This window comes from Bacillus sp. SYZHCR11 (assembly GCF_057196865.1).
Map to the genome: position 1 here is coordinate 1 of NZ_JBXUND010000003.1, position 56,116 is coordinate 56,116.

At 46.8% G+C, this 56,116-nt stretch carries 58 protein-coding genes, 19 tRNA genes, 1 riboswitch and 1 other annotated feature (1 of these 79 cut by a window edge); of the genes, 58 read left to right on the forward strand and 19 right to left on the reverse strand.

Annotated elements, in window-relative coordinates:
• Position 1: 1 nt before the first annotated feature.
• The 19 genes from AC2CGA_RS11710 to AC2CGA_RS11800 all read left to right on the forward strand — a co-directional run bounded on the left by AC2CGA_RS11710 (position 2) and on the right by AC2CGA_RS11800 (position 1,682).
• Positions 2-77, forward strand: a tRNA-Lys gene (locus AC2CGA_RS11710).
• Positions 78-87: 10 nt separating this feature from the next.
• A tRNA-Leu gene (locus AC2CGA_RS11715) sits at positions 88-171 on the forward strand.
• A 9-nt stretch (positions 172-180) separates the two neighbouring features.
• Positions 181-255 (forward strand) — tRNA-Gly (locus tag AC2CGA_RS11720).
• 19 nt (positions 256-274) lie between these two features.
• Positions 275-360 (forward strand) — tRNA-Leu (locus AC2CGA_RS11725).
• Positions 361-369: 9 nt separating this feature from the next.
• Positions 370-446 (forward strand) — tRNA-Arg (locus AC2CGA_RS11730).
• Between the two features lie 17 nt (positions 447-463).
• Positions 464-540 (forward strand) — tRNA-Pro (locus AC2CGA_RS11735).
• Between the two features lie 4 nt (positions 541-544).
• Positions 545-617: transfer RNA gene (locus AC2CGA_RS11740), tRNA-Ala, on the forward strand.
• A 19-nt stretch (positions 618-636) separates the two neighbouring features.
• A tRNA-Met gene (locus AC2CGA_RS11745) sits at positions 637-713 on the forward strand.
• A 2-nt stretch (positions 714-715) separates the two neighbouring features.
• Positions 716-792, forward strand: a tRNA-Ile gene (locus AC2CGA_RS11750).
• A gap of 7 nt (positions 793-799) precedes the next feature.
• A tRNA-Ser gene (locus tag AC2CGA_RS11755) sits at positions 800-892 on the forward strand.
• A gap of 19 nt (positions 893-911) precedes the next feature.
• Positions 912-988, forward strand: a tRNA-Met gene (locus AC2CGA_RS11760).
• A 7-nt stretch (positions 989-995) separates the two neighbouring features.
• Positions 996-1,072 (forward strand) — tRNA-Asp (locus AC2CGA_RS11765).
• Between the two features lie 10 nt (positions 1,073-1,082).
• Positions 1,083-1,158 (forward strand) — tRNA-Phe (locus AC2CGA_RS11770).
• 20 nt (positions 1,159-1,178) lie between these two features.
• Positions 1,179-1,254, forward strand: a tRNA-His gene (locus tag AC2CGA_RS11775).
• An 8-nt stretch (positions 1,255-1,262) separates the two neighbouring features.
• A tRNA-Gly gene (locus AC2CGA_RS11780) sits at positions 1,263-1,336 on the forward strand.
• A gap of 15 nt (positions 1,337-1,351) precedes the next feature.
• A tRNA-Ile gene (locus AC2CGA_RS11785) sits at positions 1,352-1,428 on the forward strand.
• 10 nt (positions 1,429-1,438) lie between these two features.
• A tRNA-Asn gene (locus AC2CGA_RS11790) sits at positions 1,439-1,513 on the forward strand.
• Positions 1,514-1,516: 3 nt separating this feature from the next.
• Positions 1,517-1,607: transfer RNA gene (locus AC2CGA_RS11795), tRNA-Ser, on the forward strand.
• A gap of 3 nt (positions 1,608-1,610) precedes the next feature.
• Positions 1,611-1,682, forward strand: a tRNA-Glu gene (locus AC2CGA_RS11800).
• Between the two features lie 35 nt (positions 1,683-1,717).
• Here AC2CGA_RS11800 and AC2CGA_RS11805 read toward each other — a convergent pair.
• Positions 1,718-2,188: a TspO/MBR family protein gene (locus AC2CGA_RS11805; protein WP_484480204.1), complete on the reverse strand. Its 471-nt coding sequence runs from the start codon at positions 2,186-2,188 to the stop codon at positions 1,718-1,720.
• A gap of 156 nt (positions 2,189-2,344) precedes the next feature.
• A complete protein-coding gene (locus tag AC2CGA_RS11810) occupies positions 2,345-3,064 on the reverse strand; it encodes a TraR/DksA C4-type zinc finger protein (RefSeq protein WP_003152213.1) in 720 nt (239 codons plus the stop codon).
• A gap of 282 nt (positions 3,065-3,346) precedes the next feature.
• Here AC2CGA_RS11810 and AC2CGA_RS11815 point away from each other — a divergent pair, with 282 nt between their 5' ends.
• The 6 genes from AC2CGA_RS11815 to menC all read left to right on the forward strand — a co-directional run bounded on the left by AC2CGA_RS11815 (position 3,347) and on the right by menC (position 10,853).
• A complete protein-coding gene (locus AC2CGA_RS11815; protein WP_484480205.1) occupies positions 3,347-4,762 on the forward strand; it encodes an isochorismate synthase in 1,416 nt (471 codons plus the stop codon).
• Entirely contained in the window at positions 4,759-6,495 is a 1,737-nt protein-coding gene (gene menD, locus AC2CGA_RS11820; protein WP_484480206.1) for a 2-succinyl-5-enolpyruvyl-6-hydroxy-3-cyclohexene-1-carboxylic-acid synthase, read from the forward strand. The genes AC2CGA_RS11815 and menD overlap by 4 nt, the downstream gene beginning before the upstream one ends.
• Complete coding sequence (menH, locus tag AC2CGA_RS11825; RefSeq protein ID WP_229991771.1) at positions 6,483-7,313, forward strand: 2-succinyl-6-hydroxy-2,4-cyclohexadiene-1-carboxylate synthase; 831 nt, start codon at positions 6,483-6,485, stop codon at positions 7,311-7,313. Before menD ends, menH begins: the two co-directional genes overlap by 13 nt.
• A 58-nt stretch (positions 7,314-7,371) precedes the next feature.
• Entirely contained in the window at positions 7,372-8,190 is an 819-nt protein-coding gene (menB, locus tag AC2CGA_RS11830; protein WP_003152221.1) for a 1,4-dihydroxy-2-naphthoyl-CoA synthase, read from the forward strand.
• 87 nt (positions 8,191-8,277) lie between these two features.
• Entirely contained in the window at positions 8,278-9,741 is a 1,464-nt protein-coding gene (locus tag AC2CGA_RS11835) for an o-succinylbenzoate--CoA ligase (protein WP_139887010.1), read from the forward strand.
• Positions 9,738-10,853 (forward strand): o-succinylbenzoate synthase, encoded by a 1,116-nt coding sequence (gene menC / locus AC2CGA_RS11840; protein ID WP_032857356.1) that lies wholly within the window; start codon positions 9,738-9,740, stop codon positions 10,851-10,853. The genes AC2CGA_RS11835 and menC overlap by 4 nt, the downstream gene beginning before the upstream one ends.
• 370 nt (positions 10,854-11,223) lie before the next feature.
• Here menC and AC2CGA_RS11845 read toward each other — a convergent pair whose 3' ends face one another.
• The 3 genes from AC2CGA_RS11845 to AC2CGA_RS11855 are packed head-to-tail and all read right to left on the reverse strand — an operon-like array spanning position 11,224 to position 13,834.
• A complete protein-coding gene (locus AC2CGA_RS11845; protein ID WP_003152224.1) occupies positions 11,224-11,382 on the reverse strand; it encodes a DUF1540 domain-containing protein in 159 nt (52 codons plus the stop codon).
• 57 nt (positions 11,383-11,439) lie between these two features.
• Positions 11,440-12,480 carry a cytochrome d ubiquinol oxidase subunit II gene (locus AC2CGA_RS11850; protein ID WP_003152225.1) on the reverse strand — a complete coding sequence of 347 codons (1,041 nt, stop codon included), beginning with the start codon at positions 12,478-12,480 and terminating at the stop codon, positions 11,440-11,442.
• Between the two features lie 22 nt (positions 12,481-12,502).
• The gene (locus AC2CGA_RS11855; RefSeq protein ID WP_003152226.1) at positions 12,503-13,834 is read right to left on the reverse strand and encodes a cytochrome ubiquinol oxidase subunit I; all 1,332 of its coding nucleotides are present in this window, start codon (positions 13,832-13,834) and stop codon (positions 12,503-12,505) included.
• A gap of 197 nt (positions 13,835-14,031) precedes the next feature.
• Between AC2CGA_RS11855 and AC2CGA_RS11860 the strand changes: the two genes are divergently transcribed.
• Together AC2CGA_RS11860 and AC2CGA_RS11865 are read left to right on the forward strand one after the other, a co-directional pair.
• Complete coding sequence (locus AC2CGA_RS11860; RefSeq protein ID WP_003152229.1) at positions 14,032-14,280, forward strand: type B 50S ribosomal protein L31; 249 nt, start codon at positions 14,032-14,034, stop codon at positions 14,278-14,280.
• Positions 14,281-14,398: 118 nt separating this feature from the next.
• Entirely contained in the window at positions 14,399-14,968 is a 570-nt protein-coding gene (locus AC2CGA_RS11865; protein WP_003152233.1) for a beta-class carbonic anhydrase, read from the forward strand.
• Here AC2CGA_RS11865 and yidD read toward each other — a convergent pair.
• Positions 14,965-15,192, reverse strand: a complete 228-nt coding sequence (gene yidD / locus AC2CGA_RS11870; protein ID WP_003152235.1) for a membrane protein insertion efficiency factor YidD — start codon at positions 15,190-15,192, stop codon at positions 14,965-14,967. The genes AC2CGA_RS11865 and yidD overlap by 4 nt on opposite strands.
• Before the next feature lie 124 nt (positions 15,193-15,316).
• On the opposite strand from yidD, the gene AC2CGA_RS11875 reads away from it, so the two are divergent.
• Both AC2CGA_RS11875 and AC2CGA_RS11880 read left to right on the forward strand, forming a co-directional pair.
• A complete protein-coding gene (locus AC2CGA_RS11875) occupies positions 15,317-15,790 on the forward strand; it encodes an S-ribosylhomocysteine lyase (RefSeq protein WP_003152237.1) in 474 nt (157 codons plus the stop codon).
• Between the two features lie 114 nt (positions 15,791-15,904).
• Complete coding sequence (locus tag AC2CGA_RS11880) at positions 15,905-16,348, forward strand: FixH family protein (protein ID WP_003152240.1); 444 nt, start codon at positions 15,905-15,907, stop codon at positions 16,346-16,348.
• On the opposite strand, the gene ytzI is transcribed toward AC2CGA_RS11880, so the two are convergent.
• Positions 16,345-16,494, reverse strand: a complete 150-nt coding sequence (gene ytzI, locus AC2CGA_RS11885; RefSeq protein WP_003152241.1) for a YtzI protein — start codon at positions 16,492-16,494, stop codon at positions 16,345-16,347. The two genes, AC2CGA_RS11880 and ytzI, sit on opposite strands and share 4 nt — an antisense overlap.
• Before the next feature lie 124 nt (positions 16,495-16,618).
• On the opposite strand from ytzI, the gene AC2CGA_RS11890 reads away from it, so the two are divergent.
• From AC2CGA_RS11890 to ytkD, 3 genes are all read left to right on the forward strand, one after another.
• Positions 16,619-17,056 (forward strand): Dps family protein, encoded by a 438-nt coding sequence (locus AC2CGA_RS11890; protein WP_003152242.1) that lies wholly within the window; start codon positions 16,619-16,621, stop codon positions 17,054-17,056.
• 151 nt (positions 17,057-17,207) lie between these two features.
• Entirely contained in the window at positions 17,208-17,612 is a 405-nt protein-coding gene (locus AC2CGA_RS11895) for a phage holin family protein (RefSeq protein ID WP_003152243.1), read from the forward strand.
• A gap of 132 nt (positions 17,613-17,744) precedes the next feature.
• Entirely contained in the window at positions 17,745-18,224 is a 480-nt protein-coding gene (gene ytkD, locus AC2CGA_RS11900) for an RNA deprotection pyrophosphohydrolase (RefSeq protein ID WP_003152244.1), read from the forward strand.
• 35 nt (positions 18,225-18,259) lie between these two features.
• Here ytkD and AC2CGA_RS11905 read toward each other — a convergent pair whose 3' ends face one another.
• From AC2CGA_RS11905 to AC2CGA_RS11915, 3 genes are read right to left on the reverse strand one after another with little or no spacing between them, the layout of a single operon-like run.
• The gene (locus tag AC2CGA_RS11905; RefSeq protein ID WP_014418698.1) at positions 18,260-19,072 is read right to left on the reverse strand and encodes an ABC transporter permease; all 813 of its coding nucleotides are present in this window, start codon (positions 19,070-19,072) and stop codon (positions 18,260-18,262) included.
• Positions 19,047-19,829: an ABC transporter ATP-binding protein gene (locus tag AC2CGA_RS11910; protein ID WP_003152246.1), complete on the reverse strand. Its 783-nt coding sequence runs from the start codon at positions 19,827-19,829 to the stop codon at positions 19,047-19,049. Before AC2CGA_RS11910 ends, AC2CGA_RS11905 begins: the two co-directional genes overlap by 26 nt.
• Positions 19,830-19,840: 11 nt before the next feature.
• Positions 19,841-20,845: an ABC transporter substrate-binding protein gene (locus tag AC2CGA_RS11915; RefSeq protein WP_079005007.1), complete on the reverse strand. Its 1,005-nt coding sequence runs from the start codon at positions 20,843-20,845 to the stop codon at positions 19,841-19,843.
• Between the two features lie 139 nt (positions 20,846-20,984).
• On the opposite strand from AC2CGA_RS11915, the gene AC2CGA_RS11920 reads away from it, so the two are divergent.
• Entirely contained in the window at positions 20,985-21,758 is a 774-nt protein-coding gene (locus AC2CGA_RS11920) for an alpha/beta hydrolase family protein (RefSeq protein ID WP_015387822.1), read from the forward strand.
• A 57-nt stretch (positions 21,759-21,815) separates the two neighbouring features.
• A complete protein-coding gene (locus AC2CGA_RS11925; protein ID WP_003152249.1) occupies positions 21,816-22,058 on the forward strand; it encodes a DUF2584 domain-containing protein in 243 nt (80 codons plus the stop codon).
• Positions 22,059-22,100: 42 nt separating this feature from the next.
• Here AC2CGA_RS11925 and pckA read toward each other — a convergent pair whose 3' ends face one another.
• Positions 22,101-23,684 carry a phosphoenolpyruvate carboxykinase (ATP) gene (pckA, locus tag AC2CGA_RS11930; protein WP_024085712.1) on the reverse strand — a complete coding sequence of 528 codons (1,584 nt, stop codon included), beginning with the start codon at positions 23,682-23,684 and terminating at the stop codon, positions 22,101-22,103.
• Positions 23,685-23,881: 197 nt separating this feature from the next.
• A riboswitch (SAM riboswitch) is annotated at positions 23,882-24,021 on the forward strand.
• 169 nt (positions 24,022-24,190) lie between these two features.
• Here pckA and metK point away from each other — a divergent pair.
• The 3 genes from metK to alaP all read left to right on the forward strand — a co-directional run bounded on the left by metK (position 24,191) and on the right by alaP (position 29,041).
• Entirely contained in the window at positions 24,191-25,393 is a 1,203-nt protein-coding gene (metK, locus tag AC2CGA_RS11935) for a methionine adenosyltransferase (protein ID WP_003152253.1), read from the forward strand.
• 143 nt (positions 25,394-25,536) lie between these two features.
• On the forward strand, positions 25,537-27,435 hold the full coding sequence (asnB, locus tag AC2CGA_RS11940) for an asparagine synthase (glutamine-hydrolyzing) (protein WP_003152255.1): 1,899 nt from the start codon (positions 25,537-25,539) through the stop codon (positions 27,433-27,435).
• A 202-nt stretch (positions 27,436-27,637) separates the two neighbouring features.
• Entirely contained in the window at positions 27,638-29,041 is a 1,404-nt protein-coding gene (alaP, locus tag AC2CGA_RS11945) for an alanine permease AlaP (RefSeq protein WP_139885366.1), read from the forward strand.
• 174 nt (positions 29,042-29,215) lie between these two features.
• Here alaP and AC2CGA_RS11950 read toward each other — a convergent pair whose 3' ends face one another.
• Positions 29,216-29,731: a gamma carbonic anhydrase gene (locus tag AC2CGA_RS11950; RefSeq protein WP_025853382.1), complete on the reverse strand. Its 516-nt coding sequence runs from the start codon at positions 29,729-29,731 to the stop codon at positions 29,216-29,218.
• A gap of 46 nt (positions 29,732-29,777) precedes the next feature.
• Between AC2CGA_RS11950 and AC2CGA_RS11955 the strand changes: the two genes are divergently transcribed.
• The 3 genes from AC2CGA_RS11955 (at position 29,778) to AC2CGA_RS11965 (ending at position 32,572) form a co-directional block, all read left to right on the forward strand.
• Positions 29,778-30,557 (forward strand): alpha/beta hydrolase, encoded by a 780-nt coding sequence (locus AC2CGA_RS11955; protein WP_139885365.1) that lies wholly within the window; start codon positions 29,778-29,780, stop codon positions 30,555-30,557.
• Between the two features lie 20 nt (positions 30,558-30,577).
• The gene (locus tag AC2CGA_RS11960) at positions 30,578-31,657 is read left to right on the forward strand and encodes a tetraprenyl-beta-curcumene synthase family protein (protein WP_003152263.1); all 1,080 of its coding nucleotides are present in this window, start codon (positions 30,578-30,580) and stop codon (positions 31,655-31,657) included.
• 105 nt (positions 31,658-31,762) lie between these two features.
• A complete protein-coding gene (locus tag AC2CGA_RS11965; RefSeq protein ID WP_014305625.1) occupies positions 31,763-32,572 on the forward strand; it encodes a glycerophosphodiester phosphodiesterase family protein in 810 nt (269 codons plus the stop codon).
• Between the two features lie 17 nt (positions 32,573-32,589).
• Here AC2CGA_RS11965 and AC2CGA_RS11970 read toward each other — a convergent pair whose 3' ends face one another.
• From AC2CGA_RS11970 to mnmL, 3 genes are all read right to left on the reverse strand, one after another.
• Positions 32,590-32,784, reverse strand: a complete 195-nt coding sequence (locus AC2CGA_RS11970; protein WP_003152265.1) for a hypothetical protein — start codon at positions 32,782-32,784, stop codon at positions 32,590-32,592.
• Positions 32,785-32,906: 122 nt separating this feature from the next.
• Entirely contained in the window at positions 32,907-33,488 is a 582-nt protein-coding gene (mnmM, locus tag AC2CGA_RS11975) for a tRNA 5-(aminomethyl)-2-thiouridylate-methyltransferase MnmM (protein ID WP_015387824.1), read from the reverse strand.
• A complete protein-coding gene (gene mnmL, locus AC2CGA_RS11980) occupies positions 33,485-34,453 on the reverse strand; it encodes a tRNA modification radical SAM protein MnmL/YtqA (RefSeq protein ID WP_003152268.1) in 969 nt (322 codons plus the stop codon). Before mnmL ends, mnmM begins: the two co-directional genes overlap by 4 nt.
• 237 nt (positions 34,454-34,690) lie before the next feature.
• On the opposite strand from mnmL, the gene AC2CGA_RS11985 reads away from it, so the two are divergent.
• The 14 genes from AC2CGA_RS11985 (at position 34,691) to AC2CGA_RS12050 (ending at position 48,329) form a co-directional block, all read left to right on the forward strand.
• Complete coding sequence (locus AC2CGA_RS11985) at positions 34,691-34,963, forward strand: YtzC family protein (protein ID WP_003152272.1); 273 nt, start codon at positions 34,691-34,693, stop codon at positions 34,961-34,963.
• A 346-nt stretch (positions 34,964-35,309) separates the two neighbouring features.
• Positions 35,310-35,702 (forward strand): GntR family transcriptional regulator YtrA, encoded by a 393-nt coding sequence (ytrA, locus tag AC2CGA_RS11990; protein WP_003152275.1) that lies wholly within the window; start codon positions 35,310-35,312, stop codon positions 35,700-35,702.
• Positions 35,695-36,573 carry an ABC transporter ATP-binding protein gene (locus AC2CGA_RS11995; protein WP_003152276.1) on the forward strand — a complete coding sequence of 293 codons (879 nt, stop codon included), beginning with the start codon at positions 35,695-35,697 and terminating at the stop codon, positions 36,571-36,573. Before ytrA ends, AC2CGA_RS11995 begins: the two co-directional genes overlap by 8 nt.
• Positions 36,567-37,547 (forward strand): ABC-2 transporter permease, encoded by a 981-nt coding sequence (locus AC2CGA_RS12000; protein ID WP_043867359.1) that lies wholly within the window; start codon positions 36,567-36,569, stop codon positions 37,545-37,547. Before AC2CGA_RS11995 ends, AC2CGA_RS12000 begins: the two co-directional genes overlap by 7 nt.
• 15 nt (positions 37,548-37,562) lie before the next feature.
• The gene (locus tag AC2CGA_RS12005) at positions 37,563-38,549 is read left to right on the forward strand and encodes an ABC transporter permease (protein WP_072588416.1); all 987 of its coding nucleotides are present in this window, start codon (positions 37,563-37,565) and stop codon (positions 38,547-38,549) included.
• Positions 38,550-38,585: 36 nt separating this feature from the next.
• Positions 38,586-39,569 carry an ABC transporter permease gene (locus AC2CGA_RS12010; protein ID WP_095315544.1) on the forward strand — a complete coding sequence of 328 codons (984 nt, stop codon included), beginning with the start codon at positions 38,586-38,588 and terminating at the stop codon, positions 39,567-39,569.
• Positions 39,570-39,584: 15 nt separating this feature from the next.
• Positions 39,585-40,280 carry an ABC transporter ATP-binding protein gene (locus tag AC2CGA_RS12015; RefSeq protein ID WP_003152281.1) on the forward strand — a complete coding sequence of 232 codons (696 nt, stop codon included), beginning with the start codon at positions 39,585-39,587 and terminating at the stop codon, positions 40,278-40,280.
• Positions 40,270-41,580: an ABC transporter permease gene (locus AC2CGA_RS12020; RefSeq protein WP_003152283.1), complete on the forward strand. Its 1,311-nt coding sequence runs from the start codon at positions 40,270-40,272 to the stop codon at positions 41,578-41,580. The genes AC2CGA_RS12015 and AC2CGA_RS12020 overlap by 11 nt, the downstream gene beginning before the upstream one ends.
• A 63-nt stretch (positions 41,581-41,643) precedes the next feature.
• Complete coding sequence (locus AC2CGA_RS12025) at positions 41,644-42,339, forward strand: response regulator transcription factor (protein WP_052586455.1); 696 nt, start codon at positions 41,644-41,646, stop codon at positions 42,337-42,339.
• Complete coding sequence (locus AC2CGA_RS12030) at positions 42,332-43,336, forward strand: sensor histidine kinase (RefSeq protein WP_015387827.1); 1,005 nt, start codon at positions 42,332-42,334, stop codon at positions 43,334-43,336. Before AC2CGA_RS12025 ends, AC2CGA_RS12030 begins: the two co-directional genes overlap by 8 nt.
• Before the next feature lie 102 nt (positions 43,337-43,438).
• Complete coding sequence (locus AC2CGA_RS12035) at positions 43,439-44,194, forward strand: ABC transporter ATP-binding protein (protein WP_015387828.1); 756 nt, start codon at positions 43,439-43,441, stop codon at positions 44,192-44,194.
• Positions 44,191-46,131: an FtsX-like permease family protein gene (locus tag AC2CGA_RS12040; protein ID WP_003152291.1), complete on the forward strand. Its 1,941-nt coding sequence runs from the start codon at positions 44,191-44,193 to the stop codon at positions 46,129-46,131. Before AC2CGA_RS12035 ends, AC2CGA_RS12040 begins: the two co-directional genes overlap by 4 nt.
• 107 nt (positions 46,132-46,238) lie before the next feature.
• Positions 46,239-46,949, forward strand: a complete 711-nt coding sequence (locus AC2CGA_RS12045; RefSeq protein ID WP_015387829.1) for a YwaF family protein — start codon at positions 46,239-46,241, stop codon at positions 46,947-46,949.
• Between the two features lie 195 nt (positions 46,950-47,144).
• Complete coding sequence (locus tag AC2CGA_RS12050; protein ID WP_003152293.1) at positions 47,145-48,329, forward strand: MDR family MFS transporter; 1,185 nt, start codon at positions 47,145-47,147, stop codon at positions 48,327-48,329.
• A gap of 40 nt (positions 48,330-48,369) precedes the next feature.
• Here the strand turns inward: AC2CGA_RS12050 and ytvA are convergent, their stop codons facing one another.
• Positions 48,370-49,155 carry a YtvA family blue-light photoreceptor gene (gene ytvA / locus AC2CGA_RS12055; protein ID WP_003152294.1) on the reverse strand — a complete coding sequence of 262 codons (786 nt, stop codon included), beginning with the start codon at positions 49,153-49,155 and terminating at the stop codon, positions 48,370-48,372.
• Positions 49,156-49,544: 389 nt separating this feature from the next.
• On the opposite strand from ytvA, the gene AC2CGA_RS12060 reads away from it, so the two are divergent.
• From AC2CGA_RS12060 to AC2CGA_RS12075, 4 genes are all read left to right on the forward strand, one after another.
• A complete protein-coding gene (locus AC2CGA_RS12060; protein WP_015418038.1) occupies positions 49,545-49,880 on the forward strand; it encodes a DUF4257 domain-containing protein in 336 nt (111 codons plus the stop codon).
• 102 nt (positions 49,881-49,982) lie between these two features.
• Positions 49,983-50,196 (forward strand) — a binding site (T-box leader).
• 109 nt (positions 50,197-50,305) lie between these two features.
• Positions 50,306-52,720, forward strand: a complete 2,415-nt coding sequence (leuS, locus tag AC2CGA_RS12065) for a leucine--tRNA ligase (protein WP_003152297.1) — start codon at positions 50,306-50,308, stop codon at positions 52,718-52,720.
• A 116-nt stretch (positions 52,721-52,836) separates the two neighbouring features.
• Positions 52,837-53,148 carry a rhodanese-like domain-containing protein gene (locus tag AC2CGA_RS12070; RefSeq protein ID WP_003152299.1) on the forward strand — a complete coding sequence of 104 codons (312 nt, stop codon included), beginning with the start codon at positions 52,837-52,839 and terminating at the stop codon, positions 53,146-53,148.
• Between the two features lie 84 nt (positions 53,149-53,232).
• Positions 53,233-53,709, forward strand: coding sequence for a GNAT family N-acetyltransferase (locus AC2CGA_RS12075; RefSeq protein ID WP_207625464.1), 477 nt, complete (start codon positions 53,233-53,235; stop codon positions 53,707-53,709).
• A 36-nt stretch (positions 53,710-53,745) separates the two neighbouring features.
• Here the strand turns inward: AC2CGA_RS12075 and melA are convergent, their stop codons facing one another.
• The 3 genes in view from melA to AC2CGA_RS12090 are tightly spaced (at most 22 nt apart) and all read right to left on the reverse strand, a layout consistent with a single transcriptional unit that may run on beyond the window.
• Positions 53,746-55,044, reverse strand: coding sequence for an alpha-galactosidase MelA (gene melA, locus AC2CGA_RS12080; protein ID WP_003152304.1), 1,299 nt, complete (start codon positions 55,042-55,044; stop codon positions 53,746-53,748).
• Positions 55,045-55,066: 22 nt separating this feature from the next.
• The gene (locus AC2CGA_RS12085; RefSeq protein WP_003152305.1) at positions 55,067-55,888 is read right to left on the reverse strand and encodes a carbohydrate ABC transporter permease; all 822 of its coding nucleotides are present in this window, start codon (positions 55,886-55,888) and stop codon (positions 55,067-55,069) included.
• Positions 55,885-56,116 carry the 3' portion of a carbohydrate ABC transporter permease gene (locus AC2CGA_RS12090; protein WP_003152306.1) on the reverse strand. Its footprint extends 683 nt past the window's final position, so 232 of the gene's 915 nt are visible here — the last part of the coding sequence; its start codon lies off the right edge, out of view — the gene reads right to left on this strand; the stop codon is at positions 55,885-55,887. Before AC2CGA_RS12090 ends, AC2CGA_RS12085 begins: the two co-directional genes overlap by 4 nt.

A 56,116-nucleotide genomic window follows, 5' to 3' on the forward strand; every position in this document is an offset into this window, starting at 1 on the left:
AGAGCCATTAGCTCAGTTGGTAGAGCATCTGACTTTTAATCAGAGGGTCGAAGGTTCGAGTCCTTCATGGCTCACCATGTTTTTCTTGCGGATGTGGCGGAATTGGCAGACGCGCTAGAATCAGGCTCTAGTGTCTTTACAGACGTGGGGGTTCAAGTCCCTTCATCCGCATTGCCAAACGCGGAAGTAGTTCAGTGGTAGAACATCACCTTGCCAAGGTGGGGGTCGCGGGTTCGAATCCCGTCTTCCGCTCCAACTATACTATACCATCCATGCCGGGGTGGTGGAATTGGCAGACACACAGGACTTAAAATCCTGCGGTAGGTGACTACCGTGCCGGTTCAAGTCCGGCCCTCGGCACTTATTGTTGCGCCCGTAGCTCAATTGGATAGAGCGTTTGACTACGGATCAAAAGGTTAGGGGTTCGACTCCTCTCGGGCGCGCCATACATACTTTTGAAAAACGGGAAGTAGCTCAGCTTGGTAGAGCACATGGTTTGGGACCATGGGGTCGCAGGTTCGAATCCTGTCTTCCCGACCACTTTGGGGCCTTAGCTCAGCTGGGAGAGCGCCTGCTTTGCACGCAGGAGGTCAGCGGTTCGATCCCGCTAGGCTCCACTTGATTTTAATTGTTTTTGGCGGTGTAGCTCAGCTGGCTAGAGCGTACGGTTCATACCCGTGAGGTCGGGGGTTCGATCCCCTCCGCCGCTACCATTGGACCTTTAGCTCAGTTGGTTAGAGCAGACGGCTCATAACCGTCCGGTCGTAGGTTCGAGTCCTACAAGGTCCACCACTTATACGGAGGAATACCCAAGTCTGGCTGAAGGGATCGGTCTTGAAAACCGACAGGGGTGTCAAAGCCCGCGGGGGTTCGAATCCCTCTTCCTCCGCCATATCTAATTTAATTATCATCGCGGGGTGGAGCAGTTCGGTAGCTCGTCGGGCTCATAACCCGAAGGTCGCAGGTTCAAATCCTGCCCCCGCAACCAAAAAAATGGTCCGGTAGTTCAGTTGGTTAGAATGCCTGCCTGTCACGCAGGAGGTCGCGGGTTCGAGTCCCGTCCGGACCGCCATTTATAAAAAGGCTCGGTAGCTCAGTTGGTAGAGCAACGGACTGAAAATCCGTGTGTCGGCGGTTCGATTCCGTCCCGAGCCACCATTTAATTTAATATTGTTTTGGCGGTTGTGGCGAAGTGGTTAACGCACCAGATTGTGGCTCTGGCACTCGTGGGTTCGATTCCCATCAATCGCCCCAAACAACATGCGGGTGTAGTTTAGTGGTAAAACCTCAGCCTTCCAAGCTGATGTCGTGGGTTCGATTCCCATCACCCGCTCCATTTTTATATTGTCATGGGCCTGTAGCTCAGCTGGTTAGAGCGCACGCCTGATAAGCGTGAGGTCGGTGGTTCGAGTCCACTCAGGCCCACCATGATGATTTTTCCACAGTAGCTCAGTGGTAGAGCTATCGGCTGTTAACCGATCGGTCGCAGGTTCGAATCCTGCCTGTGGAGCCATACGGAGAAGTACTCAAGTGGCTGAAGAGGCGCCCCTGCTAAGGGTGTAGGTCGTGTAAGCGGCGCGAGGGTTCAAATCCCTCCTTCTCCGCCATAAGGCCCGTTGGTCAAGCGGTTAAGACACCGCCCTTTCACGGCGGTAACACGGGTTCGAATCCCGTACGGGTCATTAAAAAAACCTTGCATAGTATGCAAGGTTTTTTATTATGCGTTCATAGCGTAAATGGTAAAAGACAGGTATGTGGCAAAAGCGCTCCATAATAAATAAGGAACCAGAAGCCAGGCTGAAGCTTTACTGTATTTACCGGCAATGAGCAACAGAATGAGTGTTGTCACAGCCACAAGCAGGCAATCGATAGATGCAGCAAGCAAATTTTTCTGTGTGAATTGAAAATAGCTGAATCCTTTATTCACGATATAATTGATGAGGAGCATCACCCAAAAAGCTTTGGATTCTTTACATGAAAACCTTGCGTATATCAAGGCTGCTGAGAGCGAAATAAGCGCAAACAAAACCGCCCATATGATGCCTATCACTGATCCGCCCGGCGTCCAGTCAGGTTTTTGCAGCGCGTCGTACCATTCCCGGTCGATGGGAAAGAGAAACCCTGCTAAAGAAAACAAGACATATGTAATGATAAATACAATAATCGCACCGATATACTTCTTTTTCATTTGTTCCCTCCGTCATTCAATGTCAATACGTTAGTTCCCTTTCTTGGAAAGATTAAACCGTTCAAAAGGTTCATGCACCATTAAGTGTATGAGTTTTCGGTGTGAAAATGCAGCAAACCAATTATTTGTATTCAAAAACCCCGGCCTGCCGGGGTTTTAATCAGCATGAAGGTCGCCAAAGGTCGTCATAATTCCTTCTTCGTCCAGTTCCTGCTCATATTTTTCGTGTGCCTTGCTTGGATACACGGAAATGTTTTTTCCGGTAATATCTGTCGCGATAAAGTTTTCATAATCCTCAGCATAGCCGATGTTTTCTTCTGAGTTCATTGTCATATCCCCATAGCTGAGCGGCGGATCTTCTAAATCCTGAGGCGTTTCTGAGTTTCCGTATTCCTCAACATCCTGATAAGCATCTTCACTATCGTAAGCCGCCCGGATTGATTCATCATCATCAAATTCAAACTGTCCGAACGGTGTTTCCTCTTCAATCGGCCTGTCTTTGGAAACGGCATCCTGCGAGGAATATTCCGCCAATGTCGTAGCCGTCGGCAGAGCTTCAAGTCTGTCATAAGGAATGTCCTTGCCGCTGACTTCACATGTGCCGTATGTGCCGTTTTCAATTTGTTTCAGAGAGTAATCAATATCGCGAAGGTGCTCCCTTTCATGGTCGAGCAGAGCCAGGTCTTTTTCCCGCTCGTATAATTCGGTCGCCTGATCGCCGGGATGATTGTCATAGGAAGACAATTCGCCGGATGATTGATACGGGAATTCATCAGTTAACTGAAATTGATCATTTTCTTTAAAGCGGCTTAAAATATCATCTCTGGCTTCTTCCAATTCTTTTTTTAAGTGTGTGATCTGTTCGTTTGTAAGCACATCAATCCCTCGTTTCTATGTGATGCTTACTGTTAGTATGAACGTTTTTACGCAGAAAAATGGTGGATAAAAATAGTCATTTTCCCACGAGGAAGTAAAAGGATACAGTGATTGCCGAGAGTGGGGAAAGAAAATTCAAGTTTGTTTCTTTATTCATTTGCGCAAAAAGGTTTATAATAAGAAATGCAGGCATTTTGTCGTGCTCAAATCTGTGTGTTTGACACAAATTCATCACAGGTGTATTGTATTAAAAGCATTTAACGGATTATGGAGGAATGTCTCATGGTGACAACGGTGCAGCATACGTTCCGAGAGGAAGCAGATCATGCATTACATAAAGCCAAACAAGTCAACCATGCTGTCTTATTGAGCTATTCAAGACGTATTGCGTCTTTAGACCCTCTATCATTTTTCAAAGACGGAGCAAAAAAATATAAAGGCAAACGATTTTTTTGGTCAGAACCCGGTAGTGAATTAACAATAGTCGGTCTTGGCACAGAAGCGCTGTTCCAATCGAATGAAAAAAATGGAAAACGTTATCACGACGTTTTTGAACAATGGGAGCGCTTTAAAAAGACGGCTTTTCATATTCATGAAGAAGAAGAGGCGGCGCATACCGCGGTCGGCCCTGTCTTATTCGGCGGTTTTTCATTTAATCCCGCTGAAGAGAGAGGAGACGAATGGAACGGGTTTGAAGAAGGAATGTTCTTTATCCCCTCACTCATGCTGACAAAGACGGCAGATGGCGATTATTTAACCGTCAATCAATGGGCGGCAGACGGTAATCAGGCAGAAGATACGCTGAAACGTCTGAAATCTTTTTCAGAAGCTTTTGCAGTTTCTTCAATTGAGTATGAAGAATATCCTGTTTTAACAAAAGCGGAAGAACTTGATGTGGAAAACTGGCTTGAAGCCATTAAAACAGCAACAAATGATATGAAGGCAAATCAATATGATAAAGTCGTGCTGGCAAGGGAAGTCGTTTTGTCATATGATGGGCCTATTCCGGCGGAGAGCGTTGTCCGCAAGCTTTTGACGGACCAAACGACAAGCTATGTTTTTGCGATTGAGCAGGGAGATAAATGCTTTGTCGGCGCTTCACCGGAACGGCTGATCAAAAAATCAGGCAAAGACGTTATGTCCACCTGTCTGGCAGGTTCAATTAAGCGCGGAGAAAATCAACAAGAAGATGACCGTCTCGGCAAAGAGCTGCTGCATGACGAAAAAAATCTCGCGGAACATGATTTTGTGGTTAAGATGATACACGATTCTTTCTTGTCGAGCTGCAGTGATGTGAAAAAGCCTGCATGCCCGCAATTATATAAAACAAAAAGTGTTCAGCATCTATATACGCCGATCACAGGCCATCTGAAAACGTCCGCTTCGCTGTTTGATTTAATTGAAAAGCTGCATCCCACTCCGGCATTGGGCGGAGCTCCCCAGCAGAAAGCTGTTGAAGTTATCGCTGATATTGAACCGATGACACGCGGATGGTACGCGGCTCCGATCGGCTGGATGGACGGCAGGGAAAACGGAGAATTTGTCGTGGCTATCCGATCAGGGCTGATTGAAGGCAAAAGTGCGCGGCTTTTCGCAGGCTGCGGCATTGTTGAAGATTCAGATCCGCAATCAGAATATGAAGAAACACAAATTAAACTAAAGCCGATGATCTCTGCTTTAGGAGGTGAAAGGCTTTGACAAACCCGATTACACATTATATCGGAAGCTTTATTGATGAATTCGCGCTATCGGGTGTCACCGAGGCGGTTGTTTGCCCGGGATCGAGGTCAACTCCCCTGGCGGTTTTGGCGGCGGCCCACCCGGATATTCAAGTTCATATACAGATTGATGAACGATCCGCAGGTTTTTTCGCACTCGGTCTTGCAAAAGCCCGCCAGCGTCCGGTCATGCTGATTTGTACGTCAGGAACGGCAGCGGCTAACTTCTATCCGGCCGTGATTGAAGCTCATTATTCAAGAGTGCCTCTTATTGTCCTGACTGCTGACCGGCCTCATGAATTGAGGGAAGTGGGGGCGCCTCAGGCGATTAACCAGCATTTTCTGTTCGGTAACTTTGTTAAGTTTTTCACAGACTCAGCTCTGCCTGAGGAAAATCCTCAAATGCTGAGCTATGTCAGAACATTGGCCGGCAGAGCCGTAAGTGAAGCCGGGAAGCGCCCGATGGGGCCAGTCCATATCAATGTGCCGCTCAGAGAGCCTTTGATGCCGGATTTATCAGCCGGACCTTTTGAAAGAATGAGAAAGGGGAAGCACGTCTCAGTCACAACAGGGATTCAGTCAGCTGATCAAGACTCTCTCTGTCATATTACAGAGCGTCTCGCGGGTACCGAAAGAGGTATGATCGTCTGCGGCGAAATTCACGGTGAAGCAGAAAAGCAGCAAATCATCGCGCTTGCCGAGGTGCTTCAGTTCCCGATTTTGGCTGATCCGCTTTCAAACCTCCGAAACGGGGAGCATGATAAGACGCTGATTATTGATGCTTATGACTCGTTCTTAAAAGATGAAGAAATAAAAGAGGCGCTGCGCCCTGACGCTGTGATCCGCTTCGGTCCGATGCCGGTTTCCAAACCGCTCTTTTTATGGCTCAGAGACGATCCTGCCATTGAGCAGTTTATCGTCGATGAAGACGGAGGATGGAGAGATCCCACTCAGGCCGGCGCGCATATGATTCATTGCCATCCGTCTGTGTTTTTGGAAGCGGTCCGTTCAGCTGAAACCGGAAAACGGCCGTCCGGATGGCTTGAGAAATGGCAGTTTGTCAATGAGCGGTTCCGGAGTCATTTACAGGCCGCGAGCATGGATGATTTATCATTTGAAGGAAATGTATATCGTCAGCTTCAGCACCTTGTCCCTGAAGGCAGTTCGATTTTTGTCGGCAACAGCATGCCGATCCGCGACGTGGATACTTTCTTTGAAAAACAAGATCGTTCCTTCCGTGTTTATGCCAACCGCGGCGCTAACGGCATTGACGGAGTTGTCTCCTCGGCTATGGGACTGTGTGAAGGTACAAAAGCTCCTGTCACGCTTGTCATTGGAGATTTATCGTTTTATCATGATTTAAACGGGCTGTTAGCGGCTAAAAAACTTGGAATTCCGCTTACGGTTATTTTAATAAACAATGATGGCGGCGGGATTTTCTCGTTTTTGCCGCAGGCATCTGATAAGACTCATTTTGAAGAACTGTTCGGTACGCCGACGGGTCTTGATTTCCGGCATGCCGCCGCACTGTATGGCGGGACGTATACTTGTCCTGAGACATGGGAAGCATTTAAGGATGCGTATCAGCCGCAGGCGGACAAGCCCGGACTTCATATAATCGAGCTGAAAACAGATCGGACATCAAGAGTTCAATTCCATCGCGATCTGCTGCAGGCCGCAGTGCGGGAAGTGAAAAAAGAATGGAAACTGTAACAGTTAAAACGGCCGACGGCGTATGCTATCGTGCTGCTGATAGCGGACACGGACACGAATCGTCTGAAGCTATTATTTGTCTGCATGGATTTACGGGCAGCAAAGAATCATGGATGTTTTTACGCGGCATGTTTCCCGGCGAGCGAATGGTGATGATTGACTGCCTGGGTCACGGGGAGACAGACGCGCCTGTGCAAGCGGCAAGGTATAGTGCGAGCCGGCAGGTTGCGGACCTTGCCGCCGTTTTTGATCAATTAAAACTTCACAAAGTGAAACTTATTGGTTATTCTATGGGGGGAAGACTTGCGTATTCCTTTGCACAGGCATTTCCGCATCGGGTGTCAGCGCTTGTTTTGGAAAGTACAACCCCGGGCCTCAGCACGCTTCAGGAACGCAAAAAACGGATTCAGTCAGATCGGAAGCTTGCTGACTTTATATTGCGGGAAGGTATAACATCGTTTGTTGATTATTGGGAGAGCATTCCGTTGTTTGCCACGCAGCTTTCTCTGCCGGACAGTGTAAAGGCGTCCATCCGTGCCGGCAGGCTGAAGAATAATCCGTCCGGACTTGCAGGAAGCCTGCTCGGAATGGGGACAGGCTCACAGCCTTCCTGGTGGGAGGCATTACACCGCATCAAGGCGCCCGTCCTGCTCATATGCGGTGAATGGGATGAAAAGTTTTGCGCTATTAATCAAAAGGTGCATAACCTGCTCCCATCAAGTAAAATAGAGGTTGTCAAACAGGCGGGGCACACGGTACATGTGGAACAGCCGCGAATTTTTGGTAAGATAGTAAGTGAGTTTTTATACGGCTTGTAAAGCATAAAGAAAATAGCTTTTCGGCCGGACTCAGGCAAAAATGAAGGAGGTCATATCAATGGCTGCAGAATGGAAAAGTGAACGTCAGTACGATGAAATCCTGTACGAGACGTATAACGGTATTGCAAAAATAACAATTAACCGCCCGGAGGTACATAACGCATTTACTCCTAAGACGGTATCAGAAATGATTGACGCGTTTGCTTGTGCGCGTGATGACTCCAATATTGGTGTCATCGTTCTTGCGGGAGCGGGAGATAAAGCATTCTGTTCAGGCGGAGACCAAAAAGTCCGCGGTCACGGCGGATATGTCGGAGACGATCAAATCCCGCGTCTGAATGTGCTTGATCTTCAGCGTTTGATCCGTGTGATTCCTAAACCGGTCGTAGCGATGGTATCAGGCTATGCCATCGGCGGAGGCCATGTGCTTCATATCGTCTGTGATTTAACGATTGCGGCCGATAACGCGATTTTCGGTCAAACCGGCCCGAAAGTGGGAAGCTTTGATGCCGGTTACGGCTCAGGTTACCTGGCGCGTATCGTCGGACATAAGAAAGCCCGTGAAATCTGGTACCTGTGCCGTCAATACAACGCGCAGGAAGCGCTCGACATGGGGCTTGTCAATACGGTTGTCCCATTAGAGAAACTTGAAGAGGAAACAATTAAATGGTGTGAAGAAATGCTTGAGAAAAGCCCTACAGCCCTTCGTTTCCTTAAAGCGGCATTTAACGCTGATACAGACGGCCTCGCCGGAATTCAGCAATTTGCAGGAGATGCAACGCTTCTTTATTACACGACTGACGAAGCGAAAGAAGGCCGTGATTCCTTTAAAGAGAAACGCAGTCCCGATTTCGGTCAATTCCCTCGTTTTCCGTGATCAGATGACACTACGAAACAGCTTGAGCCGCTCTGGTCCAAGCTGTTTTCTTTTCAAAAACAGTACTTTTACCTCGGAGATGATAACATGCTGACAGAACAGCCGAATTGGCTCATTCAAAGGGCTCAGCTGACACCGGAGAGAATCGCTCTCATATTTGAAAACAAACAGATGACATTCAGAGAATTATATCATGCTTCTAAACAAATGGCCGCGCGGCTGTCCAAATACTGCTCGCTTAAAAAAGGAGACAGGGCCGCGATTTTGCTTTCTAACAGACCGGAAATGGTTTATGCCGTTCACGCCTGCTTCTTATTAGGGGCGGAAGCTGTGCTGTTGAATACGAAGCTCTCAAAACAGGAACGGTTGTTTCAGCTCGAAGATTCACAGGCAAAGCTTTTATTGACGGAGGACGGTTTTTGCCGCGAAGAATATGAATCTGCGGTCGCCACCGCAGATGTGGACGAGCTGCAGGCTGAAGAGGCGGGTGACATGGAGCCGGAAGCTTATGTAACGCTTGATGATACGGCGACTCTTATGTATACGTCAGGAACAACAGGAAGGCCGAAAGGGGTGCAGCAGACTTTCGGTAATCATTATTCCAGCGCTGTATCGTCTGCGCTGAATCTGGGGGTCACGGAGCGGGACCGCTGGCTTATTGCGCTGCCGCTGTTTCATATCAGCGGTCTGTCTGCGCTGTTTAAGTCGGTCATTTACGGCATGCCCGTCGTGCTTCATCAAAAATTCTCTGTCACTGATGTGCTGGACAGCATCAGCTCCCATCAGGTCACGATCATTTCAGCGGTGCAGACCATGCTCTCGGGCCTGCTTGCGGAAACTGAACAATGTCCTGAATCACTGCGCTGCATTCTGCTTGGCGGGGGTCCGGCACCGCTGCCGCTCCTTGAAGAATGCCGCAGGAAACAATTTCCGGTATTCCAATCTTACGGCTTGACTGAAACCTGCTCACAGATTGTCACACTTTCTCCGGAATTCAGCATGGACAAGCTCGGCTCGGCCGGTAAACCGCTGTTTTCATGCGAAATTAGAATTGAAAAAGACGGAAACCCTTGTGCGCCGTTTGAACATGGTGAAATTACGGTGAAAGGCCCGAATGTAATGAAAGGGTATTATCATCGTGACGACGCGAACCAGGCCGCTTTTCATAATGGATGGTTTAAAACGGGCGATCTTGGCTATTTGGATGATGAAGGGTTTTTATACGTGCTGGACAGACGGTCGGACCTCATCATTTCAGGCGGAGAGAACATCTACCCCGCAGAAGTGGAAGCGGCGCTGCTTGCCCATCCGGCTGTAGCGGAGGCCGGTGTTTCGGGAGCCGAAGATCCGAAGTGGGGGAAAGTGCCGCATGCTTTTCTCGTGCTGACTTCTTCTGTCAGTTCTAAGGAGCTGACCGCCTTTTGCCGTGAGCGGCTTGCTAAATATAAAATACCGGCTGCTTTTTTCAAGGTTGACGGGCTCCCGCGGAACGCGTCCAATAAACTGATGAGGCATCGGCTGAATGAGCTTCGTAAAGGAGAATTGTCATGATTAAGATTGAAAAAATCACCCTTTATCATGTAAGTATGAGGCTGAAAAAACCGTTTAAAACAAGTATTGAAACGCTGCAGGATCGTAAATTTTTGATCGTGGAAGCGATCGATGAAACCGGGAGAACCGGCTGGGGGGAGGTATCGGCGTTTTCTTCTCCGTGGTATACAGAAGAAACGATTCAGACATGCGCGCATATGCTGAGAGATTTTTTCATCCCAAATGTCGTAGGCCGCGCGTTTTTCCATCCGTCAGAAGTGCCTGACAGTCTCGCGCGTTTCAAAGGAAACCGCATGGCAAAAGCGGGGCTTGAATCAGCCGTGTGGGATCTATATGCCAAGAAAAAGGGGATATCTCTCGCAGAAGCCTTAGGGGGCAAAAGAGATAAAGTGCCCGCCGGCGTGGCGGTGGGTCTGGCTTCGGCTGATGAGATGCTTCGGGAAATTGAGCAATACGTAAAAGAAGGTTATCAACGTATAAAAATAAAAATTCAGCCCGGCCATGACGTTGATCTGGTCAGAGCCATCCGCAGCCGTTTTCCGAACGTGCCGCTGATGGCGGATGCCAACTCGGCTTATGAACTGAAAGACATCAGCAGGCTGAAAGAGTTGGATGAATTCCAGCTCATGATGATAGAACAGCCGCTTCAGGCAGATGATATTGTCGATCACCGCCACCTGCAGAAACACTTAAGAACCGCGGTATGCCTTGATGAAAGCATATGCTCTTATGATGACGCAAGGCGGGCGATTGAGCTTGGGAGCTGTAAAATCATTAACATAAAACCGGCGCGTGTAGGAGGCCTGACAGAGGCATTAAAAATACATGACTTATGCAGAGAGCATCACATGCCGGTTTGGTGCGGCGGAATGTTTGAAACCGGCATTTCGAGAGCGCAGACAGTCGCGCTTGCTTCGCTGCCGCAATTTACGATACCGGGTGATATTTCCTCATCAGACCGATACTGGGAGGAGGATATTGTCACTCCCGACATCCGTATCGAAGGGGGATTCATCTCTGTCCCGGACGGTCCCGGACTGGGTGTTGAAGTCAATCAGGAAATAATGAGAAAATACGTCACCCAAATGGACGTTTTTACGACAAACAACTGATAAAAAGACATTTCAGCGAGTTGAGCTGCCTGTATGCTGCTGTTATATTGAAACTGTTCATTATCACCCCTTCCCCCGTTTGAACCGGCTGTATCAGCCGGTTTTTTTAATAGGCGGATGCGATGATTTTTTTATTCTTCAAACAGTGCCGGCTTTACAACGCAGGTGCTGCTTTCCGGCTGGGGCAAACATGTACATCTTGATAAAAAATTCTGAGCTTGTCATGAATGCGATACTGATTGTACCGTCTGCCGCCTATATTTGCCGCCGAACCGCCTTTTTGCCATGCTTCTCATCCGCGCGGTTTTCCCCGGCTCAGGGAGGCTTGCGGCGGAAATGAAAAAGAGCTGTATAAAACAGCTCTTTTCTTTTATAAATCTTGCGGTTTAAAGGTTTTGCAATCCGTTTCTTCACTTTTTTCAGCGGTTTCGCCTGTATGGCTGACCACATAAATAGCGTCGGCCGTGCATTTGTTTCCTCTGCCCCAATATGAACAGTTATTGACTTCACACAGAATTTTTTGGTCCATGCTGGCTCCCCTCCAAGATAAAAGGTACGCCATTAGTATGAGCCGCCCTGATTTTTGTTATTCCTCCTGGCGGATATAACGTCTGTCTTTCATAAAGAGCTTCCAGAAGAAATAAAACCCGGGGAACAAAATGATGAAAGCGACGATATACGTCATAAACAGCGCCCTGAAGGTTGCCGGCTCCGTAAATCCTGACATGACCGTAATATCCGGATAAATCATATAAGGAAGATGAGCCCGTCCGTATGCATAGCTTGCCAAAAAGTATTGAAGCGCAATGGCGATCATGGCGATTCTCGGTTTGCCGAGGTTGCGGCCGAAGCGCTTATTCGGCAAAAACAGAGCCACGCCGGCAATGATAAATGTAATGACAGACAGAATGAGCCATGTCTTGTCTTTCATCATGCCCGTGTACAGCCAGCCGGCTTCAGAGCGTAATGTCAGCATAATGAAGAAGGCAAACAGAAGCGACAGCGGCCCTGTTATTAAAGAGCTCCGTCTGTAGATGCGGTACGCATGCTCCTCTTCCGCAACATTTGAAAAATCGGCCAGAAGCAGTGAAGATAAAAATAAAGTGCTTAAAATGGCAAAGCCGATAAACGCATACGCATTAAGACTTGTAAAGACATTTGCCAAATTCAGGTGATACACTCCGCCCGTCTTCTCAATAAACCCTCCGTGTGTGACCGGAAGGACCAAAATCAGCACAGCGGGAATAATGAAGCCTGAAATTCCGGAGATATATCTCATGATTTTTCTTTCCTTCGCCGTATTGGAGAAGACGAGAAAGCCGCTGCGGATGGCTAAGAGCAGCAAAATAATACTTCCCGGGATCAATAAAACGGTTCCCAGCACGAAGGTTGCCCCTGGAAAGAAGCTGAATAGGGCGACAACGATCGCGACGATAAAGACGTTGGTCACTTCCCATGTCGGGGACAAATAACGGTTGGCGATGTTTGTCGCCTTTGTTTGTTCTTTATTTAAATATATCATCGACCAAAAGCCGGCTCCGAAGTCCATCGTTGCCATGACCGCGTAGATAAACACGAAGCCCCATACGATTGATATCGCAATGAGAGCATCCATGGTAATGTCCATTTCAATTCAGCCCTTTCTATTGTTAGGATTCCGCCGCTTTTACATCCTCCTCAACAGGATGTTTGCGGAAATAGTAAAGCAGCACATAAATGACTGCGGCTGCCAAAATGGCGTAAACCACTGTGAACAGGATGAACAGCAAACCGATTGAACCGGTTGTCGTGACGACATCAGACGTTTTCAGGAGATGGTAAATCACCCATGGCTGCCGCCCCGTACAAGCGAATATCCACCCGAATTCAATTCCGATCAGACTGAGCGGTCCTGCGGTTAAAAATAAAATCAAAAGCCAAGTCGGAAAGCTGTCTTTCTTTAAAATTTTTCTCCACACGATGCCGATGATGGAGTACAAAATGAGCAGCATCCCGATGCCGACCATTCCGTTAAACAGTGTATGGATGAATAAAGGCGGCCACTCGTCTTTCGGAAACGCGTTCAATCCTTTGACGACGGTATCAAAGCTGTTTGCGGCCAAAAAGCTTAAAGCCCACGGCACTTCTATCGCCCATTTTACTTTTTCTTCTTTTGCATCAGTAAAACCCCCGATCGCAAGCGGAGCGTGTGATCTAGTTTCAAACAGCCCTTCTGCGCCCGCAAGCTTCTCAGGCTGGTATTCGTAAAGAAGCTGGGCTGACTCGTGACCGTTTAAAGAAGCAATAATAGAGAATATCCCGCCGATCGTTAAAGCGAGCAGCAGCGCTTTTCGGTGAAAACGGTATACCTGCTCCTGTTTTCTCGTTCTCAGCATTTTATAAGCCGCAACTGACGCGACGATAAATGCACCGGTCATGAAAGCCGTCAGTACGACATGGCCCGCGGTGGTGAAAAAGCTTGGATTAAAAAACGCTGCCCACGGTTCAACGTCAGTGATTTTGCCGTTTAAAATTTTAAAGCCGGCCGGCGTTCCTTCAAATGCGTGAACATTTGTGATTAAGACGGCGGATGCCGCGGCGCCGATCAAAACGAAAATAACGGCAATGATGCGCATCGCCGGAGTCAGCCGGTCAGCGGCGTAGACATAAATGGACATAAACAGCGCTTCAATAAAGAAAGCATAAATTTCAATCTGAAACGGAAGTGACATCACCCTGCCGATGACCTCCATGAATCCGGGCCACAAAAGGGCAAGCTGTGTACCCGCGATCGTTCCGGTCGGTATCGCCACGCCGAGCAGAACAGCCTGCGCCTTCGTCCACCTTTTCGCCATAATGGCATAATGCGGATCTTTTGTTTTTTGATAAATCAATTCGGCCATTAAAATCATCAGAGGCAAGCCGACACCAAGCGTCGCAAAAATAATATGAAAGCCCATGGTTGTCCCGAACAGACTTCTGGCTAATACTAAATCATCCACGATCATAAACCGCCTTTCTAAATTACCGTTTTATGTAATGTGGTTATATTATTTGCTGAAGCGATTAGATTATTCTTCCGATTCCATATATGTGCAGGGTTTAGAAATCAAGGGATCAGGGCATATATGATTGACAAGCGCCTATTTAAGGTTTAGAATAAAACGTAATTATTACGATTTGAGAAAGGGAGATCACCATGAAAAAAGATATTCATCCGGATAACCACCAAGTGATTTTTCAAGATGTGAACAGCGGCTACCGCTTTTTAAGCCATTCTACGAAAACGTCAGAGGAAACGGCAGAGTGGGAAGACGGAAAAACATACCCGCTGATTAAAGTGGAAGTCAGCTCAGATACGCATCCGTTTTATACGGGCCGCCAAAAATTCAACGAAAAAGGCGGGAGAGTCGAACAGTTCAACAAAAAATACAATATGGGGAAATAAGACAAGCCCAATAGGGTTTGTCTTATTTATTGAGCACTTTATCATCTCGTGCGGGGAGTGACGAAATGACCCGCCTTATGTTATATTGTGAATAAAAAAGCAGAAAGGAAACACCAAGATGAGTCTTCTAAACGATATCATGCAATTTAATGAGCAGTTCACTAAAAACAAAGATTATGAAAAATACCAAACATCTAAATTCCCGGATAAAAAGATGGCGATTTTGTCCTGTATGGACACACGTCTTGTAGAATTGCTTCCGCATGCGATGAACATGCGAAACGGCGATGTGAAAATTATTAAAAGTGCCGGCGCGCTTGTCGCCCACCCGTTCGGAAGCATCATGCGCAGCCTTTTAGTGGCCGTATACGAATTAAACGCTGATGAAGTCTGCGTTATCGGCCACCATGATTGCGGCATGAGCAAAATCAACAGCGAGGATATGCTTGATAAAATTATCGACCGCGGTATTCCGAAAGAGCGGATTGACATGCTGAAGCACTCAGGTGTTGATCTTGATCAATGGCTGAAAAGCTTTGATTCAGTAGAAGCGAGTGTTACAGACAGCGTAAACGTCATTAAACACCATCCGCTATTCCCTGACAATGTCCCGGTGCACGGTCTGGTGATTGATCCTGAAACCGGTAAACTTGATCTGGTGATCGACGGCTACCAGCATATGGACTAATGTTTTTGTTTTTTGTCCGGTACGGGATCAACACCGCCCGGATGAAAAGGGTGGCACTTTAAAATCCGCTTCAGTGTCAGCCATCCGCCTTTTAATGCGCCGTGAGTCTTGACGGCTTCGATTCCGTACTGCGAACACGTCGGATAAAAGCGGCATGACGGCGGCGTCAGCGGAGAGATGAACTTCTGGTATCCGCGGATGAGCGCAATCATTATGGTTTTCATTAAAAAACCACCTTTCTGATGCTAGTATAGAAAAAAAATTTCAGATTGAAAAGCTTCCGCCACAATTCTTATCGGAAAACTGTGTTATAATGGATGCATATTCTGAAAAAAAGGGAGTGCCATTATGCCTTCAGTAGAAAGTTTTGAGCTAGACCATAATGCGGTTGTGGCTCCGTATGTAAGACATTGCGGAGTGCATAAAGTCGGAACAGACGGCGTTGTGAATAAGTTTGACATTCGCTTCTGCCAGCCGAACAAACAGGCGATGAAGCCGGATACGATTCATACGCTTGAGCACTTGCTTGCGTTTACGATTCGCACACATTCTGAGAAATACGATCACTTCGACATCATAGATATCTCACCGATGGGCTGCCAGACAGGCTATTATCTTGTTGTCAGCGGCGAGCCTACAGCGGAAGAAATTGTAGACCTGCTTGACGCTACGCTGAAAGAAGCCATCGATATTACGGAGATTCCGGCGGCCAACGAAAAACAGTGCGGCCAGGCGAAACTTCATGATTTAGAAGGCGCGAAACGGCTGATGCGTTTCTGGCTGTCACAAGATAAAGAAGATTTGCTGAAAGTGTTCGGATAAAAAACAGGCCTTTTTGCTGACATGCAAAAAGGCTTTTTTACATATTTCTAAAAAATGTCACACCTTATGTGTAAGCGTTTGCTAAAATAGAAGCAAACATGAAGGAGTGATGGGATGAAACGGGCTGTATTGGCAGGTATGTGCGGTATGGTATTTCTATTATCTTCCTGCGGGGGCAATTCGGACAAAACCGCCGCGGATGAGGAGCCTAAAGCGCTTGAGGTCAAGCTTACAGGACCGGAAACGGCAGCACCGCATGAAAAAACGGAATACAAGGCGGAGGTTTTTTACGGCGGCAAGCGTGTCACGGATGCGGATGAAGTCATGTTTGAAGTATGGAAAGAAGGAAAAAAAGGCAGCAGCAAAACAAGCAAGGCCAAGGAGGAAAAAGGGGCGTATCACCTGCGGACTGAATTTGATGAAGAGGGTGTGTATACCGTTCAATCCCACGTAACGGCAAAACAGCAGCATAATATGCCGACTGTAAAAGTGCGTGTCGGGGATGCTGAAGCTGCCGATGATTCCTCCGGCCATGAGGAACAGACGCATCATCATTAAGGATTGTTTTTATCCGTCAAGCCTTTTGATGCGTCCTCCGGCGGGTCAATCGTATGTTTTACGTTATAAGCTCTTACAGTCGACCAGATGGATAAAAGCAGCACGGCGAGCACGATAAGAAAGCCGAAGCTCAGAAGAAGCAGCATGAAATTCCTCCTTTTTAACAAATCATAACATATTTTCCATCCGTAAAATCAAGGGCTAAAAATTTATGTTTTAACACACGATATATAGGGTATATCAATAGTAAATCAAAGGAGGAAGATAGGCATGTCAGAAAAACTATTGGAAGCGGTCAATAAACAAGTTGCAAACTGGACGGTCATGTATGTGAAATTACATAACTATCATTGGTACGTCAAAGGGAAGGACTTTTTCACATTGCACGAAAAGTTCGAGGAGCTGTATAACGAAACGGCTACATATATTGACGATCTGGCAGAACGTCTGCTGGCATTGAACGGCAAGCCGATCGGCACAATGACGGAATCATTGAAGACTGCTTCTATAAAAGAAGCGGAAGGCAATGAGAGCGCAGAACAAATGGTACAGAACATTTATGATGATTTCACTGTCATTGCGGAAGAGCTGAAAAGCGGCATGGATCTCGCAGATGAGGTCGGAGACGAAACGACCGGAGATATGCTGCTTGCCATTCACCAGAATATCGAAAAACATAATTGGATGCTGAAAGCGTATTTAGGATAATCAACAAGGGAAGACCGGGGCTATAAAGCACTCGGTCTTTTATTTGGCTGCCGAAGAGAGGTGTTGTCCATTTTTCTGAAAAATCCAGTCCGTTCCATTCACTTTTCATAGAATAATGTAAGGCCGTTTCTGTGAAAGGATGTTGGATCAAGTGGGCAAAGACTTTGGCATCTTTTCGTTTTTTGCAGTGATCGTGTCGGCAGCGGGGTTTTTCTTTGGCGGTTTTCAGTATTCGTTTCTGATTTTGCTATCGGTCATGGCGATTGAGTTTATCAGTACAAGCTTAAAAGAATCTCTTTTGCAGCAGCTGAGCGCAAGAAAGCTTTTTGCGCGGCTGGTCAAAAAAATCGTGACCCTGGCATTAGTCTCAGTTTGCCATTTTTTTGATCAGCTGCTTCATTCAGAAGGCGCTATCCGTAATTTGGCTATTATGTTTTATATCTTATACGAATCGGTTCAGATCGTGATAACGGCAAGCTCGCTGGGCATCCCGGTTCCGCAGGTGCTCGTCGACCTATTGGATACCCTGAAAAATAAATTCAAGCGCAAACCGTAACATTTGCTTCAAAGGAGGCTATACTAGCGGGTATGATGGTTTTCCTCTGAATTTTTGATAAAGGGCTTCCGAACAAACGCAACTGTGGTATGATGTATGGAAGATATGAAGGAACGGATTAGAGGGATAAACATGTACGAGTTTAAAGACTATTATCAGAATACTGTTCAGCTCTCCTTTGAACACCAGCCTTTTTCAGACAGCCCGAAGCATGTATGGGTCATATGCCGATATGGAGATAAGTGGCTTTTGACTGAGCACGAAGACCGGGGGTTTGAATTTCCGGGCGGAAAAGTGGAGCCGATGGAATGTGCGGAGGAAGCGGCCCTGCGCGAGGTGAAAGAAGAAACCGGCGCCGCGGTAAGACATCTGAAGTACGTCGGACAGTATAAAGTTCTCGGCAGGGAAAAGGTAATCGTGAAGAATATTTATTTTGCCGATATTGAAAAGCTTGAAAAACAGGCTGACTATTTTGAAACAAAGGGGCCGGTGCTGTTCAGCGAACTGCCGGAGAATCTCCCCCGAAATAAAAAATTCAGTTTCATTATGAAAGATTCGGTGCTTCCGATCAGTCTGAAAAAGCTGAAAGAGGACGGCGTATTTCAATCATAAAAAACGGAGACCCGGCGCTTACGCACGGGTCTTTTTTATATTTTTCCTTTCGTCCATTTTCTTTCTAACAGTTCGACTCCCTGATACATCAATGTCGCAAAAATCGCGATGATCAGAAGGCTTAAGAACACAAGAGTGAAATTGAAAACCTGGAATCCGTAAATGATCATGTAGCCCAGACCTTTTTCGGAAACGAGAAACTCGCCGACGATGACACCGACCCAGGATAAACCGACGTTCACTTTAAGCGCGGAAATAATCGCGGGGGCGCATGCCGGCAGAATGACTTCTTTAAACATGATGCTTCTTTTCGCTCCGAATGTTTTCATCACCTTAATATAGTTTTCATCCACTTCCTGAAAAGCCGTAAAGACGACGATTGTCGTGATAATGACACTGATGACTGCTCCCATGGCGACAATGCTTGTGAAATTCGGTCCGAGTGCCACGATGAGAATCGGTCCGAGTGCGACCTTCGGCATCGCGTTTAAAATGACGAGGTACGGGTCTAAAACCCGGGCGAGCCGGTTTGACCACCATAACAGAGCGGCGAGGCATGTGCCGAGAAGTGTGCCGAGCAAAAAGCCGAGAACGGTTTCTCCTAAGGTTACGCCGATGTGCGCCGCAAGGGATCCGTCCGCAATCTTTTCAACTAAAAGCCTGCAAACGGCGGAGGGTGAGCTGAAGATTAACGGATCGATCCAGCCCGCCCTGCTCGATATTTCCCACCCGGCAAAAAATACGATGAAAATGGCGGCCTGATACGCACGGATCCGGAGCTTTTCTTTTTGGTGTCTTTTCTTAAACTGCTGATGAAGCTGTTCAATCGTGCCGCTGCTGTTTTTCAAGGGAATTCAGCTCCTTCCATATGGTTTGAAACAGCGGCTGAAAGGCCGGATCCTGACGCGCGTCAAACGGATCTAAAGCCGCGAGCTCCTTAGGCACGGTGAATATTTGGTGGATGGTGCCCGGCTGATTCGAAAATAAATAGATCGTATCGCTCATGGCGATGGCTTCACCGATATCGTGGGTGACGAGCACGGCGGTTTTTTGAAAATCCTTTAATGTTCTGAAGACAAGGTTTTCCAAAGAAAGCTTCGTTTGAAAGTCCAGCGCGGAAAACGGTTCATCAAGGAGCAGCAGTCCAGGGTCCGGCGCAAGAGTTCTGGCAAGTGCCGCCCGCTGCCGCATTCCGCCTGAGAGCTCTTTCGGATATTTCTTTTCAACGCCGATTAATCCGAGCTTAGGCAGAAGGCTGAGAACTTCAGCTCTTTTTTCTTCTGTTAATGTTTTTGAAATGTGTAAACCGAGCAGCACGTTTTCCTCAATTGATTTCCAAGGAAATAAATAATCCTGCTGAAGCATATAACCGATTTGGTGTTCTTTATGGTTCGGCACGCTTCCTTCGATCAGCACCCGGCCTTGCGCAGGGGTGATAAGGCCGGCCAGAATGGACAGGAGTGTTGTTTTTCCGCATCCGCTCGGCCCGAGAAAGGAGATGAAATCCCCTTTTTCAATCTGAAAATGTATATCTTTCACGGCGGTTGTCTTTTCTTTCAGCGAGAAATAAGTATGTGTTACATGATCCACATGTAAAAAAGACATTCATGTTCCTCCTATTGTTCTGAGGTGACTTTTTTGGCGATTTTTGTGTTGACGAGTTTGCTGTACGGAATGTGTTTCGGGAGCTCTCCGGCTTCATCCATAATAGATTGAAGCAGTTCCCATTCATCCTTTTGCAGAACTGGGTCTGCAGAGAATGACTTTTGTTTTTTATAGCGCTCTATCGATGTTTCGATAATGGCCGGGTCTGTATCGGCAAATTCCTTCTGAATCGTTTTTGCGATGTCTTTAGCCGGATGGCTTTCCACCCATTGCTGGGCGCGATAGATGGCGCGGGTGAATTTTTCCGCCGTCTTTTCATTGTTTTTCAAATAACTTTCTTTTGCCATAAAGGTTGTGTATGGCACTTGGCCGGAAGCTTCTCCGAAGGATGCGACGATATGACCGATGCCCTCTTTTTCAAATTGGGATGCCGTCGGTTCAAACAGCTGCACATAATCACCCGTTCCGGATGCGAATGCGTTGGAAATATTGGCGAAATCAATGTTTTGAACGAGGTTAATGTCTTTTTTCGGCTCTATGTGATTCTTTTTCAGGACGTACTCACCGGCCATTTGGGGCATGCCGCCTTTTCGCTGGCCGAGAAATGTTTTTCCTTTTAAATCGTTCCATTTGAATGATTTCTCATCCTTCCGCGACACGAGAAATGTGCCGTCCGTCTGCGTCAGCTGCGCGAAATTGATGACCGGATCTTTTGCTCCCTGCGCCTCCACGTAAATGGATGTTTCAGAACCGACCAGCGCGATGTCTGACCCGTTTGACAAAAGCGATGTCATCGTTTTGTCTCCGCCCCATGTTGTTTGAAGTGACACTTGGAGCCCTTCTTTTTTAAAGAAATCTTTTGCTTCAGCGACATACAGAGGCGTATAGAAGATGGAGTGTGTGACTTCCGCCACCTTTACCTTCGTCAGACTTTCTTCCTGTCTGCAAGCCGGAAGAATGAGCAGGAAAAAGGCGCATATGACAAAAACGCAGCCCGCTTTGAGCCATTTGTTCACGGTGTAACCTCCTTGTTTTAAGCGTTAAAATAACCTTTTCTGCTTTACATATCGTATGATGGGTATAAAAAATGTGTGAGTGCCCATATTCACGTTGGGAAAGAATAAAAAAACTGATGATCTAAGGAGGCGCATTGTTTTGCTGGTAGAAAAGAAAAGGTTCCCGTCTCCGAGTCCGCATGTCCGCCTCTTTGCGGTATGCTATGAGTCAGAAGGGCTGAAGGTAAAGGGGCTCCTTGCCGAGCCTGCGGCGCCGGGAACATATGACGGTTTTTTATATTTGCGCGGCGGCATAAAAAATGTCGGCATGGTACGCCCCGGGAGAATCGTTCAATTCGCTTCCCAAGGCTTTGTCGTGTTTGCGCCTTATTACAGAGGCAACCAGGGCGGCGAGGGAAATGAAGATTTTGCGGGAGAGGACAGAGAGGACGCGTTTTCCGCTTTCCGCCTGCTTCGGGAGCATCCGAACGTCAGGGAAGGGCGGGTGCATATTTTCGGTTTTTCCCGGGGCGGAATCATGGGGCTTTTGACCGCGATTGAAATGGGGCATCAAGCGGCTTCACTCGTTTCATGGGGCGGTGTGAGCGATATGGTGCTGACTTATGAAGAGCGGAAGGATATGCGGCGGATGATGAAGCGGGTGATCGGCGGCACGCCGAAAAAGGTGCCGGATGAATACAGATGGCGTTCGCCGTTTGAAAAAGCAGACCGCATTCAGACCCCTGTTCTGCTCATCCATGGAGAGAATGATGAAAATGTTTCGATCGAACACGCCCGGATGATCGAGGACAAGCTGAAAGAGGCGGGGAAACCGGTGGAAACTTGGTATTACAGCGGTTTTACGCATTATTTTCCGCCGCAGGAAAACAGACGCATTGTCCGGCGGCTGGCGGAATGGATGAAGACACGGTAAGATGCCTGATTTATGATATGATAATAAAGAATAAGAGAATGAAAGGGGATTTTCATTTTGGGAATGCCTGTTGAATTTAATACCATGATTGTGACAAAAGGCAATGAAAAACGGATAGAGGAAAATATCTTTTTATTGGAGAAAGAGGGCTACCGCGTCTATCCTCTTGATATTCCGATGGACGTGCGCAAAACGAAAACCGGCGAGAAATCCGGCACCGGCGAGGTCCAAAAGCTCGAATGGGCGAACGGCCGGACAAGCATTACATACAGACTCACTTCGCTTCATTCGACAAACTGAAAAAACAAAAGCCGAGGGCATAAACGCCCTTGGCTTTTTTGATTACACGAGAGGTCCGCCGGTTTTGGCAATCGAGTCTGCATGGGAAAACTTTTTAAAGTTTTCTTTAAACTCATTGGCTAAAAACAGCGCTTTTTCGTTGTATGCTTGTTTATCGCTCCATGTGTTTTCAGGCTGAAGAACTTCATCCGGCACGCCCGGAACATGAACGGGACTGTGCAGGCCGAAAATGCTGTCTGCCGTCATGTCAGTCTGGTTCAGTCTGCCGTCAATAGCGGCTTTGACCATCGCTCTTGTATACGAAAGTTTCATCCGTTCTCCGACTCCGTACCCTCCGCCGGTCCAGCCTGTGTTGACCAGGAAGACTTGAACGCCGTGTTCGTCGATTTTATGCCCGAGCATTTCGGCATATACATGCGCCGGAAGCGGAAGGAACGGTGAACCGAAGCACGTCGAGAAAGTCGTTTGCGGAGATGTCACGCCGCGTTCGGTTCCCGCGAGTTTACTGGTGTATCCGCTTAAGAAGTGATACATCGCCTGTTCCTTCGTCAGTTTGCTGATCGGAGGAAGCACGCCGAATGCGTCCGCCGTTAGAAAGACGATCGCCTGCGGATGGCCGGCAATGCTCGGCTGCACGATATTGCCGATCATCTCAATCGGATATGCGGCTCTTGTGTTTTCCGTGTAGAAGGAATTGTCGTAATCCGCTTCACCCGTTTTTTCATCAAGCACGACATTCTCAAGAACAGACCCGAAGCGGATCGCACGAAAAATCTGCGGTTCTTTTTCCTCGCTCAGATTGATACATTTAGCGTAACATCCGCCTTCAATGTTGAAAACGCCGGAATCTGACCAGCCGTGCTCGTCATCTCCGATCAGTTTGCGGTCCGCATCGGCTGAAAGCGTCGTTTTCCCTGTGCCGGAAAGGCCGAAAAACAGGGCGACATCGCCTTTTTCACCGACGTTGGCTGAGCAGTGCATCGGCAGTATATCCTGCTGCGGAAGCAGGAAGTTCATAATGGAGAATATTGATTTTTTCATTTCTCCGGCGTATTCGGTGCCCCCGATTAAAATGACGCGCTTTTCGAAAGAGACAATGATAAATGTTTCCGAATGCGTGCCGTCCGTCTCCGGGTCTGCTTTAAAATGCGGAGCTGAGAGAATGGTGAAAGGCTGCGCTTGCGGGTCTCTTTCATCCGTTTCCGGTCTGATAAACAGCTGGCGCGCGAATAAATTGTGCCACGCAAATTCATTTACGACCGTAATCGGCAGTCTGTATTTTTCATCCGCTCCCGCGAATCCTTCAAACACAAACAGTTCATCCCGCTGTTTTAAGTAGCTGACGACTTTGGCGTACAGCTTTTCAAACGCCTCTTCAGAAATGGGCTGATTCACCGCGCCCCAATCAATTTGATTTTCTGTGCTTTGTTCACGGACGATAAATTTATCTTTAGGTGACCGGCCTGTATATGCGCCGGTAGTGGCGCGTACGGCGCCCGTTGATGTCAGCGTTCCTTCATTACGGCTGATCACTTTTTCGGTAAGTTTTGGAGCCGATAAATTATGATGCACATTCGGACTTGCAAGTAATGCTTGAAGATCTGCGGTTAAATCAACTAATTTCATAAAAACCTTCCTTTGCCGGTTTATTTGTATTTCGCTGAATGTGGAATTAGTATAACATATATCTGAAAATAGTCTATACTATTTACGGTTTTTTGTTTGTGTTTTTCCATTGCTTCCCGAAATAAAGGCGCGCAATCGCTTTAATTCATATTGACACTTTCCGCCCTTTTACGATAAGATATTTCATTGAGCGGATACTCTTATCCCGAGCTGGCGGAGGGACAGGCCCGATGAAGCCCAGCAACCGGTTTCTCTGTAAAAAAGCAGGTGAAAACACTGTGGGAAACCAAGGTGCTAACCTGATGCAAGGTTTAATATTTTCCTTGAGCGATAAGAGTGAAAGGCACACAGACCAAACCCTTTCCTCGAGTGGAAAAGGTTTTTTTATTTCATAAAATATGCCAATTAACATTCTCTGATATAGTATGACATTGTATTAAGAGGGAGCGAGTTCCGTATCATATGAGAAGGTCTTGCAAAAGATCTTTTTTCAGGAGGAAAAGTGAATGAGTAAAAACCGTCGACTATTTACATCTGAATCTGTTACTGAGGGTCATCCGGACAAAATCTGTGACCAAATTTCTGACAGTATCTTAGATGAGATTTTAAAAAATGACCCGAACGCGCGCGTGGCCTGCGAAACATCTGTAACGACAGGACTTGTGCTGGTAAGCGGAGAGATTACTACGTCAACATACGTTGACATTCCGAAAACAGTCCGTGAAACGATTAAAGAAATCGGCTACACACGCGCCAAATACGGATTTGATGCGGAGACTTGCGCTGTTTTAACATCAATTGATGAACAGTCTGCGGATATCGCAATGGGTGTCGATCAGGCACTTGAAGCGCGTGAAGGCACAATGAGCGATGCTGAAATCGAAGCAATCGGAGCGGGAGACCAAGGCCTGATGTTCGGTTATGCGTGTAACGAAACGAAAGAGCTTATGCCGCTTCCGATCTCTTTGGCGCATAAACTAGCCCGCCGTTTGAGCGAAGTCCGCAAAGAAGACATTCTTCCGTACCTTCGCCCTGACGGCAAAACGCAAGTTACCGTTGAATATGATGAAAACAACAAGCCGGTCCGCATCGACGCGATCGTTATTTCAACTCAGCACCACCCGGAAATTACGCTTGAGCAGATTCAGCGCAATCTGAAAGAGCATGTCATTAACCCTGTCGTGCCTGAGGAACTGATCGATGAAGAAACAAAATACTTCATCAACCCTACGGGACGTTTCGTAATCGGCGGGCCTCAAGGTGATGCGGGTCTTACGGGCCGTAAAATCATCGTCGACACATACGGCGGATATGCACGCCACGGCGGCGGCGCATTCTCCGGTAAGGATGCGACGAAGGTAGACCGTTCAGCGGCATACGCTGCGAGATACGTAGCGAAAAACATCGTGGCAGCAGGTCTTGCTGATTCTTGTGAAGTGCAGCTTGCATACGCAATCGGCGTGGCACAGCCTGTTTCTATTTCCATCAATACATTTGATACTGGAAAAGCTTCTGAAGAAAAACTGATCGAAGTCGTACGGAATAACTTCGACCTGAGACCTGCCGGCATTATTAAAATGCTTGACCTGCGCCGCCCGATCTATAAGCAGACAGCTGCTTACGGCCACTTCGGACGTCATGATGTGGATCTTCCTTGGGAGCGTACTGACAAGGCGGATGCGCTTCGCAAAGAAGCACTAGGAGAATAATTTTATAGCCGCTTACTTAAGCGGCTTTCCCTTTTTGTAGATGCTGCCATGCTTATTTTTTACATAGCGTGAAACCAATGGCGTAACAAAGCGTCTATAAAAAGGGGGTCCAATTAGAAAATTACACTTATGGAGGCTATACTATGTGTGGATTTGTCGGTGTTTTTAATAAGCATCCATTAACTCAAACCGCAGATCAAGAAGAGCTAATCAAACAAATGAACCAAATGATCGTTCACCGCGGTCCTGACAGCGATGGGTATTATCATGACGAGCACGTCGGATTCGGCTTCAGACGGCTCAGTATTATTGACGTAGAAAACGGCGGACAGCCTTTATCATATGAAGACGAAAAATATTGGATCATTTTTAACGGCGAAATCTATAACTACATTGAATTGAGAGAAGAGCTTGAAGCGAAAGGCTACACTTTCAATACAGATTCCGATACCGAAGTGCTCCTTGCGACATACCGTCATTATAAAGAAGAAGCCGCTTCAAAGCTTCGCGGAATGTTTGCGTTTTTAATCTGGAACAAAGCTGACCGCGTCATGTACGGCGCGAGAGATCCGTTCGGAATTAAACCGCTGTATTACACAACCATCGGGGACAAAGTATATTTTGCATCTGAAAGAAAGAGTTTAATGGCCGCTCAAAACGGTATTGATCTTGATACAGCTTCTTTACAGCAATATATGTCTTTCCAATTCGTTCCTGAACCGAGCACGCTTGACGCTGAAGTGAAAAAAGTCGAACCGGGCAGCCAGTTTACGATCCGCCCGGAAGGCGACATCGCGTTTAAAACATATTTCAAAGCGAACTTCAAGCCTGTTCAGTCTGATGAAGATAAATTGGTGAAAGAAGTCAGAGACGCAATCTTTGACTCTGTCAAAGTTCACATGAGAAGTGACGTTCCTGTCGGTTCGTTTCTATCCGGCGGTATCGACTCTTCTTTTATCGTTTCAGTTGCGAAAGAATTTCACCCGAGCCTTAAAACATTTTCCGTCGGTTTTGAGCAGCAGGGCTTCAGTGAGGTTGACGTAGCGAAGGAAACGGCTGCCGCGCTCGGTATTGAAAATATCAGCAAAGTCATTTCTCCTGAGGAGTATATGAACGAGCTTCCGAAAATCGTCTGGCACTTTGATGACCCGCTTGCAGATCCGGCGGCGATTCCTTTGTACTTTGTCGCGAAAGAAGCGAAAAAGCATGTAACGGTCGCGTTATCCGGGGAAGGCGCGGACGAGCTGTTCGGCGGGTACAATATCTACCGCGAACCGCTTTCGCTTAAACCGTTTGAACGCATTCCGTCCGGTCTGAAAAAAATGCTTCTTCATGTGGCGTCCGTCATGCCTGAAGGAATGAGAGGGAAAAGCCTCTTAGTCCGCGGCTGCACACCGCTTGAGGAGCGCTATATCGGTAATGCGAAGATTTTTGAAGAGCCCGTGAAAAAACAGCTGCTCAAACATTACAATCCAGAGCTTTCATACCGTGATGTCACGAAGCCGTACTTTACGGAAAGCCGTTCATACAGCGACATTAATAAAATGCAGTATGTTGACATCCATACGTGGATGCGCGGCGACATCCTGTTAAAGGCTGACAAAATGACGATGGCCAACTCATTGGAACTGCGCGTGCCGTTCCTTGATAAAGTCGTGTTTGACGTAGCTTCAAAAATTCCGGATGAATTGAAAACGAAAAACGGCACGACGAAATACCTTCTGCGCAAAGCTGCTGAAGGGGTAGTGCCTGATCATGTGCTTAACCGCAAAAAACTCGGCTTCCCTGTGCCGATCCGCCACTGGCTGAAAAATGAAATGAACGAATGGGTTCGCAACATCATTCGCGAAAGTGAAACAGACGCTTATATTGAAAAGGATTATGTCCTTCAGCTCCTGGAAGATCATTGTGCCGACAGAGCGGACAACAGCCGCAAAATCTGGACCGTGCTGATCTTCATGATCTGGCACAGCATCAATGTCGAAAAAAGACTGGTGCCGGAAGAGCTGAATCATCAGCCGAAAGAAGTCATTTTCGTTTAATCCAAAAGGCTTTCGAGTTATCGAAAGCCTTTTTTCTATTGTTTTTTGTAAACCGTCTATTCCGCTCTGTTTTCGACAAAGTATTACGCAATATTCAGAAAAAGGTTATAATAGGACTAATCGGGTAGATTCCTGAAAAAGTTTTCTGGCTATTTCGTCTCGGTTTGTTGTTTCTTTGTCAAAATCAGGGGGAGGGAGAGTTATGCAAAACAAAGAAAAAACGCTTCACCGCGGCTTGGAAGAGCGGCATATCTCGCTTATGTCGTTGGGCGCCGCGATTGGAGTCGGGCTGTTTCTCGGGTCTGCTTCTGCCATAAAGCTTGCCGGGCCGGGGATTTTAGCCGCTTACGCCTGCAGCGGACTGATTATGTTTTTTATTATGCGGGCATTGGGGGAAATGGCGATTCAAAAGCCTGTAGCCGGTTCATTCAGCCGGTATGCCAGAGATTATATCGGCCCGCTTGCCGGGTTTTTAACAGGCTGGAATTATTGGTTTTTATGGGTCGTTACCTGCATGGCGGAAATCACCGCGGTCGGCATTTATATGGGCTACTGGTTCCCTGACGTGCCGTCATGGATCTGGGCGCTTTGTGCACTCGTCATTATGACGGCTGTCAACTTTCTGGCGGTCAAAGCGTACGGTGAGCTTGAATTCTGGTTTGCGCTCATTAAAGTCTTGGCGATTCTGTCAATGATCGCGATCGGTCTGGTGATGATCGTATTCGGTCTCGGAAATGGAGGCGTTGCGCTCGGAATCAGCAATTTATGGAGCCACGGCGGCTTTTTCCCGAATGGGATTAAAGGGGTGCTGCTGTCGCTTCAGATGGTCATGTTTGCTTATCTCGGGATTGAGCTGATCGGTGTCACAGCCGGTGAGGTCAAAAATCCGGAAAAATCACTGGCGCGGGCCATAGATACTGTTTTTTGGCGCATTCTCATTTTTTACGTCGGAGCTTTGTTTGTCATTATGTCAATTTATCCGTGGCAGGAAATCGGTTCAGGCGGAAGCCCGTTTGTTTTGACATTTGAAAAAATCGGAATACCCGCTGCAGCCGGAATCATTAATTTTGTCGTATTGACGGCGGCTCTTTCTTCCTGCAACAGCGGGATCTTCAGCACGGGGCGTATGCTGTTCAATCTGGCGGAGCAAAATGAAGCACCTAAAGCATACGGTACGGTCACAAAAGGCGGTGTGCCGGGAAAAGCGGTATTGGTTTCAGCGGGTGCGTTATGCATCGGCGTTTTGCTGAACTACGTGGTGCCGGCGAAAGTGTTTACGTGGGTGACGAGCATTGCGACGTTCGGAGCAATTTGGACATGGTCGATTATTTTGCTTTCCCAAATGAAATACCGTAAAAGCTTACAGCCGGAAGAACGGAAAAAACTCAAATATAAAATGCCTTTATACCCCTTTTCCTCATATATCTCGCTGGCATTTCTGGCTTTTGTCGTTGTGCTGATGGCTTTTGATGCAGAGACCAGGGTGGCCGTCATCGTCGGTCCTGTCTGGTTCGGCATATTATTAGCCGCCTATTACGGCAAAGGTTTCCATAAAAGAAAAGACATAGATCTGGAAAACGGACAGACATTCGCCGAAAAAGCGTAAAAAAGAGCCCGCTGAAATGGGCTCTTTTTTCATAGGATCGGGTAAAAGGGGGAAGAATAAAACAAATTCCTGAACATTTTGCTTCTGTTTCCTGACAATCGGGAGAATGCAAATGGTTTTTACTTAAATAATATTTTGAAAAATGGTACAGTAGTAAAACAAAGCTGATCTTTTTTATTTCTCTTGCATTGTTTTATAGTATCGGCCTTTTTCAACATATTCCGTTCTGATTCTTTCCATGTCCCGTATGTCTTCTTCTGTCAGCCGGCGGATAACCTTTGCGGGCCGGCCGAACGCAAGACAGCCGGGAGGAATGGTTTTGCCCGGAGGAACGAGACTTCCGGCGCCGATAAACGCGCCTTCTCCGATTTCCGCCCCGTCAAGAATGACGGAGCCCATACCGATTAAAGCATTCTTTCTGATGATTGCGCTGTGCAGTGTAACCTGATGGCCGATCGTGACGTCATCTTCAATAAGAAGCGGGCGGTTCGGGCTTTGATGCAGACAGCTCAAGTCTTGTATGCTGACTCTTTTTCCGATCCTTGTCGGCGCAACATCCCCCCGGATGACTGCCGAGAACCAGATGCTCGATTGTTCTCCGATCACGACGTCGCCCGTTATGACGGCGTTATCCGCAATGAACGCTTCAGGATGTATGTCCGGCGTAAATTGTTTATAAGGGTAGATTATCATGTCTCATCCTTCTTTCTCTAAATTTATGTAAGAGGTGAACTGCATGTGGACTTGGAAAGCAGACAGGCCCGTCGGTACCATTGTCATTATCCACGGGGCGAGCGAATACCACGGGCGTTATAAATGGCTCGTTGAAATGTGGAGATCTTCCGGATATAACGTGGTGATGGGCGATTTGCCCGGTCAGGGAACGTCGACCCGCGCCAGAGGGCATATTCGCTCTTTCCAAGAATACATTGATGAAGTAGATATATGGATTGATAAAGCGAGAACGCTTGAAGCGCCCGTTTTCCTTTTGGGCCACAGCATGGGCGGACTGATTGCGATAGAATGGTTTAAGCAGCAGAGAAATCCCCGCATTACGGCACTCATTTTATCATCACCTTGTCTGGGTCTGCAAATAAAAGTCAATAAAGTCCTTGATTTTGCGTCTAAAGGACTGAACGTCCTCGCTCCGTCCCTCAGAGTGGATTCCGGCTTATCACCTGATATGGCAACGAGGAATGCGGATATGATTGAAGCGGATCAAAACGATTCTTTATATGTCACGAAGGTATCCGTAAGATGGTACAGAGAGCTTTTAAAAACCATTGATGCCGCTATGGTGCCGACTGATGCGTTTTTAAAGGTGCCGCTTTTGCTTATGCAGGGCGGTGATGACAAAATCGTCGATAAAATGAAGGTCCGCAAATGGTTTTCCGGTTTGGCTTCCCATAATAAATCGTACCGGGAATGGGAAGGGCTTTATCATGAAATTTTTAATGAACCGGAAAGAGAAACTGTGTTTAAGGCGGCAAAAGCCTTTACAGATCAGTATATTTGAATTCGCTGGGGGTGCATATGTTGACAGTACCGGAACATCCTTTTAACCTTATGGCAAAAGTGTATCGGGAAATTTTTCCGCTCGTTCATCAGGAATTGAACATGTGGCGGGAAAAATCAGATTCCATTAAAAATACCGAACTGCGGCAGCAGGCGGCCGCAAGTATCCGCGATAAGTCGTTTCATTGTGAAGGAGGCGGCATTTTAGCCCTGCTTTCGGGAGAGCAGAAACAGAAATGCGTGCAATTTATCATCGCGTATCAGACAATCAGTGATTATCTGGACAATCTGTGCGACCGCAGCACCTCGCTTGATCCGGAGGACTTCCGCATGCTTCATCTTTCCATGCGTGACGCGCTGACGGTCGGTGCCGAGGTGCGGCCGTACTATCAGTACAGAGAGGAGCGGGATGACGGCGGTTATCTTCATGAACTGGTCAGAACATGCCAGCGGGTGCTCGGGTCAATAGAACATTACGGTATCATTAAACCTTATTTGCTTGAACTGTGTGATTATTATTGCGATCTTCAGGTTCATAAGCATGTCGTTGAGCATGAACGGGTTCCGAGGCTTAAAGCCTGGTTTGAGCAGTACAGGTCGCAGCTTCCGGAAATGGAGTGGTTTGAATTCTCGGCCTGCGCCGGATCGACGTTAGGCATTTTCTGTCTCGTTGCTTACTCATTCCAGCCTGATTTTAACGAACATACCGCTGAGAAAATCCGCAGCAGTTATTTTCCGTACATACAAGGCCTGCATATACTGCTTGATTATTTAATTGACCAGGAAGAAGATCTGCTTGAAGGCGATCTGAATTTCTGTACGTATTATCAGTCTCATGAAGAAATGATGCAGAGACTGCAGCATTTTATTGAAAAAGCGGATGAACATTTGCAAGGCATTCCGCATGAAAATTTTCACCGGCTGATCAACAGGGGGCTGCTCGGCGTCTATTTATCCGATGACAAAGTCGCCGGCCAAAAAGAAATGGGCCGCCTCGCCCGAAAGCTGATCAGGGCAAGCGGAAAAACGTCATTTTTCTTTTATATCAACGGAAGAGCCTACCGCAAATTTCAGAAGATGGCTTGGACGAAAAGTTCGTAATGGGTGAACTGCGCCTCTCGTGTACATCATGACGGCGCAGTTTTTTATTTATGATGTGAAGAATGAAACATTGTGTGCGCCTGCAGAATATGATACTTTAATTTTATGAAAAAATTAAAGTATTTAGCGGTCATAGCATTACTTTCCATTTCCGGAGGCTGCTCCGTCACCCATGCTTCCGCCGGCTATCATCCTGTCTTGATAGCGCACAGGGGCTCTTCTGCGATTGAGCCGGAACATACCGCTTTGTCTTATGCACGTGCGATTAAAGACAAAGCAGATTATATTGAGATAGACTTACGGGAGACGAAGGACGGCCGTCTGATTGCAATTCACGATAAAACGGTAGATCGGACAACAGATGGTAAAGGGATGACAGATGATCTGTCTTTGGCTCAGATTAAGAAACTGAATGCGGGAAAAGGAGAAAAGATTTTAACATTAGAAGAAATCATACAGAAATTCGGACAAACTGCCAATTACTATATTGAGACAAGAGAAAGCAACGGCAGCCTGGTGATGGAAAAGAAACTGATTGACATATTACAAAAACATAAGCTGATTTCCAGCCATAAAGCAGTCATTGAGTCTTTTAGCGGGAAGAGCTTAAAGAAAGTTCGTTCTATGAATAAAAAAGTTCCTCTTGTTCGATTATTAAAAGATAACGAGGCTGAGGAGATAAATGATAAGCAGCTGCAAACCATCAGAACGTATGCTGATACAGTCGGGATCAACGCCAAATTGGCAAATGAAGCAGTCGTGAAGCGCATTCATCACAATAAGATGAAAGTGCACGTGTTTTTTGATAAGGAAGACGAGCATACGCTGACGCCTATTATGCTGAAACAAAAAGCAGATGGTGTCTTTACGAACAATCCCGCTTATACACGCAGCGTGCTGCAAAACAGTAAATAAAAAGAGACATGCGCATTTTACGCTGTCTCTTTTTTTAACGGTTTCTTTTTTGCCGCAAGGTGCATTGCGAATTTGCCGATCAGCCCGATGACAAAAAATGCAGCAAACCACCAGTAATAGGTTTTCGCGAACTCAAATCCTAAATGTCTTGATAAAATGATGACAAACATTACATAGGGAACACTTGAAAATATGATGCGAAGAATATTCAAACTGCCGCTCCTCCCAGATGTTACACTTAAAAGATGAACTTTTTTCCATTATTTCATAGTAATTGATTTTTCTTGAAAAGTAAATACAAAAAGAATCGGCCCGCTTATGACAGGCCGATTCTTTATTTTCCGGCAGATTTCTTTTCAATCGCTATAATAAACGGCGGGTCGTTTCGCTGGTTGAGAAAGCCGTAGCTCAGCACGCGGGCTTTTTCCTGATCAAGATTGCTGCAGTATTCCAGTAATGCACTTTTTTCCGTCTTGCCTTCAGGATGCCCGTGGTACACAACGAGAACGATCAGCCCGTTCTCCTTCAGCAGTTCAAGGAGCTGTTCGATCGCGGAAATGGTTGAGCGGCCGTTTGTCGTAATGCTTTTATCGCCGCCTGGCAGATAGCCGAGATTAAAGACGGCGCAAGCCACACGACCGTGCGCATCTTCAGGCAGCGATGCCTTTATTTGATCATGGCTTTTATGGTGAAGCGTGACGCGCGGGCCGAAGTCGGCACCGAGCCGCTCCTTCGTTTTAGCGAGTGCGTCCGCTTGAATATCAAAGGCATGGACATGTCCTGTCTCACCGACAAGGCCGGCCAGAAAATATGTATCATGTCCGTTGCCCATCGTCGCGTCAACCGTGATATCACCTTCCTGTGCGGCGGACTTCAGCAATTCTTTACTGAAAGGGAGGATGTGCATCAAGGTCATAGGGCGGTCTCCTCCCCGGTCTTTCTGAAGAGCTTTCCTTGATAGCTTCCCCGTGTTTCCAGCTCTTTTTGAATGGCGCCCAGTACTTCCCACTTATTGACGCTCCACATCGGCCCGACCATTAATTCGATCGGCCCGTCTCCCGTAATGCGGTGAACGATCATTTCCGGGGGAATGATTTCGAGCTGATCACATACAAGACTTACATATTCTTCTTGAGAAAGGAACTCCAGCTTTCCTTTTTCATATTGCTTCACCATCGGTGTGCCTTTTAATAAGTGAAGCAGGTGAATTTTAATGCCTTGCACATCCAAATCAGCGACGGCTTTGGCCGTCTCCATCATCATGTCCCTGTTTTCAAGCGGAAGCCCGTTAATGATATGGGAACAAACGCGGATGCCGTGTTTTCTCAGTTTATTGACACCCTCAACATAGCAGTCAAAATCATGGGCGCGGTTGATCAGGAGTGCGGTCCGTTCATGCACGGTCTGCAGCCCGAGTTCAACCCACAAATAGGTCCGCTCATTCAGTTCTGCCAAATATTCCACGACATCGTCCGGCAGGCAGTCCGGACGGGTGGCGATAGACATGCCGACAACGCCGTCAAGCTTGAGGACGGATTCAAATTTTTCACGCAGCTCCTCTACCGGGGCATGCGTATTCGTGAACGCCTGGAAATATGCGATATATTTGCCGTCTTTCCACTTTTCGTGCATACGGTTTTTGATATCGTGAAATTGCGTGAGTAAGTCATCGGCCCGGTTGCCGGCAAAATCGCCGGAGCCCGCCGCGCTGCAGAATGTGCAGCCGCCGTGTGCAACCGTGCCGTCCCGATTCGGGCAGTCAAAACCGCCGTCAAGCGCGACTTTAAACACTTTATGCCCGAAATGCTCCCGCAGATGATAATTTAATGTATGGTACCGTTTTTCCGTATTTGAATAAGGAAAAGGGTTATTCTCGTTCAATGTTCAAAAAGCCTCCCTCACATCAGATGCATCCTAAAATTGTAGCATGAATGATGGGGGTTCACAATCTGAAAACAGGATGGGGCTTTCTTTTGTTTATTATGACTCCAGGCAGGATTCTCATTCTTTTAGCTAAAACGCGGAAAATTTGGTTCTCTTTCCTGCAACCTTCGGGTGTTATTATTTTTGGTCCGCTCAAACTAAGTTTGATTTCCCATTCACTGAGGAGGGGTTTCGTTGGCAACAAGACAATCAGTAGATGAACATCTCCAAAGAAGCGAACAGGCGTATGAATTTGCGAATGAGCAATTTATGACCGCTTCAAAACAAGAGCATTATAATGATAATGAGTACAGTGAAGCGCAAATGATGCTTGAAAACGCGGTGAATGAATTAAACAAGCTGTCATTATCTGCGAATGATCAGCAAAGAGAGCAGCTTTACCGAATGAGATTGCAGCTGCAGACCTTGCAAAACAACATGATTTTGCAGCGTAATTTTGATTACTGACCGCGCCGTTTCAAATGGTTCAGCAAACCTGCCGGAATCCCGGCGGGTTTTTTTGTATTTCTTTTAAAAAAGAATTGACAATAGGCCTGAGTGTGTTTATTGTATTACGTGTACTACTTGATGTAATACACATAAAACACTCAAAAAATGAATCGACATATAAATGTTAAGCATAGGGAAGGGGAACTTTCATGAAAAACAAAAGATCCGTAAAACAAGATGTGCCTCTTATTATCGCCGCTTCGGTTTTAGCCAGCAGTCTGTTTGTCGTTCTTGTCGTCATCGGTTTTCAATGGCAGAACATTTAAAGAAAGAGAGCAGCTCGTAAAAGAAAGAAGGGAAGTAAATGATTCAAATCGATCCGAGAAGCTCAACTCCGATTTATGAGCAGATCATACAGCAATTGAAAGAGCTTTGTTTAAAAGGGATCATGAAGCCGGGGGATAAACTTCCTTCTGTCAGGGAATTGGCAACGATCATTATCGCCAATCCGAACACAGTCAGCAAAGCGTACAAGGAGCTCGAACGCGATGGTGTCATTGAAACGCTGAGGGGAAGAGGAACGTATATATCGGAGAATGCAAAAACGACATTGGTTGAAGGGAAGATGACGATGATAAAAGAGCAATTGAAACAGCTCATCATCGATGCCCATTACGCGGGAGTTGAGCTGGAGAAGCTGCAGGAATGGATAAAGGAAATCAGCGCTGATGTGAAAGGAGGAAAGGATCATGATTGAATTGCGGAATCTCTCAAAAACGATAGACGGTAAAGAAGTGCTCAAGGATATTTCGCTCACCATCGGAAAAGGGGAAATCTTCGGACTGCTCGGGCGGAACGGATCAGGGAAAACAACACTGCTCCGGCTCATTCAGCAGATTCTGCTTCCGGATCAAGGGACGGTTTTATTTAATCAGGTGGAAATAAAGCGTCATCCGAAAGTCAAACAGAACATTATTTATATGCCTGTTGAAAATCCTTTTTATGACAAGTATACATATAAACAGCTTGTTGCGATTGTAAGCAGAATCTATCCGAATTTTGATGTGACTTACGCCAATGAGCTGATGAACAGGTACGGCATTCCGGAAACGAAGAAATACCGTGAATTATCCACAGGCCTGAAAAAACAGCTTGCGCTCGTCCTTGCCTTTGCTTCACGCCCGGCTCTTATCCTTTTGGATGAACCGACGGACGGAATTGACGCCGTAACGCGTCATGACGTGCTGCAGCTTATGGTGGATGAAGTAGCTGAACGGGAAACGAGCATTCTGATTACCTCACACCGTTTAGAAGATATTGAGCGAATGTGCAACCGGATCGGGTTTTTGGAAGGAAATCAGCTGACGAATGTGATGGACTTGGATGATATGAAGGAAGAGTACATGAAAATCCAAATGGCATTTGAAGAGGACGTCGCCTTGAAGATCAGAGAACAAAATATACCGATTCTCGACCATGCCGGTGTGTTTTATACGGTGCTGATTCAAAAGAACGATGAGAAGAAAAAGAACTTTCTGCAAGAGCTGCAGCCGAAAGTATGGAACGAACTTCCTGTGAACTTAGAAGAAGTTTTCATCGCGAAGTTTGGAGGGAACCGGAGATGGTAGACAGGGGATTGCTGTACAGGGAATGGGTGCAGAATCGAACTGTTCTTGTGATGGTCGGCATTTTTTTAGCGGCGGTCAATCCATTTGAAGTGTTAAATACCTATCTGGTTTATCAAGGCTGTCTGGACACCCACGAAGCATATTGTAAGTTTTATGTGAATTCTTTGGATAGCGGAATGCTGAACTTAAACTGGGCGCCCGCTGTGATTTTGGCGGTTTGCTTATTCGGACTGGAACGTACGAAAGGAACGATTGATGCGCTTTTCAGTCTGCCTTATTCCCGCGCTCAGGTGTTTCACACTAAATTTTGGCTCGGAGCGGCGGTCATTACCGGCGCTCAGGTGATCGGCTACGGGCTGGCTGAGCTGCTCATTCTTCTGTTAAAGCCTGAGCGCGTATATTTCTTCCACCATTACAGCGTCGGAGAGATTATTGTGAGTGTTTTGGCTTTTACATTGGTCGCGAGCGCAGGCTGCTTAACGGGGAATACGTTCGCCCAGCTGTTAACGGCGTTTGCCGTGTCGATAGCGCCTTACCTGATTATTACGTTGCCGCTGACAAATGCGGAAGTTATCTTCAGGGTCGGCATGCATGAGCTGATGCCATCAGTCAATGCTTACCTAAACGATTCGTTTCAATATCTGATTCCGATCATGTATGTTAATACGGACTGGGTATCTGCCAGCAAGTATATATTAATCATTCCGGCAGTGATGAGCATTGTATTTTATGCCATCGGGTACTTTTGCTATGTCAGGCAGCCGGTGGAACGGAACGGCCGTTTTTTTCTTTGGAGACAGCTTGACCGGCCCATTCAGATTGTGGTGATCATCATCGCCGTTCTCGGTTTTGGCCTGGCGGGGTACTCGACGGGACATACGATGACAGGGTATGTGGCCGGGATGCTGGTCGGAGGAGCGATCGGATTTTTGGTCAGTTATTTTGTGATTTATAAAAAAACGAAGCATGTGTAAGAGAGGAGGACCGGAATGATACCGCGGGGATTGTTGTACACAGAATGGAAAAAAAATCAGTGGTTGTTTTTATGCAGCGGCATTCTTTTAATGGCGGCAAACCCTTTTATGGTTTATAACAACTACTCAACATATCAAGAATGTTTGAATAACCCAGCTCTTCAAGATTGTGAATTCGTTGTCAATTATACGAATGGGTCGCCTCTTTCCTTCAGCTGGGTTGTGAGTGTCATCATTGCTGTCTTCTTATTAGGCTTGGAACGGACAAAGGGAACGATGGATGCTTTGTTAAGCATGCCTTACAGCAGAGGCCAAATCTTTCAGACGAAATTCTGGCTCGGCGGGGCAGTCATTGTTGTTCCTCAGGCGATAGGCTATGGAGCGGCGTCATTGCTGATATCTTTGTTGAAACCGAGCCATACGTACGATTTTGATCATTTTTCAATCGGAATGATTGTCATCAGCTTTATGGCTTACGCCTTGTTAATGGCATCCGGCGCATTAACGGGACATATATTCGCCCAGCTGTTAACGGCGTTTACAGTAACGGTTCTGCCCTTTTTACTCATCGGTCTGCCGGCCGCGAATTTGGAGGTCGTTTTCGATTTTAGTGTCGGAGATCAATTTTCTTTTATCAGCAGTTATATCGAATACCGTCTTTTTATATTTATAACCCCTATTGGATATGTGTTTAACGACTGGATCAGAGAAAGAGATTTGATTTTAATCATTCCGATTGTGATGAGCCTTGTCTTTTATCTGATCGGTTACGTCAGCTTTCTGAAACATCCGAATGAACGGAACGGCAGATTCTTTCTTTGGAGAAAATTGGACCGGCCGGTGCAGATCTTGGTGATTGCCTTTGCCGTTATGGGTTTCGGCGTTTTCGGATATGGGGTCACAGACACGATGTTCGGCTATTTAGCCGGCATTATCTTCGGCGCGGTTATCGGATTTTTCATCAGTTATTTTACGGTTTACAGGAAGTCAAAGCATATGTAGATCTGTTTGAGAATGAACAGTTTGGAGGAAAGCAAGGTGCCGATTAGCGGTTTGCTTTATAAAGAATGGAAGCAGCGGCAGACGCTGCTGCTGCTTACAGCGGGGTTCTTATCTATCTTAGGCCCTTTGGCAATTATAAATGAGTATTTTCACTATAAGGATTGTTTACGTGCACTTCAGCTGTACCCGGGGTCAGTTTGTACATTCAGCATCGATTACATCAATTATCGGAATTTGATTGGGCTTCATTTCATTCCGCCGGTTGTTATGGGGCTTTTTCTGATAAGAGCAGGCCGGGCTGAAAGGATGTTTACACTGAGTCTTCCGTATTCGAGAAGCCGGATATTTCATACGAAGTTTTTCTTGGGAGCAGCCGTGTTAGCCGGCTCACAGTTTGTTTCTTACGGAGTATCCGACATATTGTTCCTAGCGCTTAAACCTGACGCTGTCCATCATTTTCAATCATTCAGCGCAGGGATGCTGGTCATCAGCTTGATGATTTACGCATTAGTGACAGCTGCCGGCACGATAACGGGCAATTTAGCGGCGCAGCTGATCACAGCGTTCACGGTTTCCGTCTTTCCGATCGTGGTTATGACGATTTACCTGTTAAACGCTGAGTTCCTTTTTGGCAGGCAGGCTGTGCCGGATATTGATTTCCCTTGGAGCGGGTTTCTGATCTATTTCATGCCTGCCGCTTACATCCATACATCATGGATGTATTACATGAAACACGCATTGTTCATCTCCGCATTTATGGGATTTTGTTTCTATCTATTCGGCTATGTGAATTTCCTGAAAATGCCGAATGAACGAAGCGGACATTTTATCCTGAGCAAACACATTGAACGCATCATTCAAGTGCTCGTCATGTCGCTCAGTATGCTGGGAAGTGCGGGGGTATGCGGATATGCTTATAACCGTTCGTATACCGGCTACATATTCGGCATGCTCATCGGTGCGGTTATCGGGTTTTTCATTAATTATTACTTCATCTATAAAAAAACGAAACAGATATAAGGGGGAGTGGTGTACGTGATAGAGGTACAGCATATCGATCATTCATTTAAAATCGGCAGGAAAGGCAGAGAGAGTGAGGTTCCGGTACTGAAGGATGTCTCTTTGACCGTTGAAAAAGGGGAAATTGCCTGTATCGTCGGGCGGAGCGGTTCCGGAAAATCAACGCTTCTGAATTTAATTTCGGGATACATAGCGCCGACAAAGGGTCGTATCGTCATTAACGGCACTGATGTGACGGGTTTCAATGAAAAAGAGTGGGCGCAGTTCCGCCTCGGGCATTTCGGCTTTATTTTTCAAAGCTTTCAGCTCATTCCGAGTCTGACAACCTATGAAAATGTTGAAATGCCGCTTGCCTTAAAAGGCGTCAAACCGTCTGAACGCAAGCAGAAAGTCGCAGATATGCTGAAACGGGTCGGACTTGAGAATCATGCGAATCATTATCCGAATGAGCTGTCAGGCGGCCAGCAGCAGCGTGTCAGTATCGCAAGAGCCCTCATTTTAAATCCGTCAATTATTTTAGCCGATGAGCCGACGGGAAGCCTCGATTCAGAAACGGAACTTGAGGTGCTTGCATTAATTCAGCAGCTGAACCGGGAGCGCGGGATTACATTTGTCATCATTACGCATGACGATGAAGTCGCTTCGATCGCGCATTCAAAATTCCAGCTGCATGACGGTGTATTAAAAGGGGGCGTTACTGTTGAGATTTAAGGATCAGATTCACTTTATCAGAAGAAATATGAAGAAAAACCGGCTGCGTGTTTTCATGACGGTGCTGGCGACGACAATGGCGTGCGCGTTTTTAGTGGTGCTGGCTTCCGTCGGATTCGGCATCCAAAAAACGATTACAGACATTACGATGAGCCAGCAGATTGTTACGGAAATCAATGTGCTCGGCCAAGAGAACGGAAAAGCCGTGAAGAAATCAGACTTGGAAAAGTATAAAAATGTCAAGTCTGTCGTTGAGAGAACACAAGTGTATGAACCGAACAAAGCGTCATTGGGAAACCGAACAAATGAAGATTCAGCCATTGTGCTGACAAACATGAAAGATGAAGTCAAAGCCAATATGGAGCTTGATCAGGGAAGAGTCGCCCGTACAGAGAATGAAATCGTGGTCGGCTATGATTTTGCGAAGAACCTATTGACGAAAAAAGAGGCTGACGCTTACGACAAAGAGTTAAAGGATCACCAAGGCGACATGTCGGAGGTGAAAAAACCAAAAGGCTATACGAAAGACCTGCTTAATAAAACGATACAGCTGAGCATCTCCAAAACAAACAAAGACGGAGACGTTGAAAAAACGAAAACGTACGACTTCAAAGTAGTCGGAATTACAAAAAAACCGTCCCAAGATTGGATGGAGGATACAAATATTTTTGTGAGTGATCAATTCAAGAAAGACTTCTCGACATTCTTGGATCTGAAGAATGGAAATGCGGAAAAAAGCATCAATGTGTATGCGGACAAATTCGATCATGTCGATCAGCTTACCCATGACCTCACGGATGACGGCTTTTATGTCAGATCTGTCACAACCGAGCTGAAGGGCGTCAACACCTTTTTCCTCGTCTTTAAAATCGGCCTGATCTTTGTCGGCTTTATCGCCGTCGTGATTTCAGCCATCGGTATTTTCAATACGATGACGATGGCGGTGACGGAACGAACGCAGGAAATCGGGATTATGAAAGCGATCGGCGCAAGCCCGTCCATCATCCGCAGAATGTTCCTGATGGAAAGCGCCTATATCGGGATATTAGGTTCTGTCATCGGGATTATCATTTCTTACGGAGTGAGTTTTGCCGTCAATCTGGCTGTGCCGGTTATCTTGAAAGCGGTAGGGGGAAATACCGGAGCTGAAGATCTTCATTATACCTTCTCCTACATCCCGCTCAGCCTCGTTGTGATCGCAGTTGTCATTTGTGCGGGGGTCGCGGTGATTTCCGGTATGAATCCGGCCCGCAAAGCGACAAAAACCAACGTTCTGACCGCATTAAGAAGAGAACTGTAAAGGAAAAAAGCCGGCTGGACATCAGCCGGTTTTTCCTCTATCTATCAGAAAAGGGCGGATACCATGTTTCACATTTTGTTAATAGAAGATGATAACACTTTGTTTCACGAGATGAAGGAGAGATTAACGGGCTGGTCATTTGCGGTGCACGGAATAAAGGATTTCAGCCGGGTCATCCGGGAGTTTACTGAAATTAAGCCTGATTTGGTGATCATTGATGTACAGCTGCCGAAATTTGACGGCTTTCATTGGTGCAGAATGATACGCTCCCAATCAAACGTGCCGATTCTCTTTTTGTCCTCGCGCGATCATCCCGCGGATATGGTCATGTCGATGCAGCTCGGGGCAGATGATTTTATTCAGAAGCCTTTTCACTTTGATGTGTTAATCGCGAAAATACAGGCGGTGTTCCGCCGTGTGCACCAATACGGCACAGAACCGGCGCTGATGAAAAGATGGTGCGGGGCGGTCATTGACACAGAAACCAACACGGTCAGCTGTAAAAACGGTTCGGTCGAACTGACCAAAAACGAAATGCTGATCTTAAAACTGCTGGCTGAGCAGAAAAATAAAATCGTCAGCCGGGAAGAACTCATCAGAAGCCTATGGAATGATGAGCGTTTCGTCAGTGATAATACGCTGACGGTGAATGTCAACCGGCTGCGGAAAAAACTCGATCAATTAGGCATCGGGAAAATGATTGAAACCAAGGTGGGGCAGGGATACATCGCAAAGGAAGAAGACGGTCTTTATGATTAAATCATTTCTGCTCGAAAGAAAAAGCTGGATCGCGATGTTTCTTTTGCAGCAGGCTGTGCTCCTTTTTGCGGCATATATTGATCCGTCTATTCCGTTTTTTTCGGTGCTGTATTTTGTTTACCTGTCGCTTCTTGTGTTTCTTGTATTTCTCTTGTTCCGCTATCGTAAAGAGACCGCCTATTATAAAAGCTTAAGAGAGTGGGACGCCAATTTAGACATGTCTTATCTTAAAGCGCCTGACAGTCCGTTTGAGTCTATCGTTGAAGAAAGCATTGAAGGGCAGACAGAGCAATTACGAAAAAGCTCACTTGATCTTCAGGCGGCGTCAGAGCATGAAAAGGATGATCTGATGTCATGGATTCACGAGGTCAAAACACCGCTGACAGCGATGCATCTCATGATCGAACGCCTTGATGAACAGCCGCTGAAAGCCCCTTTGCTGTATGAATGGCTGCGGATTCACCATCTCCTGGACCAGCAGCTTCATCAGAAACGATTGTCCTTTATTGAAAATGATTTATCATTCCAGCGCATTCAGCTCAGACCGCTCGTTTTCAAAGAAATTAAAAACCTGCAATCATGGTGCATACAAAAAGGGATCGGGTTTGACATTCAGCTTGATTCGCCGGACGTTCACAGTGACGGAAAATGGCTTTCCTTCATCATCAGGCAGCTGTTAAGCAATGCCGTCAAATACAGTGAAGCGGATGACATTACCGTAAAAAGCTATGAACAAAACGGCCGGGTGCATGTCGATATCGAAGACCGCGGCATCGGCATCGAGCCCAAAGATCTTCCGCGCATTTTTGAAAAAGGATTTACCTCGACGCGAATGAGGCGAGATCACGCGTCAACGGGGATGGGCCTGTATTTGGCTCAAAAAGCCGCGGCTCCGCTTCTCATCCAGATCAGCGTGCGCTCTGAGCCGGAAAGCGGCACGGTTTTTACCTTGGTGTTTCCAAAACAGAACGATGCCGTCAGCATGTTCAGCGTGTGACAAAAGTGTCACATGCTTTTCTCTTTTGTTCGCTTAATCAAACGAAAAAAACGGCTTCTGTTTTTAAAATAAAGATAACCAATGTAAAAGGAGAATCATAACGTGATGATTTTAGAAGCAGGCAATATCCAAAAAAGCTACGGAAACAAGCTGAATAAACAAGAGGTGCTGAAAGGAATTGATCTTCAGATTCACAAAGGGGAATTCGTCAGCATTATGGGCCCGTCAGGATCAGGGAAAACGACCCTTTTGAATGTGCTTTCCTCCATTGATAAAGTGAGCGCGGGCACCATAAAACTGAATGAGACGGAGATTACATCCATGAAAGAAAAACAGCTTGCCGAATTCAGAAAACGGCATCTCGGCTTTATTTTTCAGGATTATAATTTATTGGACACGCTGACCGTGAAGGAAAACATACTCCTGCCGTTATCCATTACGAAAATGTCTAAGAAAGAGGCGGACCTGCGATTTGCCGAGACGGCAGAGGAGCTTGGGATCTATGATTTGAGACATAAGTATCCGAGTGAAATTTCCGGCGGACAAAAACAGCGGACGTCTGCCGCAAGAGCTGTTATTCACGAGCCGGGCATTATTTTTGCTGATGAGCCGACCGGAGCGCTCGATTCAAAGGCTGCCACGGATTTATTGAATAAACTCAGCCGCCTGAATCAAAAACGCCGCGCCACCATTGTGATGGTGACGCATGATCCGGTTGCCGCCAGCTATTCCGGACGTGTGGTTTTCATTAAAGACGGCCGTGTGTATACGCAGCTGAATAAAGGCGGTCAGGACAGACCGGACTTTTTTCAGGATATTATGAAAACGCAAAGTGTATTGGGCGGGGTTCAGGCATGAGTATTCATCATTTGATCTTCCAGAACCTGAAAAAGAATATGAAAAACTATTATCTTTACGTTTTTGCGCTGGTGTTCAGCGCCGCCCTTTATTTCGCGTTTGTCACGATGCAATACGATCCGGCGCTTGATGAAATGAAAAGCTCCATAAAAGGAGCGGCGGCAATCCGGGCCGCCTCTGTACTGCTTGTGGCGATCGTGTCGGTATTTCTTTTATACGCCAACACCATTTTTATTAAACGGCGCGGCCGGGAAATCGGCTTATTCCGATTAATCGGGATGACGAAAATGCACATTTTCCGCATACTCAGCGCAGAAAATTTCATTTTGTATTTCGGATCGATTTGGATCGGTATTTTCGCCGGCTTTTCCCTCTCGAAATTATGTATGATGATGCTGTTTCATACAGTCGGTGTGAAAGCCTCTGTCTCACTGTTTTTTTCAAGCAAGGCGCTCGTTCAGACGTTAATTGTGTTCGGGGCAATTTACGTGCTGATTATGATGATGAATTACTTATTTATTAAACGGCAAAGCATTTTGTCTTTATTTAAAACCGCGTCATCGTCAGAAAGCGGCATAAGACGGCTTTCTTGGGTGCAGATGTTGATCGGCGTTGTCGGTATTGCGGCCATTATCGCCGGCTATGCCGTGTCCGCGGATTTATTCGGAGGCAGTTTTACGAGCATGAATGAACTGTTTTCGGCCATGGTGTTTATTCTCGGCTCGGTCATTATCGGAACCTATCTGTTTTATAAAGGTTCGGTCAGCTTTCTGGCAAATCTCATCCGGAAATCAAAAGGCGGGTATCTGAATGTCAGTGAAGTGCTGTCTTTGTCATCCATCATGTTCCGGATGAAGTCAAACGCCGTATTGCTGACGATTATTACGACTCTTTCGGCGCTGGCAATCGGTTTGCTGTCTTTAAGCTATATCTCGTACTACTCCGCGGAAAAATCGGCTGAGCAAAATACAGCCGCGGACTTTGCGTTTGATAACCAAAAGGAGACTGACTCTTTTACCGCCTTATTGAAGAAAAACGGAATTGAACACAAAGTAAAAACAATCAAGACCATTCAAGCCGGTGTCAATATGAAGAACATTATAAACGGCGACATGAAAAGCTTTCAACAAGACCCGTCCAGCCTGGCGCTGCCGATTATAAGCGAGAAAGACGCAGAAGGGACGGAGCTTTCTGACGGAGAAGCCGTGTTTACCGGATATAATGATATGATGAAAAGATTCCTCGACCTGAAAACGTCGGGTTCCATTGATATAAACGGCAAAACGGATAAAATACCGCTGGCGTATAAGGGCTTGAAGAACGACTTCCTCCTGTCATATACATTTACAAGCGGAGGGTTGCCGACCGTTATCGTCACGCAGCAGGTATTCGACCGGATCGAGAAAGATATCGACCCGTCCATCCAGGGAAAATCAAATCGGTTTTTCGGCATTACACTCAAACGAGAAGAGGACATCCAAAAAGCTGATGGTCTGTTTCAGGCGCAGCACTATTCAGACGGTGCGCTTTCACAATTTGAAACGGCTGACACGCAAAAGAAAAACATGGGGCTGATCATGTTTATTGTCGGGTTTTTAGGATTAACCTTTCTGATCACCTCAGGCTGTATCCTTTATTTTAAACAAATGGGCGAGTGTGAGGATGAGAAGGCTGATTATACGATATTGCGGAAGCTCGGCTTCACAACGGGAGATCTGCTGAAAGGCATCCGCCGGAAGCAGGCGTATCATTTCGGCATTCCGCTCGTTCTCGGGCTGTTCCACAGCTATTTTGCCGTTCAGTCAGGATGGTTTTTATTCGGAACGGAAGTGTGGACGCCGATGATCATCGTCATGGCGCTGTATACGCTGCTGTACTCCATCTTCGGCATGCTGTCGGTGCTGTATTATAAAAAGGTCATTCAATCCGCCTTGTAAAACAAGTTGAGGAGCCTCCGCATAAGCGGAGGCTTTTTTTGTATGAATAGAAGAAAGCGATTTTTAAAAGAATAGACATACGTCATTTTTTCGCGCGGGGGAGCCTTATGCAGAAGTATTTTCAATTGAAATCTGAAACAGGGGCCTTTCATCTTTTTTCCAAGGAACACATTTTCACATTGTTGATCATCGGGTTGCTGGGGGCGGGCGTGATCGTATTCCGGAAAAAGCTCAACCAGAGCCGCATGATCCGCTATGTACTATTCATTCTCCTTGCCGTGTCGCAGATCAGCTATCATATATGGCTGCTTTGTCATCATGCCTGGTCGCTGAAAACAGCTCTGCCGCTGCAGCTGAGCGACCTTTCCGTCTATTTGGCGATGCTGATGGTCATGACAAAAAGCAAAAAGCTATTCGCCTTCCTCTATTTTGCCGGTTTGGGCAGCGCCGTACAGGCGATGGCAACACCTGATTTAGGGGCGTATTCTTTCCCGCATTTTCGGTACATCGTGTTTTTCGTCTCCCACGGCTGTGTTTTTCTTACCTGTCTATTCATGGCCGCTTCAGAAAGGTACAGGCCGTCGGCGCGCGGGCTGTGGGTGTCGGTGCTGATCGTAAATCTGTACGGGGCGTGTGTCTTTTTTATTGATCGTGTGCTGAATGCAAATTATCTATATTTAATGAAAAAACCGAAGACCGCTTCGCTTCTGAATGTTTTCGGACCTTGGCCGTGGTATCTTCTATCAATGGAAGCGGCGGTGATATTGAGCTTCTTCATTCTGTATATTCCGTTTTGGCTGCTGAGGAAAAGAGCATGAAGCCGGCCTGTTTTTGCGAATCCAATCATTTGTAATTTTTTCAACATTCCGGCATTATTTTTTTCAGATTCTGATGTTGAAAAAAGACGTCCGCGGCGATAGAATGAATGTGCTATGATAACGTGATCGATACGGAGCCGCGGCTTGCGGTTTCCGTTTTTTCATGGGGTTTTTTATAGAGAGAGGGGGATCGGTATGCCGCGCGCTTTGAAGATATTAATCATCGGAATGTTTATCAATGTGACGGGCGCATCTTTTTTGTGGCCGCTGAATACGATCTATATTCATAATCATTTAGGGAAATCGCTGACTGTTGCGGGGATTGTTCTGATGCTGAATTCCGGGGCCAGTGTGGCGGGGAATTTATGCGGCGGATTTTTGTTTGATAAAATCGGCGGATTCAAATCCATTATGCTGGGCATTATGATCACATTGGCAAGTCTTCTCGGACTCGTTCTGTTTCACCAATGGCCCGTTTATATTTGGCTGCTCATCATTGTCGGCTTCGGTTCCGGTATCGTGTTTCCGGCCAGTTACGCCATGGCGGGAGCGGTATGGAAAGAAGGCGGGCGGAGAGCTTTTAATGCGATTTATGTAGCTCAGAACGCAGGTGTCGCCGTGGGCTCGGCACTCGGCGGGATGGTTGCGGCGTACTCGTTTACGTACGTGTTTTTAGCCAATGCTTTGCTGTATGTGCTGTTTTTCCTTATCGTATTTTTCGGGTTTCGAAATATCAAAACCGGAAATGCGAGCCAGGTTTCTGTTCTGGACTACGAGCCTGTCAGCAGCAGAACGAAATTTACGGCGCTTCTCATATTGAGCGGCGGGTATGTTCTCGGGTGGATTGCCTATTCGCAGTGGTCCACAACCGTTGCGTCACATACTCAAAGCATCGGTATGCCGCTTTCATTATACAGTGTGCTCTGGACCGTAAACGGAATATTAATTGTCGCCGGACAGCCTCTCATAGGAGCTGTTCTGAAAAAATGGTCCGGCGCGTTAAAAACGCAGATGGTCATCGGCTTTTGTATTTTTATCGTTTCGTTCGGCGTGCTTCTTAGCGCCAAGCAATTTCCGATGTACCTCACCGCAATGGTGATTTTAACCGTCGGAGAAATGCTTGTCTGGCCTGCCGTTCCTACCATTGCCAATCAGCTTGCGCCTAAGGGGAAAGAAGGGTTTTACCAAGGATTCGTCAACAGTGCGGCGACGGGCGGCAGAATGATCGGGCCGCTCCTTGGCGGCGTGCTGGTTGATCAGTACGGCATGAGCGTGCTGCTGTTGATCCTGATGGTGCTTCTTGTTGTCAGCATCGCAGCGACGGTGCTGTACGACAAACGCCTGAAAACCGTTAATAAACAAAACATCCAAGTGCGATGACGACATAAAAAATCCCGCTGTTTCGGCGGGATTTTTTTGTTTATACGACCGGAAGCACGTTGACGGCGTCCTTAACGTTTAAATACGTCTTTAATGAAGAAAAGCTGGCATCAAGCTGATTCATTCTCATGGCGAGGGAAGGCTTGATCCCGGTGATAATCAGTTCTGTGCCGATTAATTTAAGCAGGTGATGCAATTTGAAAATCTGGTCTGCCGTCTGTTCGTTTACCTCGGCCAAACCTGATAAGTCTATAATTAAGTAATCATCTTTAGATGCGGTTAATATGTCCGTCAAAGTTGTCACAATTGAATCAAATCGTTCTTCCGTTAAGTTTCCCACTAACGGCAAGGCGGAGATGCCGTTTCGGATCGGAACAATCGGTGTTGACAGCGTCGTGATTTCTGTGAGGGAATCCTCCAGGAGCTTTTCGTATTCTTTCTGCTCTGTAATGTCTTTTTGAAAACCGACAAAATAGAGCTTGTCTTCAACATACAGAGGATCAATGTTGAGTTCATTCCAAAACGGGGTGCCGTCTTTTTTGACATTTTTCAGCCGCACCGTGATCTTTTCTTTCTGGTTTAAGCTCTTTCTTATTTTCGCGACTTGTTGACGGTCGGTTTCTTTGCTTTGCAGAAATCTGCAGTTCTTACCTAATATCTCTTCGGAAGCGTAGCCTGTCATATCCATAAATCCCTGATTTGTATATATGATGGGATTGTCCTCAAGAGAGGGGTCTGTAATCACCACGCCGATGCGTGCGTGATCAAGCGCCTTTTTGATAAGCTCCAGCTGCTCCAGTTTTCCGGATACATTTGAGTCAGCCATGTAAAACCCCCTTTTGGCCGTAAAGCTGCGCGCTTTTTTCAGCCGTTGTTTCTCCCCTTTTTAAATGAATCTACAGTAACCGTAGCATAACATATGTTCTGATTCAAGCAGCCGAAGTTTGCAATTTGTCATTCGGGCTTGTCCTCATATACACTGAATATATAAGGGGAAGGCACATCATCGCTAAGTAAGTGACTAGGTCATTGTCACTGGGTGAAAAATGAATCTAATGCATCAAGCTTACCGATCATGTGTTCACATATAATGGAAGAAACAAGCTTTTTACTTTCCTGCTCAATCGCCGGTATGTAGATATCGAAAATCATCGTATTCGTAAGGGGGCTGGATGGCCTGAAGTCGCTTTACTAAATAAGGGCTTTAGGAAGGTGATGAAGATGCTGCATCAGGTAATAATTGCTTGTGTAATTGGAGGCATCATGGGGGTTCTCGGTCATGTGAAAAAGAGAGGCAGGCTGGAGAAACCCAGAATGACAAAGCGGTTTATCTATCTCGGTTTTTTGGAAGATGGTTTTATCGGAATGGCTGCTTCCATCTTACTTGTCTTATCCGCTGACCCCGATTCAGGAATTCAACTCGTCATCTTATCCATAATCGCAGGCTACGGCGGAGAAGCTGTTCTCAGGAGTTTTGATTTTGTCAGAGAACAAAACAGTGATTCGGCCGAAGCAAAACCACACCAGCAAAAAAATCCTCCATCAAAATAATATCCCCGCTCACGACCCGTTCCGGGTACATTCCCATTGTATACAAACCTGCTTGCACTTATGAACAGAATTCTATAAAATACAGGTAAGATTACGGTAGCGATAAGAACAGTGAAGAGGAGCAGTAAGAAGCAGATTTCGCACTCAGAGAGTTGACGGCCGGTGCAAGTCAATCAAGTCTGTTTCCGAACTCGCCTCAGAGTTGCAGCGGCAAAACCGCTGACGCATAACTGCGTTAAAAGTATCAAGTGAGTGCGGCTTAAAACCGCGCTAACGAGGGTGGTACCGCGGGAAACAAAAATCTCTCGTCCCTTTTAGGGATGAGGGAGTTTTTTTTAGTTTTAGAATAATCTGAATATAATCTTCCTCATCCCGTCAATACTTGGACTACATACGCCGTATTCAATCAGAAGGAGGTTTTTACGTTGAGTTTTCAGCACGAAAAAATAGAAAAGAAATGGCAGAATTACTGGTTGGATCATAAAACGTTCGCCGTCAGTGAAGAGAATGACAAGCCGAAGTTTTACGCGCTTGACATGTTTCCGTATCCTTCAGGAGCCGGCCTTCATGTCGGACATCCGGAAGGCTATACGGCAACCGATATCCTTTCTCGCATGAGACGCATGCAAGGGTACAATGTGCTTCATCCGATGGGATGGGACGCGTTCGGGCTTCCTGCCGAGCAATACGCGCTTGACACGGGGAATGATCCGGCTGAGTTCACAAAACAAAATATAGATAATTTCCGCCGCCAGATCCAATCACTCGGATTTTCTTATGATTGGGATCGTGAAATCAATACGACTGATCCGGACTATTACAAGTGGACGCAGTGGATCTTCACCAAGCTGTACGAAAAAGGGCTCGCATACGTAGACGAAGTGCCGGTCAACTGGTGCCCGGCGCTCGGAACGGTGCTTGCGAACGAAGAAGTCATTGACGGCAAAAGCGAGCGGGGCGGCCATCCGGTTGAACGCCGCCCGATGAGACAATGGATGCTGAAAATCACCGCTTATGCAGACAGGCTTCTTGAAGATTTAGAAGAACTTGACTGGCCGGAAAGCATTAAAGACATGCAGCGCAACTGGATCGGACGCTCAGAAGGCGCAAACGTGCATTTCGCGATCGACGGCACTGATGACACGTTTACGGTGTTTACGACAAGACCGGACACGCTGTTCGGCGCGGCTTATGCCGTACTGGCTCCTGAGCATGAGCTTGTGGAGGCCATCACGACGCCTGAACAAAAAGAAGCGGTAGACGCTTATGTTAAAGAAGTTCAGGCGAAAAGTGACCTGGAACGGACGGATCTTGCGAAAACAAAAACGGGCGTCTTCACAGGTGCATATGCCGTAAACCCTGCAAACGGGGAAAAGCTGCCGATCTGGATAGCGGATTATGTCCTCGCCTCTTACGGAACGGGCGCTGTAATGGCCGTGCCGGCGCATGACGAACGTGATTTTGAATTCGCCAAAGTGTTCAGCCTGCCTGTCAAAGAAGTCGTAAAAGGCGGAAACACGGAAGAAGAAGCGTACACGGGAGACGGAGAACATGTCAATTCCGGCTTTCTGAACGGACTGAATAAAGCGGAAGCGATTGAAAAAATGATCGCCTGGCTTGAAGAAACGAAAAACGGTGAGAAAAAAGTGACATACCGTCTGCGTGATTGGCTGTTCAGCCGCCAGCGCTATTGGGGCGAGCCGATTCCGGTCATTCATTGGGAAGACGGCACGTCAACAGCCGTTCCGGCGGAAGAGCTGCCGCTGATTCTGCCGAAAACCGATGAGATCAAACCGAGCGGAACAGGTGAATCACCGCTTGCCAACATTAAAGAGTGGGTGGAAGTCACTGATCCTGAAACGGGCAGAAAAGGCAGAAGAGAAACGAACACGATGCCGCAATGGGCGGGAAGCTGCTGGTATTTCCTCCGCTTTATCGACCCGAAAAATCCGGATCAGCTCGCTTCACCTGAGAAACTGGATAAATGGTTGCCCGTTGATATTTACATCGGAGGAGCGGAGCATGCCGTGCTTCACCTTCTGTACGCTCGTTTCTGGCATAAATTCCTCTATGATATCGGTGTCGTGCCGACGAAAGAACCGTTCCAAAAGCTGTATAACCAAGGGATGATTCTCGGGGAAAACAATGAAAAAATGAGTAAATCCCGCGGAAACGTCGTCAATCCGGATGAAATTGTGGCGTCTCACGGAGCAGATACGCTTCGCCTGTACGAAATGTTTATGGGGCCGCTTGACGCATCTATCGCCTGGTCTGAATCAGGCCTTGACGGAGCGCGCCGCTTCCTTGACCGCGTATGGCGTTTGTTTATCGAGGAAAACGGCGAACTGACGGGTAAAGTGACAGAAGGCGCGGGCGAAACTCTTGAGCGCGTCTATCATGAAACGGTCATGAAAGTGACAGAAAACTTCGAAGCCCTTCGTTTTAACACGGGCATTTCTCAGCTGATGGTGTTCATTAATGAAGCTTACAAAGCGAATGAACTGCCGAGAGAATATATCGAAGGTTTTGTGAAGCTGCTTTCTCCTGTTGCGCCGCATTTGGCGGAAGAACTGTGGGAAAAACTCGGCCACGAAGGTTCGATTGCATACGAGGCTTGGCCTGCTTATGACGAATCAAAACTGGTGGACGATGAAGTGGAAATCGTCGTCCAGCTGAACGGAAAAGTAAAAGCGAAATTAATGGTTCCGGCTGATGCTGATAAAGCAGCGTTAGAACAGCTCGCACAAGCTGACGAAAAAGTAAAAGAGCAGCTTGAAGGAAAAACGATCCGAAAAATTATTGCCGTACCGGGCAAGCTTGTCAATATCGTGGCAAACTGACCGGACGAAGCCCCTCTCCTACAGAGAGGGGCTTTTTTATCAGGCCTCTATCATAGAAATTGCACCGCGGGCTTTGGTATACTTAACACCATAAAGATGAATGGGAGTGTCACACATTGAAAATAAATGAAATCAGCACAGCCGCACTGGAAGAAAAATTAAAAGCGGGAGAAGAGCTGTATCTGATTGATGTCAGAGAAGACGAAGAAGTTGCCGAAGGAATGATTCCGGAGGCCGTTCATATCCGCATGGGGGACATCCCTGAGAAGATGGATGCGTTAGACAAGGATAAGGAATATGTATTTATCTGCCGTTCCGGAAAAAGAAGCATGAACGTTTGTATGTATTTACATGAGCAGGGCTTCCGTACAGTTAATGTTGAAGGCGGCATGCTGGAGTGGGAAGGCGAAACAAAGCCGAAGAAATAACGCTTTGAAGTGAAAGAAGAAAAGGGACGTGCGTCTTTTTCTTCTTTTTTTATAAAAAAACGGGAGGCGAATCAGGTGAAACCGATGATCCGCGCGATGAAAACAAACGATATCAAACAGGTCCGGCAAGTCGCAGAACGCAGCTGGCATCATACGTATGAAGGGATTATTCCCAGACACATTCAGGATCAGTTTCTCGAATCCGCCTATCAGGATGAGATGATGGAACGCCGGCTCTTGCATTCTTTGTTCTTTGTGGCGGAAGAAGAGGGGCGAGTGCTCGGTTTTGCAAATGCCACCCCGGTTCAAAAAGACGGAAATACGGAGCTGACCGCCATCTATATTGATCCGGATTGCCAGGGAAGCGGGATAGGCACGGCACTTCTTAAAGAATGCATCAGGCAGTCCGGCGGGGTAAAAAAGCTTTATGTCCATGCAGAAAAAGAGAACCGCATCGCCTTATCCTTTTATCAAGCGAAAGGGTTTCAAAGGGTATGTGAATTTGAAGAGGATTTTAAAGGACACACCTTACAGACGGTCAAACTGGTGCTGAACATATAAAAGCGTCCGGCCCGCCCGGGACCGGATCGCGAATGATCAGTGATAAGCCGGAAGCCGGTCTTTGTGCGCTTCAAATAAGTCATCGCACAAAGAGATGATGTCATTCATGGAAAGCTCGGCGCTCGTATGCGGATCAAGCATGGCCGCTTGATATACGGCTTCCTTTTTTAATGTAACGGCCGCTTCGATGGTTAAAAGCTGTGTGTTGATGTTTGTTCTGTTGAGCGCCGCGAGCTGCTCCGGAAGTTCGCCGGAATAGCACGGCATAATTTGGTTTTTAACGGCGGCGCACGGCACTTCAACGACCGCTTTCGCCGGCAGATTCGGTATCAGCCCGGTATTCAGCACATTGCCGCCGAATGTGAACGGACGGCCCGTCTCCATCGCTTCTATAATTCTCGAACCGTATTCTTTCGAGCGTTCATGCGTCAGGTTTTGGTTGTTGATGATCCCGTCTCTCATCGTTTCCCAGTTTTTGATTTGTTCCGCGCATCTCCTCGGATATTCATCAAGCGGAATTTGGAGTTCATCTATCAGCTCCGGATACCGGCTTTTTATAAAATACGGATGATATTCGGCATTATGCTCAGATGATTCCGTCACGTAGCAGCCGAATTTATCCATCAGCTCAAACCGCACCATGTCCTTATGTTTCGTCTTTTGTTTTTCGCGTGCCCGTCTTTTAATTTCCGGATATAAATCAATTCCGTCTTTTTTAATCTCCAAAAGCCAAGCCATATGGTTGATGCCGGCAATGCGTTCTTCCGTACCTTCGTGATCCATGCCGAGTGAGTCGAACAGATCTTTGGTACAGACCTGGACGCTGTGGCACAGGCCGACCGTTTTGACATTTGTATGTCTGAGCATCGCTCCGGTCAGAGAGGCCATCGGATTTGTATAGTTTAACAGCCACGCATCCGGGCAGACCTCTTCCATGTCTTTTGCAATGTCAAATAAAACGGGGATGGTGCGGAGGGAACGGAAAATGCCGCCTATTCCGACGGTATCGGCAATCGTCTGGCGGAGACCGTACCGCTTCGGGATGTCAAAGTCAATGACCGTCGCGGGTTTATAGCCTCCGACCTGAATGGCGTTTATCACATAGCCGGCGTGTGTAAGCGCCTGTTTTCGGTCATCGTAGGAGATGATGGATATACTCGGATTGTAGCGGTCTCTCATGTTTTCCAGCATGAGCTGAGATTCTTTCAGCCGTACAGCGTCAATATCATAAAGCGCGAATTCAAATCCGTTTAATGCTTCAGTCAGTAAACAGTCCCCCAATACATTTTTTGCGAAAATCGTGCTCCCCGCTCCGATAAACGTAATTTTCTTCAACAGAAATTCCTCCCTTTTCTTCTCAGCCTTTGACCGCCCCGGAGGACAGCCCTGAGATAAAATATTTTTGAAGTGCCAAAAACAATACGACCATCGGCAGCATCGCCATAATTGCGGCTGCGGCGACTAAGTGAAGATTGTTCGCGTTTTCGCCGAAGAACCCCGCCATGGCCACGGTCAATGTCTGCACCTTTTGATCTTGTAAAAAGAAAATCGCAAATTGGTAATCGTTCCAGATAAACACGCAGGAAATAATGCAGACCGTTGCGGTAATCGGTTTCAACAAAGGAAACACGATTGTATAAAAAGTCCTGATCAATCCCGCGCCGTCCATCCTGGCGGCTTCCTCAAGTTCTTTCGGAATGGAAGAGCGGATAAACCCTGAATATAAGAAAACGGTCAGCGGCATATATGCAGCCGTATTAATGAGAATGGCTGCGGCATGCGTATTGACCAGCCCCGCATCAGCGACCATTTTGTATAAAGGAACCATGGAAGTCAAAGGCGGGATGATCATGATTGAAATCAAAAGGCCGAAGACGATTTTGTTCAGCTTTGTATTTCTTCTAGCGAGCGGGTATGCGGCAAGCGAACCCATGAAAATTAGCAAGGCGGCGGAAACGGCTGTAATAATGATCGTGTTCAGAAAGGATTGCCCGAGAGAGGCACGCTCCCATGCTTCACGAAAATTCTGAAATGAAAAGGCGGAGGGCAGCGACCATTTTGAACTGTAGTCTCCTTTTGCTTTTAATGACGTGGTCAGCAAAATATAAAAGGGGACAATATGAACGCACGAGATAACGGCGGCCAACAGCGTAAAAATCCGCATTCGGGCTGTTTTCATGACATTTCCGTCTCCTTTCGCTTGAAATACACGAGAGCCGAAAAGCTGATGACAAGAATAATGACGGACATAAATACGCCTTGGGCGGCGGCATATCCCGCATCCTGCCGTTTAAAATATAAATCATACATAAACGTCGACATCGATTGAGAGGAATTGCCCGGCCCGCCTGCGGTCAGCGCGAAAATGACATCAAACAGCTTCAGCCCGCCGATGATATTGATGACC

What these genes read in the sequence shown, in the direction of transcription:
- AC2CGA_RS11995 (WP_003152276.1), top strand. Translation starts at nt 35,695, where the DNA reads ATGATTGAATTGCGGAATCTCTCAAAAACGATAGACGGTAAAGAAGTG.
- AC2CGA_RS12060 (WP_015418038.1), top strand. Translation starts at nt 49,545, where the DNA reads ATGAAGATGCTGCATCAGGTAATAATTGCTTGTGTAATTGGAGGCATC.
- AC2CGA_RS11875 (WP_003152237.1), top strand. Translation starts at nt 15,317, where the DNA reads ATGCCTTCAGTAGAAAGTTTTGAGCTAGACCATAATGCGGTTGTGGCT.
- AC2CGA_RS12000 (WP_043867359.1), top strand. Translation starts at nt 36,567, where the DNA reads ATGGTAGACAGGGGATTGCTGTACAGGGAATGGGTGCAGAATCGAACT.
- AC2CGA_RS11910 (WP_003152246.1), bottom strand. Translation starts at nt 19,829, where the DNA reads ATGTCTTTTTTACATGTGGATCATGTAACACATACTTATTTCTCGCTG.
- alaP (WP_139885366.1), top strand. Translation starts at nt 27,638, where the DNA reads ATGCAAAACAAAGAAAAAACGCTTCACCGCGGCTTGGAAGAGCGGCAT.
- menH (WP_229991771.1), top strand. Translation starts at nt 6,483, where the DNA reads ATGGAAACTGTAACAGTTAAAACGGCCGACGGCGTATGCTATCGTGCT.
- AC2CGA_RS11880 (WP_003152240.1), top strand. Translation starts at nt 15,905, where the DNA reads ATGAAACGGGCTGTATTGGCAGGTATGTGCGGTATGGTATTTCTATTA.
- metK (WP_003152253.1), top strand. Translation starts at nt 24,191, where the DNA reads ATGAGTAAAAACCGTCGACTATTTACATCTGAATCTGTTACTGAGGGT.
- AC2CGA_RS11835 (WP_139887010.1), top strand. Translation starts at nt 8,278, where the DNA reads ATGCTGACAGAACAGCCGAATTGGCTCATTCAAAGGGCTCAGCTGACA.
- AC2CGA_RS12030 (WP_015387827.1), top strand. Translation starts at nt 42,332, where the DNA reads ATGATTAAATCATTTCTGCTCGAAAGAAAAAGCTGGATCGCGATGTTT.
- menC (WP_032857356.1), top strand. Translation starts at nt 9,738, where the DNA reads ATGATTAAGATTGAAAAAATCACCCTTTATCATGTAAGTATGAGGCTG.
- AC2CGA_RS11845 (WP_003152224.1), bottom strand. Translation starts at nt 11,382, where the DNA reads ATGGACCAAAAAATTCTGTGTGAAGTCAATAACTGTTCATATTGGGGC.
- asnB (WP_003152255.1), top strand. Translation starts at nt 25,537, where the DNA reads ATGTGTGGATTTGTCGGTGTTTTTAATAAGCATCCATTAACTCAAACC.
- ytrA (WP_003152275.1), top strand. Translation starts at nt 35,310, where the DNA reads ATGATTCAAATCGATCCGAGAAGCTCAACTCCGATTTATGAGCAGATC.
- AC2CGA_RS11815 (WP_484480205.1), top strand. Translation starts at nt 3,347, where the DNA reads ATGGTGACAACGGTGCAGCATACGTTCCGAGAGGAAGCAGATCATGCA.
- ytvA (WP_003152294.1), bottom strand. Translation starts at nt 49,155, where the DNA reads ATGGCTGACTCAAATGTATCCGGAAAACTGGAGCAGCTGGAGCTTATC.
- AC2CGA_RS12045 (WP_015387829.1), top strand. Translation starts at nt 46,239, where the DNA reads ATGCAGAAGTATTTTCAATTGAAATCTGAAACAGGGGCCTTTCATCTT.
- ytzI (WP_003152241.1), bottom strand. Translation starts at nt 16,494, where the DNA reads ATGCTGCTTCTTCTGAGCTTCGGCTTTCTTATCGTGCTCGCCGTGCTG.
- pckA (WP_024085712.1), bottom strand. Translation starts at nt 23,684, where the DNA reads ATGAAATTAGTTGATTTAACCGCAGATCTTCAAGCATTACTTGCAAGT.
- ytkD (WP_003152244.1), top strand. Translation starts at nt 17,745, where the DNA reads ATGTACGAGTTTAAAGACTATTATCAGAATACTGTTCAGCTCTCCTTT.
- AC2CGA_RS12075 (WP_207625464.1), top strand. Translation starts at nt 53,233, where the DNA reads ATGATCCGCGCGATGAAAACAAACGATATCAAACAGGTCCGGCAAGTC.
- AC2CGA_RS12085 (WP_003152305.1), bottom strand. Translation starts at nt 55,888, where the DNA reads ATGAAAACAGCCCGAATGCGGATTTTTACGCTGTTGGCCGCCGTTATC.
- AC2CGA_RS12025 (WP_052586455.1), top strand. Translation starts at nt 41,644, where the DNA reads ATGTTTCACATTTTGTTAATAGAAGATGATAACACTTTGTTTCACGAG.
- menB (WP_003152221.1), top strand. Translation starts at nt 7,372, where the DNA reads ATGGCTGCAGAATGGAAAAGTGAACGTCAGTACGATGAAATCCTGTAC.
- AC2CGA_RS11850 (WP_003152225.1), bottom strand. Translation starts at nt 12,480, where the DNA reads ATGGACATTACCATGGATGCTCTCATTGCGATATCAATCGTATGGGGC.
- AC2CGA_RS11860 (WP_003152229.1), top strand. Translation starts at nt 14,032, where the DNA reads ATGAAAAAAGATATTCATCCGGATAACCACCAAGTGATTTTTCAAGAT.
- AC2CGA_RS11965 (WP_014305625.1), top strand. Translation starts at nt 31,763, where the DNA reads ATGAAAAAATTAAAGTATTTAGCGGTCATAGCATTACTTTCCATTTCC.
- mnmM (WP_015387824.1), bottom strand. Translation starts at nt 33,488, where the DNA reads ATGACCTTGATGCACATCCTCCCTTTCAGTAAAGAATTGCTGAAGTCC.
- AC2CGA_RS12050 (WP_003152293.1), top strand. Translation starts at nt 47,145, where the DNA reads ATGCCGCGCGCTTTGAAGATATTAATCATCGGAATGTTTATCAATGTG.
- AC2CGA_RS11865 (WP_003152233.1), top strand. Translation starts at nt 14,399, where the DNA reads ATGAGTCTTCTAAACGATATCATGCAATTTAATGAGCAGTTCACTAAA.
- AC2CGA_RS12005 (WP_072588416.1), top strand. Translation starts at nt 37,563, where the DNA reads ATGATACCGCGGGGATTGTTGTACACAGAATGGAAAAAAAATCAGTGG.
- yidD (WP_003152235.1), bottom strand. Translation starts at nt 15,192, where the DNA reads ATGAAAACCATAATGATTGCGCTCATCCGCGGATACCAGAAGTTCATC.
- AC2CGA_RS11890 (WP_003152242.1), top strand. Translation starts at nt 16,619, where the DNA reads ATGTCAGAAAAACTATTGGAAGCGGTCAATAAACAAGTTGCAAACTGG.
- AC2CGA_RS11805 (WP_484480204.1), bottom strand. Translation starts at nt 2,188, where the DNA reads ATGAAAAAGAAGTATATCGGTGCGATTATTGTATTTATCATTACATAT.
- AC2CGA_RS12040 (WP_003152291.1), top strand. Translation starts at nt 44,191, where the DNA reads ATGAGTATTCATCATTTGATCTTCCAGAACCTGAAAAAGAATATGAAA.
- AC2CGA_RS11955 (WP_139885365.1), top strand. Translation starts at nt 29,778, where the DNA reads ATGTGGACTTGGAAAGCAGACAGGCCCGTCGGTACCATTGTCATTATC.